We start from the raw sequence: 56,617 nt of genomic DNA on the forward strand, positions 1-56,617 counted from the left end.
GCGCCGACCGCCTGATCGGCCAGGGCGACGGCCTGTTCCTGCCGATGGGCGCCTCCAAGGCCCTGCGCGTGCAGGGCGCGTGGGTCAGCGAGAAGGAGATCGAGCAGGTCGTCAAGCACGTCACCCACCAGGCGCGGCCGGAGTACCGCGCCGACGTGGCGGCGGTGGCCGAGAAGAAGGAGATCGACGCCGACATCGGAGACGACCTCGAGCTGCTGCTGGCAGCGGCCGAGCAGATCATCTCGACGCAGTTCGGCTCGACCTCGATGCTGCAGCGAAAGCTGCGCGTCGGCTTCGCCAAGGCCGGTCGCCTCATGGACCTCCTCGAGTCGCGCGAGATCGTCGGTCCCAGCGAGGGCTCGAAGGCACGCGACGTGCTGGTCACCCCCGACCAGCTGCCGGCTGTGCTCGCCCGCCTGCGCGGCGAGGACGTACCCGACGCGGCTCCGGCGGCCCCGGCTCCCGCAGCGGCGGCACCCGTCGCCGACGACCGGTACGGCACGGATGCCGTCGCCTCGCAGTACGACGGCTACCCGGTCGTGGAGAGTGACGACGACGGCTCCGAGGACGCCTGGGGGCTCACCGGCCGCGACTGACGCCGGCAGGCTGGTCCGGTGCGGCCGGTCGCGCCGATAGGCTCGGCGCATGGCGATCCCGCGGCAGCTGCCCAACACGATCACGATCGTGCGCATCCTGTGCGCGCCGGTCTTCCTGTGGCTGCTCCTGGCCGACGGGGGTGCGGACGGCGCGCTGCGCTGGTGGGCGGCGGCGCTGTTCATCGTCGCGATCGCGACCGACGGGATCGACGGCTATCTCGCGCGCAAGCACCACATCGTCACCGATCTCGGCAAGCTGCTCGACCCCATCGCCGACAAGGTGCTCACCGGGTTCGCCTTCATCGGGCTGTCGATCCTCGGGGAGCTGCCCTGGTGGGTCACGATCGTCGTGCTCATCCGGGAGATCGGCATCACGGTCTACCGCTTCATGGTCGTCAGCGACCACGTGCTCGCCGCCGCCTGGATGGGCAAGCTCAAGACGCTCGCCCAGGGCGTCGCGCTCTCGCTGGCCCTGCTGCCGCTGTGGACGCTGGTCGGGGACTGGATCTTCTGGGTCAACGGCGTCACGATGACGATCGCCGTCATCCTCACGATCGCGAGCGGCATCGACTACGTGATCACCGAGGTGCGCGCAGCACGCGCGAAGAAGGCCGGCGAATGACGGATGCCGCGATGCCGGGCACCCGCGCGGCGGTCGCGGTCCTCGAGGCGCTGGGCCGCCGCGGGTGGTCGATCGCCGCGGCCGAGTCGCTCACCGGGGGGCGCGTCACGGCGACGCTCGTCGACGTGCCCGGCGCCTCCGCTCACGTGCGCGGCGGGATCGTCGCGTACGCCACCGACCTCAAGGCGACGGCTCTGGGGGTCGACCCCGGTCTCCTCGCCGAACGGGGTCCCGTCGACCCTGACGTGGCCGTCGCCATGGCGCAGGGCGTCCGGCGCGCGCTCGGCGCCGACGTGGGCCTTGCGACCACGGGCGTGGCGGGGCCGGACCCGCAGGACGGGATGCCGGTGGGCACCGTGCACATCGCCGTCGTGACGCCCGACGGGGTCGCGGCGTCGTCCTTGGCGCTGTCGGGGACCCGCGACGAGATCCGCACGCGGACCGTGCAGAGCGTGCTGGAGCTCGCCCGCACGCAGCTGTGAGGCATCCGCTGTCCACCCCCGCGCTCGGGAACAGAGCGGGTTTCGTGTCGGTTACATTCGGTGATTCCCACCCATTGCCCAGTTGTCGGGATTAGATTGGCAACAGCAGGTGCTGTACTGTTGTCCACCCGGACGGCGGCGGAATCGGAAGTAAGGAGGGGCCCCGATGATCCTGGTACGTCAAGAGATCGGCGAAGTGCTTCGTGATTTCCGCCAGCAGAAGGGGCGCACCCTCCGTCAGGTCGCCAGCCGTGCGAGCGTCGCCCTGGGCTACCTCAGCGAGGTCGAGCGGGGCCAGAAGGAGGCCTCGAGCGAGATCCTCGCCTCGGTCGCCGAGGCGCTGGACGTCCCGATCTCGACCATCATGCGCGAGGTCGGCGACCGCATCTCGGTGCTGGAGGGTCTGCAGTCCTTCCCCGATGTCGTTCCGGACGACCTGGTGGCGTCCGTCGACGCCGAGCTGTCGCTGCGTTGAGCCGCGGAACCTCGATGTCGATGCATCGCCCTGCCCTCGGCGTGAGCACGATCGCCCGGCGGCGCCATGCGGCGTAGCGAGTTCACCCGCGCCGTGAACGACGAGTTCGGCGTGCGCGCGAACGCCGTCGTGACCGATCTGGTCCTGTCGCAGGTCGGCGGGCGCACCGCCGCCGACGCGATCGCCGCGGGCGTCGACCCGCGCGCGGTGTGGCTCGCGCTGTGCGAAGAGCTCGACGTCCCCGTCGAGCGGCGGTACGGCGTCGGCCGGCTCGAACCGCGACGCCGCTGAAGCACCCCTCGCGGTGTGTCGTCACGGCGTGTCATCGAAGAAGTGTTCGAGATCCGCGTAGGCTCCTGCACAGCAGGTGTCGAGGACGTGTCTTCCACAGCCGGGCGATGGGCGAAGACGAATGTCGGAGCCCACCCCTAGCGTGATCCACGTCGAACGACACCACACGCCTTGTCGCAGCATCCGTCCCGCCCGGGCCGGAACGCGACAGCCTACAGGCGACGGAACGCGAGCATAAGGAGCACGTCATGCCATCACCCGCCGACCGCGAGAAGGCCCTGGAATCGGCACTCGCCCAGATCGACCGGCAGTTCGGAAAGGGCTCGGTCATGCGCCTCGGCAGCGACGAGCGCGCCCCCGTCGAGGTCGTCCCCACCGGATCGATCGCCCTCGACGTCGCCCTCGGCATCGGCGGGCTCCCGCGCGGCCGCATCATCGAGATCTACGGCCCGGAGTCGTCGGGTAAGACGACGCTGACCCTGCACGCGATCGCCAACGCGCAGCGCGCCGGCGGCATTGCCGCGTTCATCGACGCCGAGCACGCGCTCGACCCCGACTACGCGCAGAAGCTCGGCGTCGACATCGACGCCCTCCTCGTCTCGCAGCCCGACACCGGTGAGCAGGCGCTCGAGATCGCCGACATGCTCGTGCGTTCCGGTGCGATCGACCTCATCGTGATCGACTCCGTCGCCGCGCTCGTGCCCAAGGCCGAGATCGAGGGCGAGATGGGCGACTCCCACGTGGGTCTGCAGGCACGACTCATGTCGCAGGCGCTCCGCAAGCTCACCGGTGGCCTCAACCAGACCAACACCACGATGATCTTCATCAACCAGCTGCGCGAGAAGATCGGTGTGTTCTTCGGCTCGCCCGAGACCACCGCGGGCGGTAAGGCGCTGAAGTTCTACGCGTCGGTGCGTCTCGACATCCGCCGCATCGAGACCCTGAAGGACGGCGCCGAGGCGGTCGGAAACCGCACGCGCGTCAAGGTGGTCAAGAACAAGATGGCGCCGCCGTTCAAGCAGGCGGAGTTCGACATCCTGTACGGCGTCGGCATCTCGCGCGAGGGCAGCCTCATCGACTTCGGCGTGGAGCACGGCATCGTCAAGAAGTCGGGTGCGTGGTACACCTACGACGGCGAGCAGCTCGGCCAGGGCAAGGAGAACGCGCGCAACTTCCTCCTCAAGAACGAGGACGTCGCGGCAGAGATCGAGTCGAAGATCAAGACGAAGCTCGGCATCGGCGTGCCCAAGGGCGCCGTCGAGGCGCCGGCCGCCGACGAGCTGGCGGCTCGCCGCCCGGCCTGATGGTCCGTTTCGTCGACAGCGGGGGTGAGTCCGACGCCGAGACCGGCGACGGGCTCGCCCCCGTGATCCCTCTCTTCGGAGATCGGGCTGCACGGGCGTATCCGAGGACGGCCGACGAGGTGCGGCAGTCGTTGGACGAACGCGTTCCTGCGGCGAGGCGGACGCCGGCGGCGGAGGGCGAGGGGTTCCCGCGGACCGCCCCCGGCCGGTCCCGATGGGCCGACGCAGACGCACCCGGCCCGCAGCAGTGGGCCGACGAGCCTGAGCCCAGCGGATCCGCATGGACCGCGGACGCCGAGCCCGGCGGGTCACGATCTTCGGGGCGCGGCCGCGCACGCTCGGACCGCGACGATCGATCGGGCGAGGCGTCGGTGGCTGAGGTGGCGGAGGCCGCCGAGCGCGGCCTGCTCAAGAAGCTGAGGGCGCGCGAGCTCTCGGTCTCGGAGGCGAAGACCTACCTCGCACAGCAGGATCTCGACGCCGACGCGCTCCAGGGGATCCTCGATGCGTTCGTCGATCGGGGCTACCTCGACGACGCACGCGCGGCTGAGCAGATCGTGCACGCGGGCTCCGACCGCAAGGGGCAGGGGCGTCAGGCGATCGCGCAGACCCTCGCGAAGCGCGGCATCCCGCGACACATCGCCGACGCCGCCCTCGCCGAACTCCCCGACGACGATTTCGAGCGCGCGCTCGAGTTCGCCCGCTCGAAGGCGGGCTCGATGCGCTCCCTCGAGCGCGATGTCGCCCTCCGACGACTCGCCGGGCAGCTCGCCCGCCGGGGCTACGGCGGGTCGCTCGCGCTCACCGCGGCCCGTGCCGCACTCGACGAGGCGGCTCGTCCGGTCGGCCGCGTCCGGTTCGAAGAGGGCTGACCCGATCCGAGTCGCCGACGCCCACAGGATCGACGAGAGGTGCGCCGGCGCGACGCGGCCGGGCACGGTACCCGCTACGGGCTCCGTCGGGGCGCACGGCTCGTAGAATGGCGGGATCATGTCTTCGCCCTCCGCACACCCGACTCTCATCGCGCCGTCTCCGGCCGCGCACGACGTCGACGGCCGCGCCCGCACGTACGAGGTGCGCACGTTCGGCTGCCAGATGAACGTCCACGACTCCGAGCGGCTCTCGGGCTCGCTCGAGAGCGCCGGCTACGTCCGTGCGGAGGTCGGCGAAGAAGCCGACGTGGTCGTCATCAACACGTGCGCCGTCCGTGACAACGCCGCCGGCAAGCTGTACGGCACGCTCGGCCACCTCAAGTCCCGCAAAGACAAGCACGAGGGCATGCAGATCGCCGTCGGCGGCTGCCTCGCGCAGATGGACAAGGACGTCGTCCAGCAGAAGGCGCCATGGGTCGACGTCGTGTTCGGCACGCACAACATGGGGTCGCTCCCGAGCCTGCTGGAGCGCGCCCGCCACAACGGCGAGGCGGAGCTCGAGATCCTCGAGTCCCTCGAGATCTTCCCCTCCACCCTCCCTACCAAGCGCGACAGCGTCTACAGCGGCTGGGTGTCGATCTCGGTCGGCTGCAACAACACCTGCACGTTCTGCATCGTCCCGAGCCTGCGCGGCAAGGAGAAGGACCGCCGTCCCGGCGACATCCTCAACGAGATCCGCCTGCTCGTCGACGACGGTGCGATGGAGGTCACCCTCCTCGGCCAGAACGTGAACTCGTACGGCGTCGAATTCGGCGACCGACAGGCGTTCGGCAAGCTGCTCCGCGCCGCCGGCGAGATCGACGGACTCGAGCGCATCCGCTTCACGAGCCCCCACCCGGCCGCCTTCACCGACGACGTCATCGACGCGATGGCCGAGACGCCCGCCGTCATGCCGCAACTGCACATGCCGCTGCAGTCCGGCAGCGACCGCATCCTCAAGGCGATGCGCCGCTCGTACCGCAGCGAGCGGTTCCTCGGCATCCTCGACCGCGTCCGTGCCAAGATGCCCGACGCGGCGATCTCGACCGACATCATCGTCGGCTTCCCCGGCGAGACCGACGAGGACTTCGAAGACACCATGCGGGTCGTGGAGCAGGCGCGGTTCGCAAGCGCCTTCACGTTCCAGTACTCGATCCGCGAGGGCACCCCGGCGGCCACGATGGCCGACCAGGTGCCCAAGGAGGTCGTGCAGGAGCGCTACGAGCGACTCATCGCGCTGCAGGAGCGCATCTCGCTGGAGGAGAACCAGAAGCAGGTCGGCCGCGAGCTGCAGGTGCTCGTGTCGACCGGCGAGGGCAAGAAGGATGCCGAGACCCACCGTCTCACCGGCCGCGCCGAAGACAACCGCCTCGTGCACTTCGAGGTGCCTGCCGGCTCCGAGACGCCGCGTCCCGGCGATGTCGTGTCGGTCGTCGTGACGCACGCCGCGCCCTTCCACCTGCTCGCCGATGCACCCGACGGCGCGCCGCTGCGCATCCGCCGTACGCGTTCCGGCGACGCCTGGGACCGTTCGCAGGCCGAGTCGTGCGGCATCCCGGCGCCCGCCGGCGAGGCCGGGGCCCCGCGCGCCGTGTCGCTGGGACTGCCCACGCTCCGCATCGGCGTCTGACCGGCCGGTGAGCACCGTCGCACCGGACGCGTCCGCGGACGCCGGCCCGTGCCTGTGGGCCGTGGTCGGCGCCACCGGCACCGGCAAGACGGCGCTGTCGCTCGATCTCGCCGAGGCGCTGATCGCGCGCGGCCGTGAGGCCGAGGTCGTCAACGCCGACGCCATGCAGCTGTACCGCGGCATGGACATCGGCACGGCGAAGATCCCCGCCACCGAGCGCCGCGGCATCCCTCATCACCTCTTCGACGTGCTCGACGTCACGCAGGAGGCGGCCGTCGCGTGGTATCAGGATGCCGCGCGCACCGTGATCGCCGAGATCCACGCCCGCGGCGCCGACGCGGTGCTGGTGGGCGGGTCGGGTCTGTACGTGTCGAGCGTGCTGTTCGACTTCCGGTTCCCGCCGCGCGACCAGGACGTGCGGGCGCGGCTGGAGTCGCAGCTCGAGGCCGACGGGCCGGGCGTGCTGTTCGCGCGACTGCGCGAGAGGGACCCCGCGACGGCGGCCAGGATCGACCCCCGCAACGGCCGGCGGATCGTCCGCGCGCTCGAGGTGCTCGAGCTGGGGGAGCGCACGCACGGCGCAGCGCTTCCCGAGGCCCCGACGCTGTGGCACCGGCCGACGAGGATCGTCGGCGTCGCGGTGCCGCGCGACCAGCTCGTGAGCCGCCTCGACGCCCGCGTCGAGGCGATGTGGCGCGACGGCATCGTCGACGAGGTGCGCGCCCTGCGCGAGCACGGGCTCGGAAAGGGCGTCACCGCCCGTCGGGCCATCGGGTACGCGCAGGCGCTCGCGCAGCTGGCGGGGGAGAAGAGCGAGGCCGAGGCGATCGCCGAGACCCAGGCGCTCACCCGCCGGTATGCGCGCCGGCAGGTGTCGTGGTTCAAACGCTACGACGGGGTGCGGTGGCTCGAAGCGGGGACGGCCCCCGAGTCCCTGGCAGACTCGTGGGCATGAGCATCGGCATCCGTCCCTTCGACGTCGTCGACACCGAGGCCGTCGTCTCGCTGTGGCAGGCGGCAGGTCTCACGCGGCCGTGGAACAACCCCTACCAGGACATCAACCGTAAGCTGACCGTGCAGCCCGAGCTGTTCCTCGTCGCCGTCGACGGCGCGGTCGTCGTCGGCTCGGTGATGGCCGGGTACGACGGCCATCGTGGCTGGCTGTACTACCTCGCCAGCGCGCCCGAGCGGCGCGGCGAGGGGATCGGCCGGCGGCTGGTCGCCGAGGCCGAGGCGCGGCTCCTGGCGATGGGGTGCCCGAAGGTGCAGCTCATGGTGCGCCCCGAGAACGGCGTGGCCCGCGGGTTCTACGACTCGCTGGACTACGAGCCGTTCGAGACGTGGACCACCGGCAAGCGTCTCATCGCAGACTGAGCACGGCGGGCGCACCGGATCGCGAACGTAGACTGGTGCGATGCCGCAGACGATCACGTTCACCAAGGGCCACGGCACCGGCAACGACTTCGTGATCGTCCCCGATCCCGACGGCGCGCTCGACCTCAGTGACGATCAGGTCGCCGTGCTGTGCGACCGACGCTTCGGCATCGGTGGGGACGGGATCCTGCGCGTGGTCCGCGCGTCTGCGATCGCTGAGGGCGCGGAGGCCGCGGCATCCGGCGCCGAATGGTTCATGGACTACCGCAACGCTGACGGCTCGAAGGCCGAGATGTGCGGCAACGGCGTGCGTGTCTTCGTGCGCTACCTCGTCGACGTGGGCTGGGCCGACGTCGACGGCGCGCCGCTGCTGGTCGGTACCCGCGCCGGCGTGAAGACGGTGACCCGCAGCGACCGCGGCTACGAGGTCGATCTCGGCCGGTACGCGGTCGACGAGGCCGAGGTGCTGGTGCGCACCCGCGGTGGCGGCACGCCGCGGCCGGGGGTCGGGATCGACGTGGGCAACCCGCACGTGGTCGTGGCGCTCCCCGACGAGGCGGAGCTGGAAGGGCTCGACCTCGCCGCGCAGCCGCTGCTGCACCCGGAGCCGCCCCATGGCGCCAACGTCGAGTTCGTCGTCCCGAGCGACCCGCTGGTCCGCGACGGCGTGGGCGCGATCCGCATGCGCGTGTTCGAGCGCGGCGTCGGCGAGACGCTGAGCTGCGGCACCGGTGTCGCCGCTGCCGCTCTCGCCGTGCGGCACTGGGCAGGTCCTGCGGCGCCGGATCACTGGGTCGTCGACGTCCCCGGGGGCACGCTGGGAGTGCGGATCCCGGAGGTCGACGGCGAGCGCCACGTGCTGCTGTCGGGCCCGGCGACGCTCGTCTACTCCGGCGAGGTCACGCTGGCCTGACGCGGGCGTTCGTCCGCGTGTCGGACGTTCAGAGCTCAGGGAGATCGATCGGTTCGCTCGGCGGCGAACCATGTCGACGCACCTTCAGCACCCGGAAGCCGCGCGCCGTCGCCGCCCGGTAGACGCTGAACCGCCGGTCCAGGGTCGCCGCCAGCCAGCGCTGGAGCGAGTCGGACCCGAGGTTGCGCTGGACGACGAGCCAGGCATCGGCCCGCTCGTCCAGTCGAGGGATCCACCGCTCCAGCAGCCCGTGCAGCTCGTTCTTGCCGACGCGGATCGGCGGATTCGACCGGATCGTGCGGAAGACGACGTCGTCGGGAACATCGTCGGGCAGCACCGCGTTGACATTCTGCAGACCGAGGTCGGCGGCGTTGCGTCGCACGAGGTCGAGCGCGCGCTCGTTGACATCGACGGCCCAGACGGTGGCGTGGGGCGCGTCGAGCGCGAGGCTGAGCGCGATCGGCCCCCACCCGCACCCGAGGTCGAGGAAGTGCCCCCCTGCCGGAGGCGGGGGAGTGTTCGACAGCAGCACCGCGGTTCCCGAGTCCACATGATCGGGGCTGAACACACCCCCGGCTGTCGTGACCTCGAGAGCGCGACCGGCAAGGGTCACACGGATGCGGCGCAGATTCTCGGGGCTGGCGGGCGTCGCACTGAAGTAGTGGTCGCTCTCCATGGCTGACGAGCCTAGCGGAGGCGGTCACCACGGCGGGAGCACCTCGCCGATGACCGCGGTTCGGGGCGCGGATGCACCGAGCAGGACTAGAATTCACGGATGCCGGGAACCGGCCGATGAGGCCGGAAAAGGCATCCCGAAAGGAACACATGACGGATACGACGACACCCCAGAGCACCGACGAGACGCCGGTGGACCCGGTGGATCGCGTGCTGGCGCGCGCTGAGGCGCGTTCGGGGGTGCACGTCTTCGGAGCCGCTCAGGCGCTCCAGGACGAGGCCACGATCGGGCGCGCCGACACCGATGGCGACCAGTGGGACCGCGAGGAGCGCGCCGCACTGCGCCGCGTTCCCGGCCTGTCCACCGAACTCGAGGACGTCACCGAGGTCGAGTACCGGCAGCTGCGACTGGAGAACGTCGTGCTGGTCGGTGTGCACGCTCAGGGCGAGACGGCGGATGCCGAGAACTCGCTGCGCGAGCTGTCGGCCCTGGCCGAGACCGCCGGCGCCGTCGTCCTCGACGGCGTGCTGCAGCGGCGCCCGCACCCGGACCCCGCCACGTACGTCGGGCGCGGCAAGGCCGAGGAGCTGCGTGACATCGTCGCCGCCGTCGGCGCCGACACCGTGATCGCCGACACCGAGCTGGCCCCGAGCCAGCGGCGCGCCCTCGAGGACGTCGTCAAGGTCAAGGTGATCGACCGCACCACCGTGATCCTCGACATCTTCAGCCAGCACGCGAAGAGCCGCGAGGGCAAGGCCCAGGTCGAGCTCGCACAGCTCGAGTACCTGCTTCCGCGCCTGCGCGGATGGGGTGACTCCATGAGCCGCCAGGCCGGTGGCCAGGTGGGCGCCGGCGGCGCGGGCATGGGCTCGCGCGGTCCCGGCGAGACGAAGATCGAGCTGGACCGCCGGCGCATCCGCACGCGCATGGCGCAGCTGCGCAAGCAGATCCGCGACTTCGCCCCCGCGCGCGATGCCAAGCGTGCCGAGCGCAAGCGCCACACGATCCCCTCCGTCGCGATCGCCGGTTACACCAACGCCGGCAAGTCGAGCCTGCTCAACCGGCTCACGAGCGCCGGCGTGCTGGTCGAGAACGCCCTGTTCGCGACGCTGGATGCCACCGTGAGGCGTTCCGAGACGGTGGACGGACGCGTCTACACGCTGACCGACACCGTCGGGTTCGTGCGCAACCTTCCGCACCAGCTCGTGGAGGCGTTCCGCTCGACGCTGGAGGAGGTCGGCGACGCCGACGTCATCCTGCACGTGGTCGACGGCTCGCACCCCGACCCCGCCGCGCAGCTGGCGACGGTGCGCGACGTGATCGGCGACGTCGGGGGCCGCGACATCCCGGAGCTCGTGGTCTTCAACAAGGCCGACCTCATCGACCCCGACACCCGCCTGGTGCTGCGCGGCCTCGAGCCGAAGGCGATCTTCGCGTCCTCCCGCACCGGCGAGGGCATCGACGAGCTGCGGGCGGCGATCGAGGACGCGCTTCCGCTTCCCGCCGTCGAGGTGCGCGCACTCGTGCCGTACGACCGCGGCGACCTGGTCTCCGCGATCCACGAGCAGGGCACGATCCTGTCGCAGGAGCACGAGGAGGGCGGCACCGCCGTGCACGCGCGCGTGGGCGAGCACCTCGCCGCGCGCCTGGCACCGTTCTCGGTCTGAACGCGATCGCGAAGGCCCCGACTCCCACCGGAGTCGGGGCCTTCGCGTATGCGCGGGGCGCCGCGTCAGTCCAGCTCGAGGGGCGCCACGCCGGGGGTGTCGAACCCGAAGACCTGACCGAGGAAGGCCAGCTCGGCCTCCATCGTCCGGATGAGGGTCTCCGCGCCGCGGAAGCCGTGCCCCTCGCCCTCGAACGCGAGGTACGCGTGCGGGACGCCGTTGGCGGCGAGAGCGTCGCGCACCGCCTCCGACTGCGACGGCGGCACCACGAGGTCGTCGAGCCCCTGCTCGATGAGCAGTGGCGTGCGCAGGCGGTCGAGGTGCGACAGCGGCGACCGCTGGATGTACAGCTCCTCGGCGTCGGGGAGCGGACCCACCATCCCGTCGAGGTAGCGGGCCTCGAAGTCGTGGGTGTCCTCGGCGAGGCGCCGCAGATCGGCCACGCCGTAGCGGCTGATGCCGGCGCCGAACGCGTCGGTGTTCGTCAACGCGCACAGCACGGTCCATCCGCCTGCCGAGCCCCCGGCGATCGCGAGCCGGTCCGCATCGGCGAGCCCCGCCGCCGCCATCCCGCGCGCGGCGGCCACGACGTCGTCGACGTCGACGACGCCCCACTGGCCGAGAAGTCGCTCGCGGTAGGCCCGCCCGTATCCGCTGGAGCCGCCGTAATTGACGTCGAGCACCCCGATCCCGCGGCTGGTGAGGTAGGCGATCTTGCCGGATGCCGCGCCGCCGACGTGGTCGGTCGGCCCGCCGTGCACGAACACCACGTACGGTGGCCGCTCCTCGTCGGGTCCGACGACCCCCGGATTCGTCGGCGGGTACGCGAACGCGTGCACGGGCCCGTGCGGGCCCGACACGGTGATGGCGCGGGAGCGCGGCATCCATTCGTCGTCCCAGGGCGATGCGCCGCCCACGAGCGGGCGCGAAGCGTCGGGCTGATCGACGTCGACCAGCCAGAGACCCGGTCCGCGGGATCCGGCGCCGGACAGCAGCACCCGCGTGCCGTGGACGTCCTCGATCGACAGCCGCGTCATGGGGTCGACCGGGACGGGGCGCACCTGCCCCGTCGGATCGATCACCACGACCTCGTCGGCGCCGTCGGTGCGCACGGCGACGGTGCGCCCGTCGTCGAGCACAGCGAACCAGCGGGTGCCCAGCACCCACAGCGGCCCGCCGGTGTCGGCGTCCGCCGGGGCGACGGGCTCCGGCGGGGCGTCGGCGGGCGGCCGTAGGCGCCAGAGGTTCCAACGGCCGGTGGGATCGTCGGCGTACACGAGGCCGTCATCGCCCGCCCAGACCGGCTGCAGCGGCGAAGAGTCTCCGCCCGCCGCGGTCGTCCACTCCACGACCTCGCCGTGCGCGATGCGGCCCACGCGCAGCTCGGCGCGGTCCCACGCCATGTGCGGGTGGTCCCACGCGATCCACGCGAGCCGCGTGCCGTCGGGGGAGAGCGCGGGATGGGCGACGAAGTCGCTGCCGCCGACGAGCGCGGCGAGGCGCGCGGCATCCGTCGCCGCCGCACCGTCGACCGGGATCTCGACGATGTCGCGCGCCGGCACCGTACCGCCGGCGGTGTGATCCTCGCGCACCGCGAGCAGGCGGCCGTGCTGCAGCGTCAGGCCGCCGTAGCGGACGTCGCCCGCATCGGGCGTGAGCGGACGGGGCTCCGCACCCGGATCCCGGCGCCACACGCGCTGGTCGCCCTTCTCGACGAAGAACAGCACTCCGTCGTCGGCGGCGGTCCACGAGCCGCCGCCGTATTCGTGCACGCGCGAGCGGGCGCTCCACGGTGCAGGGAGCACGTCTTCGACGGTTCCGGATGCCGTCCTCCGGCGCACCGCGGAGCGCCCGGCCTCCTCGGGCACCGACTCGCCCCACCACACGTCGGCATCCGCGCCGACGAACCGTGCGCCCTCCAGGCGCGGCGAGGCGGCGGACACCTCGGCGGCGGTGATGGGGGAGGGCCAGCTGCCGTAGGGGAGCACGTCGTGTGTCGTCACCCCCACCACGGTACGGCCAAAGCATGCAGCGCCGGGACGAAACAGAAGGTCACAGGATCACGGCATCCATCCGAGTCCGCTACCGTGGAGCCATCGTCGCCCGGTCGTCCTCACGGACGCCCCGAACCCTCGGGGCACCGGGCAGGAGCGACAGCCGAGCCCGGCACCCGCCCGTGATGACACCCCTTCCGCCTGCCGGCGGAGGCGAGGTGCCGCGGCCGCCCGGGCTTCCCGTTCGGCTCAGCCCTGTCCGACTCCTGAGAAGCAGGCCATGTCCATCGACCTGAGCACCCCTCCCGTGCCGATCTCGTTCGAGGTGTACCCGCCCCGCACCGAGGCGGGGTTCGCTGCGCTGCACGAGACGATCCGCCACCTGGCGTCGGTCGACCCGAGGTTCATCTCGGTGACGTACGGCGCGGGCGGCTCCACCGGCGGCCGCTCGCTCGAGCTGCTGACGCACATCAAGCGCGAGACCCACGTCGAGCCGCTCGCGCACCTCACGTGCGTCGGCAACACCTACGGCGGCGCGAACGCGCTGATCCGGGAGTTCCTGGATGCCGGGATCACGAGCTTCCTCGCCCTCCGCGGCGACCCGCCCGTCGGGGCGTCGGAAGGCGACCCGTTCCTCGGCGACCTCGAGAGCGCGGCGCAGCTCGTGCAGCTCATCGACCGGGTGCAGGCCGAGCGCGAGCCGTACGCCGAGGTGCCGATCCCCGGCGTCCCCGGTGCCGTGCGGGTCGAGAAGCGTCCGAAGGTCGACATCGCGGTCGCGGCCTTTCCCACCGGCCATCCGCGGTCGCGCCACGCGTCCGACGACATCGACGCGCTGCTGGCCAAGCAGGCGGCGGGGGCGACGCTCGCCATCACCCAGCTGTTCTTCCACGCCGACGACTACCTCGCGTTCGTGCAGCGCTCCCGCGAGGCCGGCGTGACGATCCCGATCCTGCCGGGCATCATGCCGATCACGTCGCCGTCGCGGCTGCGGCGCGTGCTCGAGCTCACCGGTGAGGAGCTGCCCGGAGAGCTCGCGATCGCCCTCGAGGTCGAACCCACCACCGAAGGCCAGCGCGCCGTCGGCATCGCGCACGCGGCGGCCCTCACCCGGGCGGTGCTCGACGGCGGTGCCCCCGGCATCCACCTCTACGCCTTCAACAACCACGACATGGTGCTCGCCGTGCTCCGTGAGGCGGGTGTCCTCACCGCCGTCTGACCTACGCGCGGCCCAGCGATCCGTCGGAGTCCGACGGGTCTGTTCGGCGCGCCCGCCGACCGACTTCCGTACCACCCACCGCAAGCGAAAGAGAGAGACAGAACGATGAACGACCACCGCACTGCCTTCCCGCACGGCACGATCCTCGGCTACCCGCGCATCGGCCGCCGCCGCGAGCTCAAGCGCGCCGTCGAGGCGTACTGGTCCGGCGCGATCGACGCCGAGACGCTCGAGGGCACCGCCGCCGGCCTGCGTCGCGCGACGCGCGAGCGTCTGGCCGCGCTCGGCCTCGGGCGCGACGACTCGTCGATCCCCGAGTCCTTCTCGTTCTACGACCAGGTGCACGACGCCGCGGTCGCCGTCGGCGCACTGCCGGAGCGCTTCGCCGCCCTGCGCGGCGCGGGCGGCGAGGCGGGCCTCGACGCGTACTTCACCGCCGCGCGCGGTGCGGGCGAGGACGCCCCGCTCGAGATGACGAAGTGGTTCGACACCAACTACCACTACCTCGTTCCCGAGATCGGCCCCGAGACGGCGTTCGCCCTGTCGAGCGATCGCTTCGCCCGCCAGGTGGCCGAGGCCAAGGCGGAGGGGTTCACGGTGCGCCCGGTCGTCGTCGGTCCCGTGACGCTCCTCGCGCTCGCCAAGGCGACGGACGCCGCACCCGCCGGCTTCGACCCGCTCGAGCGGCTGGACGACCTGCTCCCGGTGTACGTGGAGCTGCTGGCGACCCTGCGCGCCGCCGGCGCCGAATGGGTGCAGCTGGATGAGCCCGCTCTCGTCAGCGAGAGCCTTCCCTCCTCTCCTGTCGCGCTGGCGGACGCGGCCGCCCGCGCCTACGCCGTGCTCGGCGAGGCCGCCGACCGCCCCGCGATCCTCGTCGCAGCCGGCTACGCGCAGCTGTCGGCTGAGGCATGGACCGCGCTCTCCGCAGCGCCCATCGAAGCGATCGCGGTCGACCTCACCCGCGGTGCGGTGCCCGCCGCCGTCGAGGGACTCGCCGGCAAGACGCTGGTGGGAGGCGTGGTCGACGGCCGCAACGTGTGGCGCGGGGACCTCGCCGGAGCCTGGGATGCGCTGGTACGGCTGCGGGGACTCGGTGCCGCCGCCGTCGCCGCGGGCACGTCCACCTCGCTCCAGCACGTGCCGCACGACGTCGAGGACGAGACCGCCCTCGACCCGCGGCTGACGTCGTGGCTCGCCTTCGCCGACCAGAAGGTCGCGCAGGTCGTCACCCTCGCCACCGGTCTGACCGACGGGCCGGATGCCATCGGCACCGCGCTGGCGGAGGCATCCGCCGCCCTCGCCGACCGCCGCAGCGCCCCCGGCGTGCGCGACGGCGCGGTGCGCGAGCGGGCGTCCGTGCTCGTCGAGGGCGACTTCGACCGCGGCGACTACGACGACCGCGTGGCCGCACAGGATGCCGCGCTCGGACTGCCGGTGCTGCCGACGACGACGATCGGGTCGTTCCCGCAGACCGGCGACATCCGCCGCGCGCGTGCGCGCCACGGCCGCGGTGAGCTGGCGGCGGGCGAGTACGAGCGGTTCCTGCGCGACGAGATCGCCCGCGTCGTGACGCTGCAGGAGGACATTGGCCTCGACGTCCTCGTGCACGGCGAGGCGGAGCGCAACGACATGGTGCAGTACTTCGCCGAGCACCTCGACGGCTTCGCGGTCACCGAGCACGGCTGGGTGCAGTCGTACGGCTCGCGCGCGACGCGCCCGTCGATCCTGTGGGGCGACGTGTCGCGTCCCGCCCCCATCACGGTGGACTGGTCGAGGTTCGCGCAGTCGCTCACCGACAAGCCGATGAAGGGGATGCTGACCGGCCCGGTGACGATCCTCGCGTGGTCGTTCGTGCGCGACGACCAGCCGCTCGGCGAGACGGCGAACCAGGTCGCGCTGGCGCTGCGCGACGAGATCGCCGATCTCGAGCAGGCGGGCATCGGCGTCATCCAGGTCGACGAGCCGGCGCTGCGCGAGCTGCTGCCGTTGAAGCAGGCCGATCAGCCGGCGTACCTCGCGTGGTCGGTCGGTTCGTTCCGGCTCGCGACGGCGGGAGCTGCGGCCGCGACGCAGGTGCACACGCACCTCTGCTACTCGGAGTTCGACGTCGTGATCGACGCGATCGCCGCGCTGGACGCGGATGTCACGTCGATCGAGGCCGCCCGCAGTCGCGGCGAGGTGATCGGCGACATCGCGACGTCCGGCTTCGCCGCCGGCATCGGGCCGGGCGTCTACGACATCCATTCGCCGCGCGTGCCGTCGGTCGACGAGATCACGGACCTGCTCGACCGGGCGGTCGCCGAGCTTCCGCTGCGGCGCGTCTGGGTCAACCCCGACTGCGGCCTGAAGACGCGCGGCTACGACGAGACCGTCGCCTCCCTGCGCAACCTCGTCGAGGCGACGCAGGGAGTGCGCGCGGGGATCGCGGGCTAGGACCCCTTCTTCGGTGCGGATGCCGCGGCCTCGCCGGTCGCGGCGTCCCCACCGTCGATCACCTCGGTGTCGTTCGCGTCCGCGTCGATGACGAGCGTGTCCGCGTCGTCTGCGGCTGCGGCTGCGGCTGCGGCTGCGGCTGCGGCTGCGTCCGCTTCCGCGGCGGCGTCGGCGGCTGCGGCCTCGGCGGCTGCGACCTCGGCGGCCTCGGCCGCTGCGGCCTCGACAGCCGCGGCCTCGTCGGGGCGGCGCTGCAGCAGCTCGAACACCCACCACACCACGAGCCAGACGATCAGCACGAGGAAGACCTCGCCCACCGACAGCGGCCGCAGCAGCATCATCCAGAGGACGGCGAGGGCGCCCAGCACGATCCGCACGAGCACTCGCTGCGCGTACAGCCAGGCACCGAAGCGGCCGGTGTCGACGTTGTGCGAGAGCGCGGCCCCGCGCAGACCGGCGTTGACCGACGCGAGTCCGCGCCGCACCGCCACCGCGCCGCGCCAGCGCCCCGACATCCACGCGATGACCGCGATCACCACGCCCAGCAGCATCAGGACGACCGCGGTGTCGCGCATGGCGCGCGTGATCTGCTCGTACATCGAGGCGAGCGCGCCGGCCGGCAGACCGAGCTGGGGAGCGCTCAGCGCCAGCACGGAGCCCGCGACACCGAGCGCGATCGCAAGGGTGCCGGCGCCGACGGCGATGCCCACGCCGGTGCCGAGGACCGCGGTGGAGCGGCGCCGGGCGATGAGGATGCCCGCGAGGAAGAGCACCAGCGCGATGATCGGCGTCCACCAGCCGGCGGCGACCGCCAGGTTGTACACGGTGCCGACGACCGTGAGCGCGTCGCTCTGGGCGACGACGATCGTCTTGTCGATCGGGGGGATCGACGCGGCGAAGCCGATGCCGCGATCCACCAGGCGCTTCTTGACCTCGTCGACGATCGGGCCGAGCTGGATGCCGACCTCGCCGGTGTCGCTGATCACGACGGCCCCGCTCGAGGTGCCGCCCGCGGCGACCGCGGCCAGCGACTTGTGGCTCGCGCGCAGCGCGGTCTCCCACACGTCGGCGAAGGCATCCGACTGCACGAGCTTCGTGACGGTCGTGTCGACGAGGTTCTCCAGGCCCTGTACGGCGGGTGCCCGCAGCAGGTCGAGTGCCGCGAGCGCACGCGGGGGCAGGTCGAGCTGCTGGATGCCGTCGAACAGATCGTTCGTGAGGCCCTCGAGGTCGAGGGAGTCCTCGATCGCCGTCGTCGCCTGGTCGGCGACGAGCGCCTGCACCTGCGGATCGTCGGCGAGCGGGGCGAAGGTCTCGACGAAGCGCGTCTCGTCGACGAGCTCTACGCGCGCCCAGGCCGCCACGATCGAGACGGGCACGAGGACCGTCGCGATGACGATGCACAGCGCGGACAGGAAGGCCCGCCACCGGCTGCCCTGCGTCTTGGCCGCGGGCGCGGCGGGCGCCGGCGCGGCCTCCGCACGCAGGCGGGCGTTCTCGGCTTCGAGCGCCTCGAGGCGCGCGCGCAGGTCGTCGGTCGCTGCAGCGCTGGTCACGTCGGTCATCCCCCCCTTATAGCGTCTGGGGCGGACCCCCGCCAGTCGCCGCTCCGCGCGAGCCGAACGGCTCGTCGCGGACGAACGGGGGAGAACGGCGTCAGACCGCGCGCAGCACCGCGACGACCTTGCCGAGCACGACCGCCTCGTCGCCGAGGATGGGTTCGAATGCGGAGTTGCGGGGCAGCAGCCAGGTGTGCCCGTCGCGCTGGCGGAATGTCTTGACGGTGGCTTCGCCGTCGAGCATGGCGGCGACGATCTCGCCGTTGTCGGCGGTCGCCTGCGAGCGGACCACGACCCAGTCGCCGTCGCAGATCGCGGCGTCGATCATCGACTCGCCGGACACCTTCAGCATGAACAGGTCGCCCTTGCCCACCAGCTGACGGGGGAGCGGGAAGATCTCCTCCACCTGCTGCTCGGCCGTGATGGGGACCCCGGCCGCGATGCGCCCGACCAGCGGCACGAGTGCGGCGTCGCCCACGGAGGGCGCGGTGTCGGCGGGGCTCTCGGTCGACGTGCCGGGCAGGTCGATGAGCACCTCCATCGCGCGCGTCTTCCCTGCGTCGCGGCGCAGATAGCCGCTCAGTTCGAGCTGGTTGAGCTGATGGGTGACGCTCGAGAGCGACTTGAGGCCGACGGCGTCGCCGATCTCGCGCATGCTCGGCGGGTAGCCGTGGCGCGCGATGGAGCGCTGGATCACCTCGAGGATCGCGAGCTGCTTGTCGCTGAGGCTCTTGCGCCGACGAGTCTGGGGCTTCTCGCGCCCGGCCGCGTCGCTCATCTTCCGGCTCCCGTTCTGCGCTCCGCCGTCGAGCGCTGTTTCTTCGAATGTCGGAGGCCCGTGGTGGGGTTCCCGTATCGAAACCGTATCCGGATCCGATGCGTCTGGGGAACAACCTCGCCGCGTGTCGCGTTCGAGAGATCGCCGTCGGGATCCGGTATTGACATCGTAGAGACTCGAAGATAACTTCGGAAGAGAGGTTCGCATTCTCCACTCCCGGCCGAGTGGGGAATGCGAATCTCTCCCCACCAGGAGGAGAACAGCATGACTGCGATCGGCTACACGACGTCCGTCCCTTCGCCTGCTCGCGCCGTCGGCACCGCCGCCCGGCGTGCAACGCGACTCCGACTGACCGTCCGCGGGCGCCGCGTGCTGGCGCTGCTCGCAGCTCTGCCCGCGGTGATCGCGCTGTGCGCCGCCATCCTGGGTGGGGGTGCGGCCCTCGCATCGCGCGACGCCGGCGCACCGGCGGGCACGTTCCCCACGATCACCGTCTCGGCCGGCGAATCGCTCTGGACCATCGCCGAGGAGGTCGCCCCCGATCGCGATCCCCGCGATGTCGTCGATGAGCTCGTTCGCCTGAACGCCCTCGACACCGTGGCGGTGGAGGTCGGGCAGCAGCTCGCCATTCCGGCGGAGTACGCCGCCGGTCGCTGATCCCGGCGGCGGGTGTGACGTCACGCGGCTCGGGGCGACGGCATCCCGCTCTACCATGGGAGGGGTGAGCGTACGCCTCGAAGACCTCCCTCTCCGCGCCGATCTCCGGGGGTTGAAGCCCTACGGTGCTCCGCAGGCACCGCTCCCGGTCGCCCTCAACGTCAACGAGAACACGCATCCCGTGCCGCAGGAGGTCGCGGACGACATCCTCGACTCGATCGCTCTGGCGCTGCGGGACGTCAATCGCTACCCCGACCGTGAGTTCACGGCGCTGCGCGAAGGGTTCGCGGACTACCTCGGCCACGGGCTGACCCGCGATCAGATCTGGGCGGCGAACGGCTCGAACGAGGTGCTCCAGCACCTGCTGCAGGCCTTCGCCGGTCCCGGGCGCACCGCGTTCGGGTTCTCGCCGACCTACTCGATGTACCCGCTCCTGTCGCGCGGTACGGGTGCCGAGTGGATCTCCGGCACACGCGCCGACGACTACACCGTCGATGCTCAGGATGCCGCCTCCCAGGTCGCCGACGCCGCGCCCGACGTCGTCTTCCTGTGCTCGCCGAACAACCCCACCGGTACGCCGCTCGGCCTCGACGTGGTCGAGGCCGTGTACGAGGCCACCGACGGCATCGTGATCGTCGACGAGGCGTACTTCGAGTTCGCCCCCCGCGAGGAGCGCTCTGCGCTGACGCTGCTCCCCGGCCGTGAGCGGCTGGTGGTCTCGCGCACCATGAGCAAGGCATTCGCCTTCGCCGGTGCCCGCGTGGGTTACCTCGCGGCCGACCCCGCCCTCATCGACGCGCTGCGCCTGGTGCGCCTGCCGTACCACCTGAGCGCCCTGACGCAGGCGGCCGCGAGCGCGGCGCTGCGGCACGCCCCGGTCATGCTGCGGATGGTGGACGAGATCGTCGCCCAGCGCGACCGCATCTCTGCGACGGTCGAGGCCCTCGGGTACGCCCCGCACACGTCGTGGACGAACTTCGTGCTGTTCGGCGGCGTCCCCGATCCCGCGGCCACCTGGCAGGCGCTGTACGACGAGGGTGTGCTGATCCGCGATGTCGGCATCCCGCACCACCTGCGCGTGACGGCGGGCACCGAGGACGAGACGACCGCGTTCCTCGACGCCCTGGCCTCGGTAGGATCGGCCGCATGAGCGCCGCACCCCGCACCGCCTCGCTCCGTCGGGCGACGAGCGAGTCCACGGTCGAACTCGAACTCGATCTGGACGGCACCGGCCGCAGCCGGATCGACACCACGGTGCCGTTCTTCGACCACATGCTGACCGCCTTCGCGAAGCACTCGCTCACCGATCTCACCGTGCGCGCCTCCGGCGACACCGACATCGACGCCCACCACACCGTGGAGGACATCTCGATCGTGCTCGGTCAGGCGATCCGCGAGGCGCTCGGCGACAAGTCCGGCATCTCGCGCTACGGCGACGCCCTCGTGCCCCTCGACGAGGCGCTGGCGCAGGCCGTGGTCGACATCAGCGGGCGCCCCTACCTCGTGCACACGGGCGAGCCCGAGGGCTTCGAGCACCACCTCATCGGCGGGCACTTCACCGGGTCGCTGGTGCGCCACACCTTCGAGGCGATCTCGTTCAACGCCGCGCTCACGGTCCACGTCCGCGTGATCTCGGGTCGTGACCCGCACCACATCGCCGAGGCCGAGTACAAGGCCTTCGCGCGCGCGTTCCGCCAGGCGAAGGCCCTGGACCCCCTCGTCGAGGGCATCCCCAGCACGAAGGGCGCCCTGTGAGCGACCTCGCCCCGGCGGACAAGCCGCTGGTAGCGGTCCTCGACTACGGCTCGGGCAACGTCCACTCCGCGGTCAAAGCACTCATCGCCGCGGGCGCCGACGCCCGCCTGACGTCGGACCGCGGCCTGGTGATGGATGCCGACGGCCTCTTCGTACCGGGCGTCGGTGCGTTCCGCGCGGTCGCCGAGGCGCTGCGTGCGAGCCGCGGCGACGAGCTCATCGAGCGCCGCCTCGCCGGCGGGCGCCCCGTCATCGGCATCTGCGTGGGCATGCAGATCTTCTTCGAGCGCGGCGTCGAGCGCGGCATCGACACCGAAGGCATGGGGGAGTGGCCCGGCGTCGTGACCGAGCTCGATGCGCCGGTGCTGCCCCACATGGGCTGGAACACCGTCGAGGTCGGTGCGGGCTCGCGACTGTTCCGCGGCATCGAGCACGAGCGGTTCTACTTCGTCCACTCCTTCGGCGCGCAGAAGTGGCTCCTCGATGTGCAGCCGCCGTTCCCGGAGCCGGTGCTGACGTGGTGCGAGTACGGCACCCCGTTCCTCGCCGCGGTCGAGAACGGACCGCTCTCGGCCACCCAGTTCCACCCCGAGAAGTCGGGGGATGCCGGCATCCGACTCCTCGCGAATTGGATCGACGGCCTCGGCGGGGCTACCCTCTGAGACCGTGCCGTCTGCCGGGGCGCATGCCCGGCCTACCATCTCGCACAACTGCCGACTCTTCTGTCAGGGAACCATGAACGATTTCGCGTCCACACCCAAGCTCGTCCTGCTGCCCGCGGTCGATGTCGCCGACGGCAAGGCCGTCCGTCTCACCCAAGGTGAGGCCGGCACCGAGACGAGCTACGGCGACCCCGTCGACGCGGCGCTGGACTTCGCGCGCCAGGGCGCGGAGTGGATCCACCTCGTCGACCTCGACGCCGCCTTCGGCCGCGGGTCCAACGCGGGCGTGATGCGCAAGGTGATCAAGCAGGTCAAGGGCGTGCAGGTCGAGCTGTCGGGCGGCATCCGCGACGACCGCACCCTCGAGGCCGCGCTCGAGAGCGGCGCCTCGCGCATCAACCTCGGCACGGCGGCCCTCGAGAACCCCGAGTGGGCGGCCGACGTGATCGGCCGCTACGGCGACGCGATCGCCGTCGGCCTCGACGTGCGCGGCACGACGCTCGCCGCCCGCGGCTGGACGCGCGAAGGCGGGGACCTGTGGACGGTCCTGGACCGCCTCGAGTCGGCCGGCTGCAGCCGGTACGTCGTCACCGACGTCACCAAGGACGGCACCCTTCAGGGCCCCAACCTCGACCTGCTGCGTGAGCTGACCACGCGCACCCCCAAGCCGATCGTCGCCTCCGGCGGCGTGTCGAGCCTCGATGACATCGCGGCGCTGCGCGACCTGGTTCCGCTGGGCGTGGAAGGTGCGATCGTCGGCAAGGCGCTGTACGCCGGCGCCTTCACGCTCGCCGAGGCGCTGGATGTCGCCGGATACTGACCCGCACGACGCCGCCCACGGGCGCGACGCCGCCCACGGGCACGACGCCGCCCACGGGCGCGACGCCGCGCACGGGCGCGACGCCGCGCACGGGCACGGCGGCGACTCCGCCGGCGTCCCGTGGGAGGGCCGCAGCTTCCAGGCGAACCCGCACGCGGCCGACGACGGCTCGGCCGATCCGGCGCTGCTCGCGGCGCTCACCGCGTTCCGTGCCGGCGCGGGCGATCAGCGCGCCGTGGTCGACGCCTACCGTCACGCGCGCCTGCTGATCCCGCTGGTCGCCGAGAAGGGCGATCACGGCATCGGCCCGCACGGGCTCGAGGTCGACAAGACGCAGGAGCTCTCGATCGTCACGGTGGCCGCGCCCGACGGACGGCGGGTGCTGCCGGTGTTCACGTCCGTCGCGGCGATGCAGCGATGGGATGCCGCGGCCCGGCCCGTCCCTGCGGACGGCGTGCGCACCGCGCTGGCGGCCGCGGCGGACGACACCGACCTCATCGTGGTCGATCCCGGGTCCGAGACCGAGTTCGTCCTGCGCCGCCCGGCGGTCTGGGCGATCGGCCAGCAGCATGCGTGGGAGCCGAGCTTCCTCTCGCCCGAGGTGTTCGCCGGGCTGCACGACAGCATCGGCGGCGAGCTCGCCGTGATCGACCTCGCCGTCGACGCGGGCGACCCCGACGCGCGTCTGCGCGGACCGGAGCTCATCGTGAAGCTGCAGCTCATGAACGGCCTCGACAAGGCGGAGCTGGATGCCGTGCTCGGCCGGCTGGCGAAGCGGTGGGCCGCCGACGACCGCATCGCGGTGCTCGTCGACTCGCTCACGGTGAAGCTCGTCCGCACCTGACCGGCGACAGAGGTATCCCCTCGGGCGTAGAGTCCTCCTGTCTCTCGACGGCGCGAACCAGCCGCAGGAGGTCGCAATGGAGCATCCCGAGTCCACCGCCTCTGCGCGCGCGCTCAGCGCCGCGTCCGAGTCCGCGAAGGCCTGGCTCGCCGCCCTCGACGAGAGGCCGATCCCGCCCCGTGTCGACATCGAGGACGTCAAGGACGCCCTCGGCCGCCGCCTGGACGATGCCGGGCAGGATGCCGAGGCCGTCGTCCGTCACCTCGCCACGGCGGTGGAGCCCGGCCTCATGGGGATGCCGAGCGCGCGGTTCTACGGCTGGGTGATCGGGGGTACGCAGCCGGCGGCTCTCGCGGCGGACTGGCTCGTCTCGACGTGGGACCAGAACACCGCGCTGCGGGCCGTGACGCCTGGCGTGGTGGCCGCGGAGGAGCTCGCGGGGGAGTGGATCCTCGACCTGCTGGGCCTTCCCGCCGGGTCGGACGTCGGCTTCGTCACCGGCGCGACGGTCGCGAACTTCACCTGCCTGGCGGCCGCCCGCGATGCGGTGCTGCGCGATGTCGGGTGGGATGCATCGCTGCAGGGACTCGCCGGCGGGCCCCGCGTGCGGGTCATCGTCGGCGCCGAGCGTCATGACACGGTGGACCACGCCGTGCGGATGCTGGGCCTGGGTGCCCCTGTCGTCGTCCCTGCCGACGCCGAGGGACGCATCGACGTCGCCGCCCTGGAGGCCGAGCTCGCGCTCGACCATGCGCCGACGATCGTCGTGCTGCAGGCGGGGAACCTCCACTCCGGCGCGTTCGACGACTTCGGCCCCGCGATCGACGCCGCCCACCTGCACGGGGCGTGGGTGCACGTCGACGGCGCGTTCGGGCTGTGGGCGGCGGCATCCGCCCGCACCCGCCCACTCGTGGCGCACGTGGAGCGGGCGGACTCGTGGGCGACCGATGCGCACAAGACGCTCAGCGTGCCGTACGACTGCGGCATCGCGATCGTCGCCGATCCGGCGGCGCTGCGTGCGGCGATGGGGATGTCGGCGAGCTACCTCAGCCGCACCGCCAGCGCCGACCACGGCGACCCGCACGATCGCGTGCCCGAGCTGTCGCGCCGCGCGCGCGGCGTGCCCACGTACGCCGCGTTGCGCGCGATGGGGCGCGAGGGCGTCGCGGCGCTCGTGGAACGACTGACGGATGCCGCGACCGGCCTCGCGGCGGGGCTCTCGCGTCTTCCCGGGGTCGAGGTGCTCAACGACGTCGCGTTCACGCAGGTGTGCGTGGCGCGCATCGACGACGAGGGGACGGACGCCTGGGCGGACGCGCTGCGCGCGGACGGCGTCGCGTTCGCGTCGTCCTCGCAGTGGCGCGGCCGCGCGGTGCTGCGGTTCTCGGTGAGCAACTGGGGCACCGACGACGCGCAGGTGGCGCGCACGCTGGAGGCGGCGGCATCCGCTCTCCTGCGCGCGGGCTGATCAGCGCCGGATCAGGTGACCGGGCCGGTCCACTTCTCGCCGGGGCCCTTGCCGATGGGGTCGGGGATGACGGAGGCCTCGCGGAAGGCGAGCTGCACCGAGCGCAGGCCGTCGCGCAGCGACCGGGCGTGCATGTCGCTGATCTCGGGGGCTCCTGCCGTGATGAGTCCGGCGAGGGCGTTGATGAGCTTGCGCGCCTCGTCGAGGTCGGTCTGCGTCTCGGGGTCGTCGGCGAGGCCGACCTTGACCGCGGCCGCGCTCATCAGGTGGACGGCCGCCGTCGTGATGACCTCGACGGCCGGCACGTCGGCGATGTCGCGGGATGCCGCAGCCGCCGCCCGCTCCTGCTCCTCCCAGCGCGCCTGACGTTCGGCGTCCACCGCCGTCGGGTCCGCTGTCTGGCCGTCCTGGTCTCGAATCGTGTCCACGCCGTTCTCTCTGATAGACTGCTGCGGTCTCCGGTGCGTTCTGTACCGGATCGGAAAGTGGATCACATCCCACCCGCGCTTGCCGTTCCAGGCTACCGGGTCATGCACTCCGCCTCGGACCGTCATGGTCAGGGGTAGCCGCCAGGGCGACCGGGCGGGAGCTCCGTCAGAGGAGAGGGTGCAGGAAGTCGGCGCTGAAGCGTCCTGACGGGTGGAGTGGATCCTCTTCCGCCCGCGACATGAACGTGTGTCGCGGTGGTCCAGCCCTCTTACCCAAGGAGTTCCGCATCAGCGATCCCCGCACCAACGACCGCATCCGGGTGCCCGAGGTCCGCCTCGTCGGCCCGAACGGAGAGCAGGTCGGCGTCGTCCGCATCGAGGTGGCGCTGCGCCTGGCCCAGGAGGCCGACCTCGATCTCGTCGAGGTGGCCCCCAACTCGAAGCCGCCTGTGGTCAAGATCATGGACTACGGCAAGTTCAAGTACGAGGCCGCGCAGAAGGCCAAGGAAGCGCGTCGCAACCAGGCGAACACCGTCCTCAAGGAGGTCCGGTTCCGTCTGAAGATCGAGGCTCACGACTACATCACCAAGCTCAAGCGCGCCGAGGGCTTCCTCCAGTCCGGCGACAAGGTGAAGGCCATGATCCTGTTCCGCGGTCGCGAGCAGTCGCGCCCCGAGCAGGGTGTGCGACTTCTCCGCAAGTTCGCGGAGGACGTGGCCGAGTTCGGCACCGTCGAGTCGAACCCCACGATCGACGGCCGCAACATGGTGATGGTGATCGCCCCGCACAAGAACAAGTCCGAGGTGAAGACCGAGCAGAACGCTCAGCGCGCCGCGAACAAGGAGGCGGCTCGTTCCGCCCGCACCGGCGGCGCACCGGCACCCCAGGCTGAGACCGAGGCCGAGGCGCAGACCGCCGCGGCCGAGACCGCTCCGGCCGAATAGGCCCCACAGACTCCCGCACCGCGGGATACCGACTCCCGCCTGTGCGGGAAGTGAAACGAAGGAAGAAGAGATGCCGAAGCAGAAGACCCACTCGGGCGCCAAGAAGCGCTTCAAGGTCACGGGCAGCGGGAAGCTCATGAAGCAGCAGGCGAACCTTCGCCACAACTTCGAGGGCAAGCCCACGCGCCGTACCCGCCGCCTGTCGCAGGACCAGGTCCTCGCGAAGGGCGACGCCAAGGTCGCCAAGAAGCTCCTCGGCCTCTGAGCGCCGACGCAGGAATAGGAATCAATCGAAATGGCTAGAGTCAAGCGGGCCGTCAACGCCCACAAGAAGCGTCGCGTCATCCTCGAGCGCGCCTCGGGTTACCGTGGTCAGCGTTCGCGCCTGTACCGCAAGGCGAAGGAGCAGGTCACCCACTCGCTCGTCTACGCGTACCGCGACCGTCGCAAGCGCAAGGGCGACTTCCGCCGCCTGTGGATCCAGCGCATCAACGCCGCTGCCCGTCAGAACGGCATCACGTACAACCGCTTCATCCAGGGCCTCGGCCTCGCGGGTGTGCAGGTCGACCGCCGCATGCTCGCCGAGCTCGCGGTGAACGAGCCCAAGACGTTCACGTCGCTCGTCGAGACGGCCAAGAAGGCGCTGCCCGAGAACGTCAACGCTCCCAAGAGCGCCTGACACCGGCATCCCTCGTTCGAAAGGGGCGTCCTCCTCACGGAGGGCGCCCCTTTCGCGTACCGCATGACGGCGCGTGGCCCAGCCACGCCCATAGACTGATGCCGTGCTCGAGAACCCCCGCTCACCGCGTGTGCGTGCCGTCGCCAAGCTGACCAAGCGCAGCGCCCGCCAGGAGACGGGGCTCTTCCTGCTGGAGGGTCCGCAGGCCGCCCGTGAGGCGCTGGCGTACCGTCCGGACACGCTCGTCGAGATCTTCGCGACGCCGACGGCGCTCGACAAGCACACCGATGTGCGCGACGCCGCGAAGGATGCCGGCCTCGAGGTCGTTTACACCACCGAGGCCGTGCTCGACGCGATGGCCGACACGGTGACCCCGCAGGGCATCGTCGCGGTCGCCCGGCAGTCGCCGACCTCGCTGCGGGACGTCTTCGCGTCCTCGCCCCGCCTGGTTGCGATCTGCGAGGAAGTGCGCGATCCGGGCAACCTCGGCACCATCATCCGCGCGGCCGACGCTGCCGGCGCCGACGCCGTGATCCTCACGGGACGCACCGTCGACCCGTACAACCCGAAGGTGGTGCGCGCGACCACCGGGTCGCTGTTCCACGTTCCGGTCGCCGTCGGGGTCGATCTCGCGACGGCCGTGCAGAAGGCCCACGCCGCCGGGGTGCGCGTCATCGCCGCGGACGTCGGGGGAGGCGACTTCCTCGCCTCGCGCGACCTCCTCGCCGAGCCCACGGCGTGGCTCTTCGGCAACGAGGCGCGCGGGCTCGACGACGACGCGCTCGCCCTGACAGACCTGTCGCTGCGGCTTCCGATCTACGGTGCCGCCGAGTCGCTCAACCTTGCGACGGCCGCGAGCGTCTGCCTCTACGAGACCGCGTTCGCGCAGCGCGCCGTCCGCTGAGACGCTCGGCACCGCCTGTTACAAGACGGTTAAGGTCGCACCGGGCCCCTGGCATCGTGTCGGAGCACGGCTCTAGGGTGGCGCTATGACGACGCCCGACGACAGTGCGCCGGATCCGCAGGCCCCACCGACGAGCAACATCTCGGTGCGCCGAGGGGATCCCCTCGTCCAGATCACGAATGTGCAGAAGCACTACGGCGACTTCCAGGCGCTGAAGGACATCGACCTCACCGTCAACCGCGGCGAGGTGGTGGTGGTGATCGGGCCGTCCGGTTCGGGCAAGTCGACACTCTGCCGCACGATCAACCGGCTCGAGACCATCACCAGCGGCACCATCACGATCGACGGCAAGGAGCTGCCGAAAGAGGGCAAGGCGCTCGCAGGGCTCCGCGCGGACGTCGGCATGGTGTTCCAGTCCTTCAACCTGTTCTCCCACCTCACGATCCTCGAGAACGTCACCCTCGGGCCGATCAGGGTGAAGAAGATGAAGAAGGCGGATGCCGAGGCCCTGGCCAAGCAGCTCCTGGACCGCGTCGGAGTGGGGCATCAGGCATCCAAGCTCCCCGCGCAGCTCTCCGGCGGGCAGCAGCAGCGCGTCGCGATCGCCCGCGCCCTCGCGATGCAGCCGAAGGTCATGCTCTTCGACGAGCCGACCAGCGCCCTGGATCCCGAGATGATCAACGAGGTGCTCGACGTCATGGTCGGCCTCGCCCAGGACGGCATGACGATGATCGTCGTCACCCACGAGATGGGGTTCGCCCGCAAGGCGGCGGATCGGGTCGTCTTCATGGCCGACGGGCAGATCGTCGAGGAGGCGACCCCCGAGCAGTTCTTCACCAACCCGCAGAGCAACAGGGCGAAGGACTTCCTGTCCAAGCTCCTGACCCACTGACCAGCCGCTCGGCCATCGAAAGGACGACCACCGGGCACGAGACAGCAGACTTCGACTCCGCACGAACCCGACGTCGGATATACGGAACCCGTGGAAACACACGCAACAGGAGGAACACATGCGCAAGACGAAGTTCATCGCCGGCGTCGGCCTGGCCGCCGCCGCACTGCTCGCACTGACGGCATGCAACAGCGGCACGCCCGGTGCAGAACCCAGCGCGACCGGGGGCGGCGGCGAGGAGACCTCGAGCACGCCGTGGACCGTGGCGACCGACGTCACCCTCGAGGGCAGCCCCACCTTCGACGCGATCTCCGAGCGCGGCAGCGTCAAGGTCGGCGTCAAGGAGGACCAGCCCGGCCTCGGCTACCTGGACCCGACGACGGGTGAGCGCACCGGCTTCGACATCGACATCGCGCGGTGGATCGCGGCATCCCTCGGCTACGACGAGGACAAGATCGAGTTCACCCCGATCGCCTCGGCCAACCGCGAGCAGGCGATCGTGAACGGCGACATCGACTACTACGTCGGCACCTACTCGATCACCGACAAGCGCAAGGAGCAGATCTCCTTCGCCGGCCCCTACTTCGTCACGGGGCAGGGTCTGCTCGTCGCCGCCGACAACGACACGATCACCGGGCCCGACTCGCTCACCGCCGACATGGTGGTGTGCTCGGCGACCGGATCCACCTCGATCCAGCGGATCAAGGATCTCGGCACCGCGCAGACGAAGGAGTACGACACGTACTCGTCGTGCGTCGAGGACCTGAAGAACGGTCAGGTCGACGCGGTCACCACCGATGAGGCGATCCTCATCGGCTACGCCGCACAGGACCCCGACAACCTGAAGGTCGTCGGCGACGTCTTCAGCGAGGAGCGCTACGGCGTGGGCCTGCAGAAGGGCGACACCGCCATGCAGGAGTTCATCAACACGATGTTCACCGACGGCGGCGACATCTGGCAGCAGATCTTCGACAACAACCTCGGCGCATCCGGCGTGAAGGCGGAGCAGCCCGAGGTCGACCCGGCCGACTGATCGCGTTCTCGTGGCGGCGCCGCATCGGCGCCGCCACGAGACGGAAGTCGCGGAGAAGGGAAGGAGGTGCCATGGGAGTCATCACCGACAACGCCGATCTGTGGGGCGTGGCCATCGTCGGCACGCTGGTGCTGTTCTTCGGCGGCGGGCTGATCGCCCTCGTTCTCGGCTTCATCGTGGGCGCCATGCGGGTGTCGCCGGTGCCGATCGCGCGCGCCGTGGGCGGGGTCTACGTCAACTGGATCCGCAACACCCCGCTGACGCTCGTGATGTTCTTCTTCGCGTTCTGCCTGCCGATCCTGCTGCAGCAGCGGGTCTCCGCGATCCTGCTCGCGACCGTGGCGCTCGGCATCTACACGGCCACCTACGTCGCCGAGACGATCCGGTCGGGCGTGAACACGGTGCCGGTCGGGCAGGCCGAGGCCGCCCGTGCGCTCGGCCTGACGTTCGGTCAGGTGATGACGCTCATCGTGCTCCCGCAGGCGACGCGCTCGGTGATCCCGCCGATGATGAGCGTGTTCATCGCACTGCTGAAGAACACGACGGTGGCCGCGGGCTTCTCCGTGCTGAACCTGGGCTCGGTCCGCTCGAATCTCAGCGAACGCGGCGAGAACCAGCTCGTCGTGCTGCTGTGGGTGATGGTGGTCTTCGTCGTGCTGGTGCTGCTGCTCGCCTGGCTGCAGCGCACGCTCGAGCGCCGATGGAGGATCGCACGATGAGCGGCTCGGTCCTCTACGACGTCCCCGGCCCGCGCGCGGTCGTACGCAACCGCATCATCGGCGCGGCGACGATCCTCGTCGTGCTGCTGGTGGCCGGCTGGGTGATCTGGCGCATGGCAGAGACCGGTCAGTTCAGCCCCGAGAAGTGGGAGCTGTTCACCTACACCGCCATCTGGATGCTGTTCCTCGAGGCGACCTGGAACACGCTCGCCGCGTTCGGCGTCGCGGCCGTGGGGGCGATCATCCTCGGCTTCATCCTCGCGCTCGGCCGCATGTCCGATCACGCGTGGCTGCGGGTGCCGGTCGGCTGGATCGTCGAGATCCTGCGCGCGATCCCGGTACTGGTCTTCATGATGCTGCTGTACTACGGCCTGCCGGTAGCCGGCGTCAAGATGTCGCCCTACTGGGCCGTGGTCATCGCGCTGATCGCCTACAACGGCTCGGTGCTCGCGGAGGTGTTCCGCGCCGGCGTCGAGTCCTTGCCGCGCGGGCAGAGCGAGGCCGGGTATGCGATCGGTCTGCGCAAGTCCGGTGTGATGCGCCTGGTGCTGCTGCCGCAGGCGGTCCGGGCGATGCTGCCGGTGATCATCTCGCAGCTCGTGGTGACGCTCAAGGACACCGCCCTCGGCTTCATCATCACCTACCCCGAACTGCTCTACGTGGTGAAGCTCCTCGGCTCCCAGGCGCTGTACCACTCGCCGCTCATCCCGTCGGCGATCATCGGCGGCTCGATCTACGTCGCGCTCTGCCTCGCGCTGTCGTACATCGCGTACCTGGTGGAGAAGCAGACACGGCGCTCGCCCAAGGTGCAGGTCGCCGAGCCCGGCGGACCCGATGAGCTGACGACCGCCACCGAGGCGATCGCCGCCGGTCGCGGTCTCGGCAGGTACGACGCCAGCGGGCTGTGAGCCCGCAGGCCGCCTGCCGGGACTTCCGGCCGGTGGCCCGCCCCGCCGTCGGTAGACTCGTGTTTCGTGTCTGACGTTGCCGAAATCACCCCCGAGGCGGTGAACGCCGCCGTCGACGACGCCCTCGAGGCCGTCGCCGCCGCGGCCGACACCGCTGCGCTGAAGGCCGCACGGTCCGCGCACTCCGCCGAGGGCTCGCCGCTGGCGAGACTCAACGCGCGGCTGCGCGATGTGCCCAACGACAAGAAGGCCGAGTTCGGCAAGCTCGTCGGTCAGGCCCGCGGTCGGGTGAACCAGGCGTTCGCCGCCCGCGAGGAGGAGCTCGCCGCCGCCGAGACGGCCGCGAGGCTCGAGGCCGAGCGCGTCGACATCACTGCCCTCGCGGCCCGCGCGCGCGTCGGGGCGCGGCATCCGATCTCCCTCCTGCAGGAGCAGATCGCCGACATCTTCGTCGGCATGGGGTGGGAGATCGCGGAAGGTCCCGAGCTCGAGCACGAGTGGTTCAACTTCGACGCGCTGAACTTCGACGTCGATCACCCCGCACGTCAGATGCAGGACACGTTCTTCGTCGACCCGGTGGAGCGCCACCTCGTGATGCGCACCCACACCAGCCCGGTGCAGGTGCGCTCGATGCTCGAGCGCGATCTGCCGCTGTACGTGCTGTGCCCGGGCCGGGTGTACCGCACCGACGAGTTCGACGCGACGCACCTGCCCGTGTTCACCCAGTTCGAGGGCATCGTCGTCGACAAGGGGATCACGATGGCCCACCTCAAGGGCACGCTCGACCACGCCGCGAAGGTGCTGTTCGGTGCCGAGGCGAAGACGCGGTTCCGCGCGAACTTCTTCCCCTTCACCGAGCCGTCGGCCGAGCTCGACCTGTGGCATCCGACCTTCAAGGGCGGTGCGCGATGGATCGAGTGGGGCGGCTGCGGCATGATCAACCCCAACGTGCTGCGCGCGGCGGGGATCGACCCCGAGGAGTACTCGGGCTTCGCGTTCGGCATGGGCATCGAGCGGACGCTGATGTTCCGCAGCGACGTCCAGGACATGCGCGACATGGCCGAAGGCGATGTCCGCTTCAGCGAGCAGTTCGGAATGGTGGTCTGATGCGCGTCCCGCTCTCATGGCTTCGTGAGTACGTCGACGTCCCGGCGGATGCCTCGCCCGAGGACGTCCTCGCGGCGCTGGTGCGCGTCGGGTTCGAGGAGGAGGACGTCCACCGGTTCGACCTGCAGGGTCCGATCGTCGTCGGCGAGGTGCTCGAGTTCGTCGAGGAGCCGCAGTCCAACGGCAAGACCATCCGGTGGTGCCAGGTGCGCGTCGCGCCCGACGGCGAGACCGCGGCGGACGGCGGCGACGCGGTGCACGGCATCGTCTGCGGCGCCCGCAACTTCTTCGTCGGCGACAAGGTCGTGGTGACGCTCCCGGGCGCGGTGCTGCCCGGCCCGTTCCCGATCGCCGCCCGCAAGACGTACGGCCACGTGTCGGACGGCATGATCGCCTCGGCGCGCGAACTCGGCCTCGGCGACGAGCACAACGGCATCCTGCGGCTCGTCGAGCTCGGCATCGACGCCCCGGTGGGCACCGACGCGATCGCGCTGCTGGGCCTGGACGACGTCGCCGTCGAGATCAACGTGACGCCCGACCGCGGCTACGCGCTGTCGATCCGAGGTGTCGCCCGCGAGTACTCGCACTCGACCGGCGCCCCGTTCCGCGACCCGGCCGACCGGCCGTGGGAAGAGGTGGCCCCCGGTGCCGGGTTCCCGGTCAGCGCCGACGACCTCGCCCCGATCCGCGGGCGCGCCGGCGTGACCGAGTTCGTGGCGCGCGTGGTGCGCGACGTGGACCCGACCAAGCCCACGCCCGCGTGGATGATCTCGCGCCTGTCGCTGGCCGGCATCCGCTCCCTCGGCATCCTCATCGACATCACGAACTACGTGATGCTCGAGCTCGGCCAGCCGATCCACGGCTACGACCTCGACAAGCTGCAGGGCGGCATCACGGTGCGCCGCGCGACCGCGGGCGAGAAGCTCGAGACGCTCGACGGCAAGGTCCGCACGCTCGACCCCGAAGACCTGCTGATCACGGACGAGTCGGGTCCGATCGGCCTGGCCGGCGTCATGGGCGGCGGCACCACCGAGATGGGCGAGACCACCCGCAACGTGCTGATCGAGGCGGCCACCTTCGACACGGTGTCGATCGCCCGCACGGCGCGCCGCCACAAGCTGCCCAGCGAGGCGTCCCGTCGCTTCGAGCGCGGCGTCGACCCGCTCGTGCCGTTCGTCGCCGCACGGCGCGTGGCCGACCTCATGGTCGAGTACGCCGGCGGCACCAGCGACGACGAGTACGGGGCGGCGCTGTTCGCCGAGGTGTTCATCGCGGGCATCGAGCTGCCGCCGACGTTCGTGCAGCGGCTCATCGGCGTCGACTACACGCCTGGCCAGATCGAGGCCGCGCTGCGGCTGATCGGCTGCGACGTCGTGGGAGCCGAGGGCAGCGAAGGATGGCAGGTCATCCCGCCGTCGTGGCGCCCCGACCTCACCGACAAGTGGACGCTCGCCGAGGAGGTCGCCCGCATCGAGGGCTACGACCGCATCCCGTCGGTCCTGCCGCTGCCGCCGTCGGGCCGCGGGCTCACCGCCGCCCAGCAGGGGCGTCGCCGCGTCGCGAACGCGCTCGCTGCGGCGGGCTTCGTCGAGACGCCGTCGTTCGGGTTCACCACCGAGGAGCAGAACGACCTCCACGGTTCGCCGTCGGGGGAGCACCTGCCGAGCGTGAAGCTCGCGAACCCGCTCGACGGCCAGGCGCCGTTCCTGCGCCGCTCGCTCGTGCCCGGGCTCCTGCAGGTCGCCCACCGCAACGTCTCGCGCGGCTTCACCGACCTGTCGCTGTTCGAGACCGGCGCCGTCTTCCTCCCGAAGCCGGGCGTGCAGTACGGCACGTCCTTCGTGCCGCCGCTGGCGGTGCGACCGGATGCCGCCACGCTCGCCGAGCTGGACGCGTCGATCCCGCCGCAGCACCGCCACGTCGCGGTGCTGCTGACCGGCAGCCTCGTCGCGAAGCAGCCCGGTGTGACGCCGGTGACGGCGGAGCTCACCGACGCCCTCGACGCGGTGCGCACGATCGCCGCCGCAGCGGGAGTCTCGATCGACGTCGCGCAGGGGCAGCGGGCCGCGCTGCACCCCGGGCGCACCGGTGTGCTGTCGGTCGACGGCACCGAGGTCGGGTACGTCGGAGAGCTCCTGCCCGCCGTGGCGGCGGCATCCGACCTTCCGGGTCGCGTGATCGTCGCCGAACTCGACCTCGACCTCGTGCTCTCGCTCGCCGGCGAGAAGGTCGTCGCGGCGTCGCTGTCGGGCTTCCCCGCTGCGACGCAGGACGTCTCGCTCGTGCTCGGTGCCGACGTTCCTGCCGCGGAGGTGCGCGACGCGCTCGCCACCGGCGCGGGGGAGCTGCTCGAGTCGCTGCGCCTGGTGGACGACTACCGCGGCGACGGCGTTCCCTCGGGCGAGAAGAGCCTGACGTTCGCGCTGCGCTTCCGCGCGCCCGACCGCACGCTCACCGCGGCCGAGGCGACCGAGGCGAAGCTCGCGGGCGTCGCTGTCGCGACCGAGCGGTTCGGCGCGAGCCTTCGGGAGTAGTCCGCGCACCCAGCCGAGCACCGTTCTGCCGCCGGCAGAGGCGGATGCCGCATCCCGATGCGTCTGATTGGCTGTAGCCATGACCGACGTACTGGTGCTGGGCGGAACGGGATGGCTGAGCGGGCGGATCGCCCGGGCGTGGGCGGATGCCGGAGCATCCGTGACCTGTGTCGCCCGCGGCGGCCGCCCCGCGCCGGCAGGGACGACGCTCGTGATCGCCGACCGTGAGGCCGTCGACGCGTACGACGCCGTCGCCGATCGCGAATGGGACGAGATCGTCGACGTGTCGTCGAACCCGGCCCATGTCGCGGCGGCCGTCGCGGCGCTGGCGGACCGCGCGGCGCACTGGACCTACGTGTCGAGCCTGTCGGCCTATGCGCGCGTCGACGTCCTCGGCCAGGACGAGAGCGCGGAGGTGCAGGTGCCCACGCAGCCGGGTGAGGAATCCGACTACGGCCGCGACAAGTCCGCCGCGGAGGCGACGGTGCGCGATGCGCTGGGCGACCGGGCGGCGGTGGTGCGGCCGGGACTGATCGTCGGGCCGGGCGATCCGTCCGACCGCTTCGGCTACTGGGTGTCGCGGTTCGCGCTCGCGGGAGACGGACCGGTACTCGTGCCGGAGATCGACGGGGAGCCCGCGGAGGTCATCGACGTCGACGACCTCGCGGCGTTCGCCGTCGAGATCGGCCGGGCCCGGTGGGACGGCACCGCGAACGCGATCGGCGACGTGCTGCCGTTGCGCGATGTGCTCGGTCTGGCACGCGAGGTCGCCGGGCACACCGGCGCCGAAGTCGCGGCATCCGCCCCCTTCCTCGTCGAGCACGAGGTCGGGTACTGGGCGGGCCCACGGTCACTGCCGCTGTGGCTGCCCGACGACATGCCGGGGTTCATGACCCATCGCAACGACGTCTACCGAGCGGCGGGCGGAACGCTGCGGTCGCTGCGCGCCACGCTCGAGCGCACGCTCGCCGACGAGCGCTCGCGGGGCCTCGACCGCGAGCGGCGCGCCGGACTCACGCGGGACGACGAGCTCGCGCTGATCGCCGAGCTTCAGCGATAGCGGCGCCCCTCGTCGCGGCGGTACAGCCAGACCGCGACGACGCCGAGCACGACGGTCCAGATGAGGATGCCGATCACTGCCCACAGCGGCGCTCCGGTGCCGGTGGCAGTGCCGACGACGATCTCGCGCGCCTGACGCACCGGGAGGGTCTTCGACACGGCGTCGAGCCAGTCCGGGAACATCACCGGCGGCAGGAACAGGCCGCCGCCGAAGGCGAGGAGGAACATCGCGACCTGCGTCACCGCGATGGCAGCCTTGGGTCCGCACGTGGTGCCGATGATGACGCCGATGAGTGCGGACGGGACCGCGGTCACGATGACCAGGCCGATCGCTGCGAGCGCGTCCAGCGGCTGCGGGTCGGCGGCGGTGAACACCGCTCCGATGACCAGGAGCGGCACCATCGCGAGTGTCGCGACCACGAGCGTCGCCGTCATGAGCCCGACGATGCGGGCGGCCGGGGCACCGGGGAGGGTGCGGAGGTACGGCGCCCACGGCTTCGCCCGCTGCTCGGCGAGGTCGAGCCCGATGGAGAACAATCCGGCCGACATGAACGCGAACACCACCATCGACGCGATCGCCGCGGTCGCGAACGCGGGGTTCTCGACCACCATGCGCTGCGGGAGCACGAACAGGCAGAACGCGAGCGTGGGGAACGCGAGCGACCCGATGACGGCGATCGGCACGCGTGCCGTCTCGAGCAGGTTGTACTTCGTGTGGACGGCGGCAAGGCTCAGCGTGGACATCACGCGGCTCCCTTCGTGATGGAGAGGAAGGCCTCCTCGAGGGTCGCGCCGCGCACGGTGAGACCCGAGAAAGGGAGATCGGATGCCACCAGCCGGCGCACGAATGCATCCGAGTCGGCGAGCACCGCGGTCACGGTGGCCGCATCGGCGTCCTCGGTGACGGCGGCCTCCGGCGCGATCGCGCGGATCGCCTCGGCGGGGACGCCGCGCAGCGTGACCCGCTGACGTGCGACGCCCGACACGATGGCGGCGATCGAGTCGTCCGCGCGCACGACGCCTTCGTCGATGACGACGACACGCTGTGCGAGCTGCTCGATCTCCTCGAGGTGGTGGCTGGTGACGACCACGGCGCACCCCTGCGCGTTGCGCGAGCGCACCGCATCCCACAATGCGCGCCGGCCGTCGACATCCAGGCCGGTCGTCGGCTCGTCCAGCAGGACGAGGTCGGGGTCGCCGACGAATGCCAGCGCGACCGCCACCCGTCGCTGCTGCCCGCCGGAGAGGGCGCCGCACTGCTTGTTGAGGAGGTCGCCGAGACCGAACTCGTCGACGATGCGCGAGCGGTCCGCAGGTGCGGGGTAGTGGGCGGCGACGAAGTCGAGCACCTCCCGCACCTTCAGCGCCTCCGGCAGGGCCGTGGCCTGCGGCGTCGTGCCCAGGCGGGTGCGCGAGGCGGCCGAGCGGGGATCGCCGCCGAAGAGGGCGACCGAGCCCGAGGTGGGCATGCGCAGCCCCTCGACGAGGGTGAGCAGGGTGGTCTTGCCGGCACCGTTGGGTCCGAGCAGCCCGACGCATTCGCCGGCCCGGATGTCGAGCGAGACCCCGTCGAGGGCCGTGACGTCGCCGAATCGCTTGACGACGGCATCCGTGTGAACGAGGACGTCGGTGCGCACCTGTGTGCGGGTGCCGGCCCCGGTGGCGGGGGAGAGGGTGGTGTTCATCGCGAACCTCCGAGGAGTTCGAGCAGTTGCGTGCGGTACGCGCGGAATGCCGCGCGCCCGGCGGGGGTGATGGTCACGAGGGTGGTGGGCTTGCGCCCCGAGAAGGTCTTGGTGCTCTCGACGTAGCCCGCGGTCTCGAGCTTCGCCAGGTGCGTGGTGAGGTTGCCCGGGGTCATGTCGAGGAGCTTCTGGAGCGCCGGGAAGGTGATCTCGTCGCCGTCCTCGAGCGCCTCGTAGAGCGTCGTCACGATGCGCAGGCGCGCCGGCGCGTGGATGACGGGGTCCAGCTCAGTCATGTGCGCTCTCCCGCCGCGGCTCGACAGGCAGCACACCGCGCGCCAGCAGCACGGCGACGACGATCATCGCGATCGGTCCCGCGATCGCGTAGACGAGGTAGTGGTACGGCGCGCCGACGAAGGTCGCGATCGCCACGAGCGCGATCATGACGATGCCCAGGACGTACTGCACGGGGGAGCGCCACAGCGCTCCGCCGGCGAGATACAGGACGCCCACCATGAGCACGAAGGCCCCGGGGTAGAGCAGCGCGGCCGCTTCGGTGCTCAACCCCGCGCGCTGGACGCCCATGAGCAGCAGCCAGGTGCCGACCATCGAGATCGTCCATGACCAGCCGTAGAGCATCCCCTGCAGCTGCGACCGGCCGCGGATCCCGGACGCGCCGCTGCGGACGCCGGTCACGATCGACCAGATGATCGCCCCGAGGATGCACGCGCCGAACACCGACCAGGCGACGGGCGCGGGGAGCACGTCGGCGCCGCCGACGCCCTGTCCGAACCAGAGGGCGCCGAAGCCGACGGCCCAGGCCGCCGCCCACACCAGGAGCAGGATCGTGTAGCCGCGCAGAAGCTTGCGCTGGGTGCTCCGGCGCTGCGACTGCATCAGCTCGAACATGTGCGCCGCGTCAGTGGGCGCATCCGGATCCTCGGTGGTCATGCAAAGTACTTTGCAATACAAAGTGCTTTGCGTCAAGCGGCAATATCCGTCGTCGGAGATCGGATGCCTCGCCCCGGCGATTTGGCAACGTCCCACGGCAGCCGCTATCGTCGGCGCATGCCTTCGGCGACCCAGGGACTCTCGACGCTCGTTCCGAGCGCCGCTCCCGCGCGCCGACGCCGTCTGGGCGAGCGCCGACTCTAGGCGACCCCGCACGCCGTCCTGTCATGGACCGCTGCGAGCGGGCGTCGCCGTCTCCGGCCCACGCACCCAGACTCTAAGGTGGAATCCATGACATATTCGGTCGCCGTCTCCGGCGCATCCGGCTATGCGGGCGGCGAGATCCTGCGGATCCTCGCCGCGCATCCCGACGTCGAGATCCGCACCGTGACCGCGCACTCCAACGCGGGACAGCCGCTCATCCAGCACCAGCCCCACCTCCGCTCGCTCTCGCATCTGACCCTGCAGGAGACGACCCCCGAGATCCTCGCGGGTCACGACATCGTGTTCCTCGCCCTGCCGCACGGGCAGTCCGGGCAGTACACCGACGCCCTCGGCGACACGCCGCTGGTGATCGACGCCGGCGCCGACCACCGGCTCGAGTCGATCGCCGACTGGGACGCCTTCTACGGGGGCGACTTCCACGAGCCGTGGGTCTACGGGGTCCCCGAGCTCCCCGTCGCCGGTGCGAAGCAGCGTGAACGGCTGGTGGGGGCATCCCGCATCGCCGCGCCCGGCTGCAACGCGTCGACCGTGTCGCTGTCGCTCGCCCCGGGGGTGGCCGCCGGGGTCATCGACCCGTCAGACATCGTGACGGTGCTCGCCGTCGGTCCGTCCGGCGCCGGCAAGAGCCTCAAGCCGAACCTCCTCGCCAGCGAGATCCTCGGGTCCGTCAACCCCTACGCGGTGGGCGGCACCCACCGGCACATCCCCGAGATCCGACAGGCGCTCGCCGCGGCCCGCGGCGCGCAGACCGGCGAGGCCACGCCGGACGAGGGCATCCGCATCTCGTTCACCCCTGTCCTGGTGCCGATGGCGCGGGGCATCCTCGCGACCTCGACGGCGCGCATCGCGCCGGGCACGTCCGACGACGAGATCCGCGCCGCGTGGGAGGCCGCATACGGCGACGAGACCTTCGTGCAGCTGCTGCCGGCGGGGGACTTCCCGCGCACGGCCGACGTGATCGGCGCGAACACCGCGCTGATGGGCCTCGCGATCGACCGCGCGGCGAACCGCGTCACCGTCGTGACGGCCGTCGACAACCTCGTCAAGGGCACGGCCGGAGCCGCCGTGCAGTCCATGAACATCGCGCTGGGCCTCGCCGAGGGCACCGCGCTCACCGTGAACGGAGTAGCCCCGTGAGCGTCACCGCGCCCCAGGGATTCGAGGCGGCCGGCGTCGCCGCAGGGTTGAAGTCGACCGGCAAGCCCGACGTGGCGGTGGTCGTCAACCGCGGACCGCTCAAGGTCGGCGCGGCCGTCTTCACGAGCAACCGTGCCAAGGCGAACCCGATCATGTGGTCGCAGGAGGTCATCCGCGACGGCGTGGTCGAGGCGATCGTCCTCAACTCCGGCGGGGCGAACTGCTTCACGGGGTCATTCGGCTTCCAGACCACGCACCAGACCGCCGAGAAGGCCGCGCAGCTGCTCGAGGTGAGCGCCGGCGACATCCTGGTGTGCTCGACCGGCCTCATCGGCACCGGCGACGAGGTCTTCCGAGCCAAGGTGCTCTCCGGGACGGAGCAGGGCATCTCCGAGCTCTCCGGCGACGGCGGGGAGGCGGCATCCCTGGCCATCATGACGACCGACTCGAAGCCGAAGCGCGCTGTCGCGACGGGCGACGGGTGGACGGTCGGCGGCATGGCGAAGGGTGCCGGGATGCTGGCGCCCGGCCTGGCGACGATGCTCGTGGTGATCACGACCGACGCCGTGCTGGACGCGGCGCAGGCCGACGCGGCGCTGCGCGCCGCCACCGGCCGCACCTTCGACCGGCTCGACTCGGACGGCTGCATGTCGACGAACGACCAGGTCACCCTCATGGTCAGCGGTGCCTCCGGCGTCACCCCCGACCCCGACGCGTTCGCCGTGGCGCTCGCCCAGGTCTGCCAGGACCTCGCGCAGCAGCTGCAGGGCGATGCCGAGGGCGCGAGCCACGACATCACGATCGAGGTGATCAACGCGGCGTCGGAAGCCGACGCCGTGGAGGTCGGCCGCTCGGTCGCCCGCAACAACCTCTTCAAGGCAGCGATCTTCGGCAACGACCCGAACTGGGGCCGTGTGCTGGCCGCGATCGGCACGACCCAGGCCGCCTTCGACCCCTACGACGTCGACGTCTGGATGAACGGCGTGCGCGTGTGCACGGCGGGCGGTCCCGACGCGCCGCGCGAGGCCGTCGACCTGACGCCGCGCGCGACGCACCTCGTCATCGACCTGAAGGTCGGCGCGGACGCCGCGACGATCCTCACCAACGACCTCACCCACGACTACGTCCACGAGAACAGCGCGTACTCCTCATGACCGACCTGCAAGATACCGATCCCGGCGAGGCCAGCGCGCGGGCGGTGACCCTCATCGAATCGCTGCCGTGGCTCAAGCGCTTCCGCGACCAGATCGTGGTGGTGAAGTACGGCGGCAACGCCATGGTGTCGGAGGAACTGCAGGATGCCTTCGCCGCGGACATCGCCTACCTCCGCTATGTCGGGGTCAAGCCCGTCGTCGTGCACGGCGGAGGACCGCAGATCTCCTCGATGCTCGACCGCCTCGCGATCCCGAGCGAGTTCAAGGGCGGCTATCGCGTCACCTCGACCGAGGCGATCTCGGTCGTGCGCATGGTCCTGACCGGCCAGATCAACCCGCAGCTGGTGTCGAAGATCAACGCCCACGGCCCGGTCGCGACCGGGCTCAGCGGCGAGGACGCCGGCCTGTTCGGCGGGCGCCGCCGTGGGGTCGTGATCGAGGGTGTGGAGCACGACCTCGGCCGTGTCGGCGACGTCGTCCAGGTCGACCCGCAGCCGGTGCTCGACCAGATCGAGGCCGGCCGCATCCCGGTGGTCTCGAGCATCGCCCCCGACCTCGACCACCCGGGACACTCGCTGAACGTCAACGCGGATGCCGCGGCATCCGCTCTGGCCGTCGCGCTCGGCGCCGCGAAGCTCGTCGTGCTCACCGACGTCGCCGGGCTCTACGCCGACTGGCCCAACCGCGACTCGCTCGTATCGCACCTGGACTCGACGCAGCTGCGCGAAATGCTGCCGACGCTCGAGTCGGGCATGATCCCGAAGATGACGGCGTGCCTGGAGGCCGTCGAGGGCGGCGTGGAGACCGCTGCCATCATCGACGGGCGGGTGCCGCATTCGGTGCTCGTGGAGATCTTCACCAGTAAGGGAATCGGAACAGAGGTGGTGCTCGGATGACGTGGCAGGACGATGCGGGGCGCGACCTCGTCAAGAGCTTCGGTGCTCGCATGCAGATGTTCGTGCGCGGTGAGGGCTCATACCTCTGGGATGCCGACGGCAAGCGGTACCTCGACTTCCTCGCGGGGATCGCGGTCGACTCGCTCGGTCACGCCCACCCCGTCTTCGTCGATGCGATCGCGACGCAGGCCGCGACGCTGGCGCACGTGTCGAACTACTTCGCGACGCCGCCGCAGCTCGCCTTGGCGGCGACGCTGAAGCGTCTGGCCGGCACGGGCGATGAGGGTCGCGTGTACTTCGGCAACTCCGGCGCCGAGGCCAACGAGGCGGCCTTCAAGCTCGCCCGCCTGCACGGCGGCGCCGAGCGGCCGCGCATCCTCGCGCTCACCGACGCGTTCCACGGCCGCACGATGGGCACCCTCGCCCTCACCGGCAAGCCGTACATGCAGGAGCCGTTCCTCCCGATGACGCCCGGCGTCGAGTTCATCGACTCCACCGTCGAGGCGCTCGAGGCGGCGATCGACGACCGCGTCGCCGCGCTGTTCGTCGAGCCCGTCAAGGGCGAGGCCGGCGTGCTGCCGCTGCCCGAGGGGTACCTCGCCGCCGCGCGCGAGATCACCGAGCGCCACGGTGCGCTCCTCATCATCGACGAGATCCAGACCGGCGCCGGCCGCACGGGGGAGTGGTTCGCCTTCCAGCACGAGGGCATCACCCCCGACGCCATCACCGTCGCCAAGGGCATCGGCGGCGGCTTCCCGATCGGAGCGCTCATCACGTTCGGCGTCGCCAGCGAGCTGTTCTACCCGGGCACCCACGGCTCGACCTTCGGCGGCAACGCCCTGGGCACCGCCGTCGCCGGCGCGGTCCTCGGCGAGATCGAGCGCGCCGACCTGGTCCGCAACGCCGCCGAGCGCGGCGGGCAGCTGCGCGCGGCGATCGAGGGCATCGACTCCGAGCTGATCGCCGGATGCCGCGGCACCGGGCTGCTGATCGGCGTGGGGCTGCGGCATCCTGTCGCCAAGGCGCTCGTCGCGGCCGCGCAGGAGCACGGCCTCGTCATCAACGCCCCGAACGACGACACGATCCGCCTCGTGCCCGCGCTCACGATCGGCGACGTCGAGATCGACGAGTTCGTCGAGCTGTTCACCGCGTCACTGCGCACGGTCGAGGACGCCCTCGTGCTCGAGACCCCGACGGAGGTTCCCGCATGACCCGCCACCTGCTGCGCGACGACGACCTGACGCAGTCCGAGCAGAACGAGATCCTCGACCTCGCGGTCTCGCTCAAGAAGGATCGCTGGAAGCTGAAGCCCCTCGAGGGGCCGCAGACGGTCGCGGTGATCTTCGACAAGTCCTCGACCCGCACGCGGGTGTCGTTCGCGGTGGGCATCGCCGACCTCGGCGGCTCTCCGCTGATCATCTCGACCGCGAACAGCCAGCTCGGCGGCAAGGAGACGCCGGCCGACACGGCACGCGTCCTCGAGCGCCAGGTGGCCGCGATCGTCTGGCGCACCTATGCGCAGGCCGGGCTCGAGCAGATGGCGGAGGGCACGCGGGTGCCCGTCGTCAACGCGCTCAGCGACGACTTCCACCCGTGCCAGCTGCTGGCCGATCTGCTCACCATCAAGGAGCACAAGGGGGAGCTCGCCGGGCTCACGCTGGCGTTCTTCGGTGACGGCAAGTCGAACATGGCCCATTCGTACGTGCTGGCCGGCGTCACCGCCGGCATGCACGTGCGCGTCGCGTCGCCCGAGTCGTACGCGCCCCGCGACGACGTGATCGCCGACGCCGACCGTCGCGCCGCCGAGACCGGCGGCTCGGTCGCGCTCTACACCGACCCGAACGAGGCCGCGGCCGGTGCCGACGTGATCGTCACCGACACATGGGTGTCGATGGGCAAGGAGGAGGAGAAGCTCGAGCGCCTGCGCGACCTCGGCGGGTACAAGGTGACCCAGGAGCTGATGTCGCTGGCCGAGGACGACGCGATCTTCATCCACTGCCTGCCCGCCGACCGCGGCTACGAGGTCGACGCCGAGGTGATCGACGGTCCGCAGAGCGTCGTGTGGGATGAGGCCGAGAATCGGCTCCATGCCCAGAAGGCGCTCCTGGTCTGGCTGCTGCGTCAGGACTGATCGGCTGACGGGGCCACGTCGGTGAACTGGCTCGCGTCGCGATGGGAGCGCCTGAACGGCCCCGTCCGCATCGGCGGGGTCGACCTCGCCCGCGGACTCGCGGTGCTCGGGATGTTCGCGGCGCATCTGCTGTGGATCACCGAGCCGTTCGACTGGGCCGACCCGGGAACGTGGGTCGCCGTGGTCGAGGGGCGCTCGTCCATCCTGTTCGCGACGCTCGCGGGCGTTTCGATCGGTCTAGTGACGGGCGGGAGATCACCCCTTCCCGCCCCGCGCATGTCGACGGCGCGTCGACGGCTGGCGGTGCGGGCGGGGCTGCTGTGGGTGCTCGGCATCCTGCTGATCGCGACCGGGGTGCCGGTATACGTGATCCTGCCCGCGTACGCGGTGATGTTCCTGCTCGCGCTGCCGCTCACCTCTCTCCCGGCGGGCGTCCTGCTGCCGCTGGCCGCGGTGCTGGCGGTCGTGATGCCCTTCGTGCAGGTGCTCCTGGACGCACTGCCGTGGTGGAGCACACCGCTCGGCGACGGCGTCTCGCTCGCGCTGGGATGGCATTACCCGTTCACGACGTGGATCGCGTTCGTGGTCGCCGGGCTCGGCGTCGCCCGGGCGGGCATCACGCGGCTGCGGGTGCAGGTGTGGCTCGTGGCCGCCGGCGGCGTCCTCGCGGTGATCGCCTACGGAGCGGATGCCGCGACGGGCGCCGACCGTGCCGCGGAGTCCGTCTCGTTCGTCGGAGCGCTGTGGACCGCGCGGCCGCACTCCACGGGCCTGCTCGAGGTCGTCGGGACGGGAGGGTTCGCCCTCGCCGTGCTCGGCGCGTGCCTGCTGGCCTGCCGTACGGCGCTGCGATGGGTCGTGCTGCCGCTGCGAGCCGTCGGTGCGATGCCGCTGACCGCCTACACGCTGCAGCTCACGGTGTGGGCGGGCATCGCGGCATCCGTACTGGACCGCGTCGGCGACCTCGCGGGCTTCCGGGAGCTTGAGCCGTTCTGGCCGCTGACGATCGGCACGATCGTCCTGTGCACGGCGTGGGCGCTGCTGGTCGGACGCGGCCCGCTCGAGGGGGCGTTCGACGCCGCGGCGCGGTTCGCCGTGCCGGCGCGCACGGCGGACGCCCGCCCCGCGATCGGGTGACGCGCCGACGCCGCCGTCATGGCGGCGGTGGCCGCCGCGGCGCGTCGGTAGGCTGGTCGGGTGAGTGATTCGAAGGGCGACGGCACCAACGAGGGCGCGCTGTGGGGCGCCCGTTTCGCGACGGGACCGTCACCCGAGCTGGCGGAGCTCAGCCGGTCGACGCATTTCGACTGGGACCTCGCGCTCTACGACATCGCAGGCTCGCACGCGCACGCGAAGGCGCTCGCCGCGGCGGGGTACCTGACCGGCGACGAGGAGCGCGCGATGCATGACGGGCTCGACGAGCTCGCGCGAGGCGTGGCGGACGGCACCCTCCGGCCGGCGGCATCCGACGAAGACGTGCACGGCGCGCTCGAGCAGGCGCTGATCGGCGTCGTCGGCGCCGAGCTCGGCGGCAAGCTGCGCGCCGGACGCAGCCGCAACGACCAGATCGCGACGCTGGTGCGGATGTACCTGCTCGACCACTCGCGCACGATCGCCCGCGAGATCCTCCGCCTGGTCGACGCGCTGGTTGCGCAGGCCGAAGCGCATCCCGACGCGATCATGCCGGGCCGTACGCACTTGCAGCACGCGCAGCCCGTGCTCCTGGCGCACCACCTGCAGGCGCACGCCTGGCCGCTCGTGCGCGACCTCGAACGTCTGCGCGACTGGTCCGCCCGGGCCTCGGTGTCGCCCTACGGCGGCGGCGCCCTCGCCGGATCGACGCTGGGGCTCGACCCGCAGCTGGTGGCGCGAGAGCTCGGCCTCGCCCGTCCGGCGGAGAACTCGCTCGACGGCACGGCCTCCCGCGATGTCGTCGCCGAGTTCGCGTTCGTCACCGCCATGATCGGCGTCGACGTGTCGCGCTTCGCCGAGGAGATCATCCTCTGGAATACGCGCGAGTTCGGATTCGTGACCCTCGACGACGGGTACTCGACCGGCTCGAGCATCATGCCGCAGAAGAAGAATCCCGACATCGCCGAGCTCGCGCGCGGCAAGGCCGGCCGCCTGATCGGCAACCTCACCGGGCTGCTGGCGACGCTCAAGGCGCTTCCGCTCGCGTACAACCGCGACCTGCAGGAGGACAAGGAGCCGGTCTTCGACGCCGTGCGCACCCTCGAGACGCTGCTTCCCGCCTTCGCAGGCATGGTCGCCACGATGCGCTTCCACACAGACCGCATGGCCGCGCTCGCGCCGCAGGGATTCTCGCTGGCCACCGACGTCGCCGAGTGGCTGGTCAAGCGCGGGGTGCCGTTCCGGGACGCGCACGAGATCTCGGGCCACCTGGTGCGGGTGTGCGAGGAGAACGGTCTCGAACTGCACGAGGTCACCGACGAGCAGTTGCAGGCCGTGTCCGCGCATCTCACGCCGGATGTGCGCGAGGTGCTGAGCGTCGAGGGATCGGTCGCCAGCCGCACCGGCGCCGGAGGGACGGCGCCCGTCCGCGTCGCGGAGCAGCGTGGCGAGCTGATCGAGCGCGTCCAGGCGGTCGCGCACCAGCTGGGACTGTGACTGATCGATCGAGAAGATCAGTATTTCACTGATATCTCTGCAATATCAGTGATACTCTGATCGCATGCCCGTCGCCGTGACCGTCGACATCGTCGGCTCGCGTCGCCTGCCCGACCGCGACGCGGCCCAGCGGGTGCTGGATGACGCCATCGCACGTGTCGAGCGCGACCTGCCGGTCGCCGAGACCTCGCTGCACCCCACTGTCGGCGACGAACTGCAGGGCGTCTATCCGACGCTCGACGCGGCGTCGGCGACCACGCTGCTGCTGCAGCTCGCGCTGCCCGACGCCGTCCAGTGCCGATTCGGCCTGGGCATCGGGGCGACGGGCGTGGTGCAGTCGACGGCCGGCGGCATCCCCGACGGTCCGGGCTGGTGGGCTGCGCGCGCCGCGATCGAGCACGTGCACGCGCTGCAGCAGCGGACGGTTCCCAGCTCGCGCACGTGGGTGGTCGCCCACGAAGGGGAGGCGGATGCCGCGCACGCCGCCGCCCGCGGCGCCAACGCCTACCTGCTGGCGCGCGATCAGGTGGTCGGTGCGATGTCGGAGCGCGTGCGCCGTCTGACATACGGCCGCTGCTTCGGCGCGACGCAGCGGGTGCTCGCGCAGCAGGAGGGCATCACGCAGTCCGCTGTCTCGCAGCTGCTGGCGGCCTCTGGCGCGGCGGCGGTGGTGGAGGGCTTCCGGCTGCTCGAGCCCTGAGACTCAGAAGATCGCCAACCGGACGAGCCCCCCGACGACCGCGGCCCACAGCAGGCTCGCCAGGGTGCCGATGATGAACCGCTCGCGCGCCTCGGCTTCGGCCAGCTCTGAGAATCGACCGATGCCCTTGACGGCGACCACCACGGCGATCGCCTCGGGATAGCCCGCGATGATCGAGATCACCACCGCGATCCGCTCGAGGTATCCGATCACCGTTCCGCCGCGCAGCAGCGTGCGGGTCTCGGCATCCCCGGAGTCGTCGGAATCGGTCACGGCGACGACGATGCCGCCGTCAGCGGTCTCGTGTACTCGGCCCCCCGTGGCGACCTCCAGTACACGTCGGGTGACCGGGTTGCCGCCGAGCACGCCGACGGCGATGCCCAGCAGTGAGAGCACGAGTCCGATCAGCACGGGGATGTTCACCGGCGCGATCGCGACGACGACGAGACCGAGCGCCACGAGGGAGCCTGCGATCACCAGGGGCACGGTGGCCGGGCGGCGCAGGCTCACCACGATCACCACGAGAGCCCCGCACAGCACGAGGAACAGGAAGATCGACAGCATCGCGACGAGGATCGCGTCGGAGATCACCGGCATGCGCGAAAGTCTGGCATGCGCAGGGCGCGCATCGACGGCGACGGGCCGCGGCATCCTTTCCAGCCTGCGGCGGACGCGAGCCGCGCAGAGTCTGTGGCGGCGGGGCGGACCGTCCCGCGCTGATAGCCTGGCTCGCGTGTCAGAAACCGTCGTGAGCGCGACCGCGCCCGCGATCGACCCCACGTTCGAGAACGTGTGGGACGAGATCGTGTGGCGTGGGCTCGTGCATGTGTCCACCGATCAGGAGGCGCTGCGCGCCCTTCTCGCCGGGGATCCGATCACGTATTACTGCGGCTTCGACCCGACCGCGCCGAGTCTGCACCTCGGCAACCTCGTGCAGCTGCTGCTCATGCGCCGCCTGCAGCTGGCCGGTCACAACCCGCTCGGTCTCGTCGGCGGCTCGACCGGTCTCATCGGCGACCCGCGTCCGTCGGCCGAGCGCACGCTGAACACCAAGGAGACCGTCGGCGAATGGGTCGGCTACCTGCGCTCGCAGGTGGAGCGCTTCCTGAGCTTCGAGGGCGACAACGCCGCGCGCATGGTGAACAACCTCGACTGGACCGCGCCCATGAGCGCGATCGACTTCCTGCGTGAGATCGGCAAGCACTACCGCGTGGGCACCATGCTCAAGAAGGACGCGGTGGCGGCGCGGCTGAACTCCGAGGCCGGCATCAGCTACACCGAGTTCAGCTACCAGATCCTGCAGGGCATGGACTACCTGGAGCTCCACCGCCAGTACGGCTGCGTGCTGCAGACCGGCGGCAGCGACCAGTGGGGCAACCTCACCAGCGGGACGGATCTCATCCACCGCGTCGAGGGCGTCTCGGTGCACGCGATCGGCACGCCGCTGATCACCAACAGCGACGGCACCAAGTTCGGCAAGAGCGAGGGCAACGCGATCTGGCTCGACGCCGCGATGTGCAGCCCGTACCGGATGTACCAGTTCTGGCTCAACACCGACGACGCGGACGTGATCCAGCGTCTGAAGATCTTCACGTTCCTCACCCGCGCCGAGATCGAGGAGTACGAGCGCCTGGTCGCCGACGAGCCGTTCCGCCGCGCCGCCCAGAAGCGTCTGGCCCTCGAGGTCACCGCGTTCGTGCACGGGACGGATGCCGCCGCCGCGGTGATCGCGGCATCCGAGGCCCTCTTCGGGCAAGGCGACCTCGCCACGCTCGACGCGACCACGCTGCGTCATGCTCTCGAGGAGCTGCCCAACGCATCCGTCGCCGGCGGGACCCCTGTCGTGCAGGCGCTCGTCGAGACCGGACTGGTCTCGAGCCTGTCCGAGGGCCGTCGCGCGATCGCCCAGGGCGGTGTGTCGCTGGACGGCGTGAAGGTCGACGACGACGCCACGGTCGTGTCGGGGACCCTTCCCGGCGGCGTGTCGGTGCTCCGGCGCGGCAAGAAGACGCTCGCGGGTGTGTTCGTCGGCTGAATCGCAGCAGTGATCAACGCGACCACGGTGGGGGAGTGACGGGATGCCGTTCACACCGAGCCACGCCGTGGTCGCGTTGCCGTTCGTCCGGACTCCATTGATCCCCGCGGCGATCGCCGTGGGCGCGATGACCCCGGATCTGCCGCTGTTCGTGCGTGGTCTGCCGTTGCACTACGGAGTGACGCACTCGTTCGCGTGGCTCCCTGTGACGATGGTGATCGCGCTCGCCCTGCTGGTCGTGTGGCGCAGCGTGCTGCGACCGGCGGCGCGTGAGCTGTCGCCGCGATGGCTCGCGGGCCGGTTGCCGGGGGAGTGGGATGCCGGCGCGCTCCCCGCGTTGCGCGAGACCTTCGCCGGCGGCTCGGGTGCTGCGGCGCGCGTGTCGTGGGTCGGGATGCTGCTGCTCGTGCTCTCGCTCGCCATCGGTGTGGCCAGCCACATCGTGTGGGATCTGTTCACACACGAAGGACGATGGGGCTCGACCGTGATCCCGCTGCTCGACGCCGAGTGGGGACCGCTCCCGGGGTTCAAGTGGCTCCAGCACGGCTCGAGCGTGGTCGGCCTTGCGATCATCGTCGTCTGGATGCTGCGGTGGCTCGTCCGGCGACCGTCGGAGGCATCCGTCTCGCGCGTGCTTTCGAACAGGGTGCGTTGGGTGTGGTGGCTCTCGCTGCCCGTCGTCCTGGTGGCGGCGTGGGTGTGGGGTCTTGGCGTGTTCGGTCCGCTGGACGACGAGTTCACCGTCGCCCACCTCGCCTACCGGGTGCTCCCGCCGGCGTGCGCGGTGTGGGCCGCTCTCACCCTCGTGCTGTGCGTCGTCGTGCAGGTGGCGCGCCGCCGTGCGTCCGTCGTGCGCTGACCGCCGCGCGGACGCCTGCTTCCGCGCAATTCCGGGCGTCGGGGTAGCGACACGCCCGGGGTGCGCGGTGGATTCGACGGAGCGGTCGGATCGGCGTAATGTATTTGAAGTTCGCCCCAAAGGGTAGAGCGGAAGACCGGAAGGTCTGGCTCCCCTCAAGCAGTGAACAGGCCCATCACACCGAGATCCGCCATGCGGCTCGGGAGCGGTGGGTATCTTGCTCGGAGGGTTCCGGTCGATTTGACGGGAACTTGACGGCGAGGTAAGATAGTGAAGTTGCCCAGCCGGGGTAGCGGGTCGTGAGATTCGTTGCGGGTTGGTGCGTCCGATCTTTGAGAACTCAACAGCGTGCACTTGTCAAATGCCAAATTTATTTCTCTGTCGACCAGTTTTGCTGGTTGGTGGGGGTCTTTTTTGGATCAATTCATGGATGTCAGTTTGATATTCGTTTTTGGTCATGGTTGAACTTAGTGGCGAACGGGTGAGTAACACGTGAGCAACCTGCCCTGGACTCTGGGATAAGCGCTGGAAACGGCGTCTAATACTGGATATGAGCTTTCACCGCATGGTGGGGGTTGGAAAGATTTTTCGGTCTGGGATGGGCTCGCGGCCTATCAGCTTGTTGGTGAGGTAATGGCTCACCAAGGCGTCGACGGGTAGCCGGCCTGAGAGGGTGACCGGCCACACTGGGACTGAGACACGGCCCAGACTCCTACGGGAGGCAGCAGTGGGGAATATTGCACAATGGGCGGAAGCCTGATGCAGCAACGCCGCGTGAGGGATGACGGCCTTCGGGTTGTAAACCTCTTTTAGCAAGGAAGAAGCGAAAGTGACGGTACTTGCAGAAAAAGCGCCGGCTAACTACGTGCCAGCAGCCGCGGTAATACGTAGGGCGCAAGCGTTATCCGGAATTATTGGGCGTAAAGAGCTCGTAGGCGGTTTGTCGCGTCTGCTGTGAAATCCCGAGGCTCAACCTCGGGCCTGCAGTGGGTACGGGCAGACTAGAGTGCGGTAGGGGAGATTGGAATTCCTGGTGTAGCGGTGGAATGCGCAGATATCAGGAGGAACACCGATGGCGAAGGCAGATCTCTGGGCCGTAACTGACGCTGAGGAGCGAAAGGGTGGGGAGCAAACAGGCTTAGATACCCTGGTAGTCCACCCCGTAAACGTTGGGAACTAGTTGTGGGGTCCTTTCCACGGATTCCGTGACGCAGCTAACGCATTAAGTTCCCCGCCTGGGGAGTACGGCCGCAAGGCTAAAACTCAAAGGAATTGACGGGGACCCGCACAAGCGGCGGAGCATGCGGATTAATTCGATGCAACGCGAAGAACCTTACCAAGGCTTGACATACACGAGAACACCCTAGAAATAGGGGACTCTTTGGACACTCGTGAACAGGTGGTGCATGGTTGTCGTCAGCTCGTGTCGTGAGATGTTGGGTTAAGTCCCGCAACGAGCGCAACCCTCGTTCTATGTTGCCAGCACGTAATGGTGGGAACTCATGGGATACTGCCGGGGTCAACTCGGAGGAAGGTGGGGATGACGTCAAATCATCATGCCCCTTATGTCTTGGGCTTCACGCATGCTACAATGGCCGGTACAAAGGGCTGCAATACCGTGAGGTGGAGCGAATCCCAAAAAGCCGGTCCCAGTTCGGATTGAGGTCTGCAACTCGACCTCATGAAGTCGGAGTCGCTAGTAATCGCAGATCAGCAACGCTGCGGTGAATACGTTCCCGGGTCTTGTACACACCGCCCGTCAAGTCATGAAAGTCGGTAACACCTGAAGCCGGTGGCCTAACCCTTGTGGAGGGAGCTGTCGAAGGTGGGATCGGTAATTAGGACTAAGTCGTAACAAGGTAGCCGTACCGGAAGGTGCGGCTGGATCACCTCCTTTCTAAGGAGCACCTCGACCCTTCGGGGTCGTAGGAACCTCAGCAGAGCGAACGTCTCTGCGGGGGCTCGTGGGTGGAACATTTGACATGGCATCAGCGCGGCTGATTCCTGCTAGTACGCCACATCCTTCGGGGTGGGGTTGGAAGGTGGGGGTCGGGGAGCGGGGTGCCTGCACGCTGTTGGGTCCTGAGGGACCGGACGCTGCTCTTCGGAGTGGTGTGCAACTCTCTGGGCCTCCTGATTGTCGGCTGTGGTCGACGTGGTCGGGGGGTGCCGCCCGTACTTTGAGAACTACACAGTGGACGCGAGCATCTTCAAGATGACCCTTCGGGGTTGTTTTGTGTAGATGATCTTAAAGATCATTAGTCAATTTTTCTGCGCCGGGCCCTTTGGGGTCTGGTGTCGATTCTTGATGAACTCATGTGATTTCAAGTCTTTAAGAGCAAACGGTGGATGCCTTGGCATCTGGAGCCGAAGAAGGACGTAGCAATCTGCGATAAGCCTCGGGGAACTGATAAGCAAGTTTTGATCCGAGGGTGTCCGAATGGGGAAACCCCGCTGGGCGGCGTGCCGACCTAGTGACTCCCGCCTGAATATATAGGGCGGGTAGAGGGAACGTGGGGAAGTGAAACATCTCAGTACCCACAGGAAGAGAAAACAACCGTGATTCCGTGAGTAGTGGCGAGCGAAATCGGATCAGGCTAAACCTCATGTGTGTGATATCCGGCAGGAGTTGCATGTGGGGGGTTGCGGGACTTTCCGGACCATTCTGCCGAGTGGTCGACGTGACAGAAGCGTATAGACGAACCGTCTTGAAAGGCGGGCCAGAGTGGGTGCCAGCCCCGTAGTCGAAATGCGTGTTCTGACGTGGAGAGTATCCCAAGTAGCACGGGGCCCGAGAAATCCCGTGTGAATCTGTCAGGACCACCTGATAAGCCTAAATACTCCCAGATGACCGATAGCGGACAAGTACCGTGAGGGAAAGGTGAAAAGTACCCCGGGAGGGGAGTGAAATAGTACCTGAAACCGTTTGCTTACAAACCGTTGGAGCACCCCTGGTAGGTGTGACAGCGTGCCTTTTGAAGAATGAGCCTGCGAGTTAGCGATATGTGGCGAGGTTAACCCGGGTGGGGTAGCCGTAGCGAAAGCGAGTCTGAATAGGGCGATTCAGTCGCATGTCCTAGACCCGAAGCGAAGTGATCTATCCATGGCCAGGCTGAAGCGACGGTAAGACGTCGTGGAGGGCCGAACCCACTTAGGTTGAAAACTGAGGGGATGAGCTGTGGATAGGGGTGAAAGGCCAATCAAACTTCGTGATAGCTGGTTCTCTCCGAAATGCATTTAGGTGCAGCGTTGCGTGTTTCTTGCCGGAGGTAGAGCTACTGGATGGCCGATGGGCCCTACAAGGTTACTGACGTCAGCCAAACTCCGAATGCCGGTAAGTGAGAGCGCAGCAGTGAGACTGTGGGGGATAAGCTTCATAGTCGAGAGGGAAACAACCCAGACCACCATCTAAGGTCCCTAAGCGCGTGCTAAGTGGGAAAGGATGTGGAGTTGCTTAGACAACCAGGAGGTTGGCTTAGAAGCAGCCACCCTTGAAAGAGTGCGTAATAGCTCACTGGTCAAGTGATTCCGCGCCGACAATGTAACGGGGCTCAAGCACGCCACCGAAGTTGTGGCATTGACATTATTGGTAGGCCTTCGTGGTCCAGCCGTGTTGATGGGTAGGAGAGCGTCGTGTGGCGAGTGAAGCGGCGGGGTGACCCAGCCGTGGACGCTACACGAGTGAGAATGCAGGCATGAGTAGCGAAAGACGTGTGAGAAACACGTCCTCCGAAAGACCAAGGGTTCCAGGGTCAAGCTAATCTTCCCTGGGTAAGTCGGGACCTAAGGCGAGGCCGACAGGCGTAGTCGATGGACAACGGGTTGATATTCCCGTACCGGCGAAGAACCGCCCAAACTAACCCAGTAGTGCTAAGTATCTGAATCCCCATGACCGGAGCCTTCGGGCGATGGCGTGGGGCCTAGCGTACGACCCCATGCTGGTGCGGTTAGCGTATTAACAGGTGTGACGCAGGAAGGTAGCCCAACCCGGGCGATGGTTGTCCCGGGGCAAGTGCGTAGGCCGAGTCGTAGGCAAATCCGCGACTCATACAGGCTGAGACACGATGCGGATGAAAAGTGGGTGATCCTATGCTGCCAAGAAAAGCATCGACGCGAGGTTCTAGCCGCCCGTACCCCAAACCGACTCAGGTGGTCAGGTAGAGAATACCAAGGAGATCGAGAGAATCGTGGTTAAGGAACTCGGCAAAATGCCCCCGTAACTTCGGGAGAAGGGGGGCCATCCACTTATACGGACTTGCTCCGAAAAGGGTGTGGTGGCCGCAGAGACTAGTGGGTAGCGACTGTTTACTAAAAACACAGGTCCGTGCCAAGTCGCAAGACGATGTATACGGACTGACGCCTGCCCGGTGCTGGAAGGTTAAGAGGACCGGTTAGCCGCAAGGCGAAGCTGAGAATTTAAGCCCCAGTAAACGGCGGTGGTAACTATAACCATCCTAAGGTAGCGAAATTCCTTGTCGGGTAAGTTCCGACCTGCACGAATGGCGTAACGACTTCCCAACTGTCTCAACCGCGAACTCGGCGAAATTGCATTACGAGTAAAGATGCTCGTTACGCGCAGCAGGACGGAAAGACCCCGTGACCTTTACTACAGCTTGGTATTGGTGTTCGGTGTGGCTTGTGTAGGATAGGTGGGAGACTGTGAAGCGGATACGCCAGTATTCGTGGAGTCGTTGTTGAAATACCACTCTGGTCACTCTGGATATCTAACTTCGAACCGTAATCCGGTTCAGGGACAGTGCCTGGTGGGTAGTTTAACTGGGGCGGTTGCCTCCCAAAAAGTAACGGAGGCGCCCAAAGGTTCCCTCAACCTGGTTGGCAATCAGGTGGCGAGTGTAAGTGCACAAGGGAGCTTGACTGTGAGACTGACAGGTCGAGCAGGGACGAAAGTCGGGACTAGTGATCCGGCAGTGGCTTGTGGAAGCGCTGTCGCTCAACGGATAAAAGGTACCTCGGGGATAACAGGCTGATCTTGCCCAAGAGTCCATATCGACGGCATGGTTTGGCACCTCGATGTCGGCTCGTCGCATCCTGGGGCTGGAGTAGGTCCCAAGGGTTGGGCTGTTCGCCCATTAAAGACTACTGGGTTGATAGGCCAGATGTGGAAGCACAGCAATGTGTGCAGCTGACTGGTACTAATAAGCCGATGACTTGATAACACACCGTTCCATGGTGCTTGCGTCCACTGAGTGGTTCCCGATGTACGGTCGGGAACACAACAACATATCGACTTGAGTTGTGCAGACTGAAACATCAAAAGAGTTTCGGCGGCCATAGCGAGAGGGAAACGCCCGGTCACATTCCGAACCCGGAAGCTAAGCCTCTCAGCGCCGATGGTACTGCAGGGGGGACCCTGTGGGAGAGTAGGACACCGCCGGACACCCATTACACGGAATGGCCACCCAACGCAGGGTGGCCATTCCGCGTTAACAACCTCGATCTGTACCGCGACGGCGACACGATCGTGGCGCGGACGAATCTCGGCCGCTCCCAGCGCGTCGTGATCGCCGGTCATATCGATACTGTGCCCATCAACGGCAACGTCCCGACCAGGGACGTCTCGATCGACGGCGAGCCCTTCATCTGGGGCCGCGGCACGGTCGACATGAAGGCCGGTGTCGCGGTCCAGCTGAAGCTGGCCGCCGAGCTCGTCGCCCCCCGCGCCGACATCACGTGGATGTGGTACGACCATGAGGAAGTCGACGCCGACCTCAACGGCCTGACGCGCCTCTCTCGGACGCGGCCGGACCTGTTCGCCGGCGACTTCGCGATCCTCGGCGAGCCGTCGGGCGGCGAGGTCGAGGGCGGCTGCAACGGCAACCTGCGCGCGCTGGTGCGCACGCACGGCGTGCGCGCAC

52 protein-coding genes, 3 rRNA genes and 1 pseudogene (2 of these 56 running past the window's edge) are annotated in these 56,617 nt (G+C 69.7%); 46 read left to right on the forward strand and 10 right to left on the reverse strand.

Annotation, left to right across the window (positions count from 1 at the left end; all coding sequences use genetic code 11):
• The 11 genes from AC1DDU_RS14000 to dapF all read left to right on the forward strand — a co-directional run.
• Positions 1–596: the 3' end of an FtsK/SpoIIIE family DNA translocase gene (locus tag AC1DDU_RS14000; protein WP_477435095.1), read on the forward strand. Its footprint begins 2,155 nt before the window's first position; only the last 596 of its 2,751 coding nucleotides appear in the window; the start codon falls outside the window, past its left edge; its stop codon occupies positions 594–596.
• 49 nt (positions 597–645) lie between these two features.
• Complete coding sequence (gene pgsA / locus AC1DDU_RS14005) at positions 646–1,218, forward strand: CDP-diacylglycerol--glycerol-3-phosphate 3-phosphatidyltransferase (protein WP_477435097.1); 573 nt, start codon at positions 646–648, stop codon at positions 1,216–1,218.
• Entirely contained in the window at positions 1,215–1,700 is a 486-nt protein-coding gene (locus AC1DDU_RS14010; RefSeq protein WP_477435098.1) for a CinA family protein, read from the forward strand. The genes pgsA and AC1DDU_RS14010 overlap by 4 nt, the downstream gene beginning before the upstream one ends.
• Positions 1,701–1,866: 166 nt before the next feature.
• On the forward strand, positions 1,867–2,175 hold the full coding sequence (locus AC1DDU_RS14015; protein ID WP_477435100.1) for a helix-turn-helix domain-containing protein: 309 nt from the start codon (positions 1,867–1,869) through the stop codon (positions 2,173–2,175).
• A gap of 66 nt (positions 2,176–2,241) precedes the next feature.
• On the forward strand, positions 2,242–2,466 hold the full coding sequence (locus AC1DDU_RS14020) for a DUF3046 domain-containing protein (RefSeq protein ID WP_477435102.1): 225 nt from the start codon (positions 2,242–2,244) through the stop codon (positions 2,464–2,466).
• Between the two features lie 248 nt (positions 2,467–2,714).
• Positions 2,715–3,770: a recombinase RecA gene (gene recA / locus AC1DDU_RS14025; protein ID WP_477435104.1), complete on the forward strand. Its 1,056-nt coding sequence runs from the start codon at positions 2,715–2,717 to the stop codon at positions 3,768–3,770.
• Positions 3,771–4,141: 371 nt separating this feature from the next.
• A complete protein-coding gene (locus AC1DDU_RS14030; RefSeq protein ID WP_477435106.1) occupies positions 4,142–4,642 on the forward strand; it encodes a regulatory protein RecX in 501 nt (166 codons plus the stop codon).
• Positions 4,643–4,760: 118 nt separating this feature from the next.
• Entirely contained in the window at positions 4,761–6,311 is a 1,551-nt protein-coding gene (miaB, locus tag AC1DDU_RS14035) for a tRNA (N6-isopentenyl adenosine(37)-C2)-methylthiotransferase MiaB (RefSeq protein ID WP_477435108.1), read from the forward strand.
• Between the two features lie 7 nt (positions 6,312–6,318).
• Positions 6,319–7,266: a tRNA (adenosine(37)-N6)-dimethylallyltransferase MiaA gene (gene miaA / locus AC1DDU_RS14040; protein ID WP_477435110.1), complete on the forward strand. Its 948-nt coding sequence runs from the start codon at positions 6,319–6,321 to the stop codon at positions 7,264–7,266.
• Positions 7,263–7,685 carry a GNAT family acetyltransferase gene (locus AC1DDU_RS14045; RefSeq protein ID WP_477435112.1) on the forward strand — a complete coding sequence of 141 codons (423 nt, stop codon included), beginning with the start codon at positions 7,263–7,265 and terminating at the stop codon, positions 7,683–7,685. The genes miaA and AC1DDU_RS14045 overlap by 4 nt, the downstream gene beginning before the upstream one ends.
• A 40-nt stretch (positions 7,686–7,725) precedes the next feature.
• Positions 7,726–8,598, forward strand: coding sequence for a diaminopimelate epimerase (gene dapF / locus AC1DDU_RS14050; protein ID WP_477435114.1), 873 nt, complete (start codon positions 7,726–7,728; stop codon positions 8,596–8,598).
• Positions 8,599–8,626: 28 nt separating this feature from the next.
• Here dapF and AC1DDU_RS14055 read toward each other — a convergent pair whose 3' ends face one another.
• Complete coding sequence (locus AC1DDU_RS14055; RefSeq protein ID WP_477435116.1) at positions 8,627–9,274, reverse strand: class I SAM-dependent methyltransferase; 648 nt, start codon at positions 9,272–9,274, stop codon at positions 8,627–8,629.
• Positions 9,275–9,423: 149 nt separating this feature from the next.
• Between AC1DDU_RS14055 and hflX the strand changes: the two genes are divergently transcribed.
• A complete protein-coding gene (gene hflX, locus AC1DDU_RS14060; RefSeq protein ID WP_477435118.1) occupies positions 9,424–10,941 on the forward strand; it encodes a GTPase HflX in 1,518 nt (505 codons plus the stop codon).
• A 65-nt stretch (positions 10,942–11,006) separates the two neighbouring features.
• Here the strand turns inward: hflX and AC1DDU_RS14065 are convergent, their stop codons facing one another.
• On the reverse strand, positions 11,007–12,944 hold the full coding sequence (locus AC1DDU_RS14065) for a S9 family peptidase (protein ID WP_477435120.1): 1,938 nt from the start codon (positions 12,942–12,944) through the stop codon (positions 11,007–11,009).
• Between the two features lie 271 nt (positions 12,945–13,215).
• Here AC1DDU_RS14065 and AC1DDU_RS14070 point away from each other — a divergent pair, with 271 nt between their 5' ends.
• A complete protein-coding gene (locus AC1DDU_RS14070) occupies positions 13,216–14,154 on the forward strand; it encodes a methylenetetrahydrofolate reductase (RefSeq protein WP_477435122.1) in 939 nt (312 codons plus the stop codon).
• A gap of 105 nt (positions 14,155–14,259) precedes the next feature.
• The gene (gene metE, locus AC1DDU_RS14075) at positions 14,260–16,590 is read left to right on the forward strand and encodes a 5-methyltetrahydropteroyltriglutamate--homocysteine S-methyltransferase (protein WP_477435124.1); all 2,331 of its coding nucleotides are present in this window, start codon (positions 14,260–14,262) and stop codon (positions 16,588–16,590) included.
• Here metE and AC1DDU_RS14080 read toward each other — a convergent pair.
• Complete coding sequence (locus AC1DDU_RS14080) at positions 16,587–18,155, reverse strand: hypothetical protein (protein ID WP_477435126.1); 1,569 nt, start codon at positions 18,153–18,155, stop codon at positions 16,587–16,589. The genes metE and AC1DDU_RS14080 overlap by 4 nt on opposite strands.
• A gap of 91 nt (positions 18,156–18,246) precedes the next feature.
• Positions 18,247–18,927 (reverse strand): transcriptional repressor LexA, encoded by a 681-nt coding sequence (lexA, locus tag AC1DDU_RS14085; RefSeq protein WP_477435128.1) that lies wholly within the window; start codon positions 18,925–18,927, stop codon positions 18,247–18,249.
• Positions 18,928–19,191: 264 nt separating this feature from the next.
• Between lexA and AC1DDU_RS14090 the strand changes: the two genes are divergently transcribed.
• From AC1DDU_RS14090 to AC1DDU_RS14120, 7 genes are all read left to right on the forward strand, one after another.
• Positions 19,192–19,584 (forward strand): LysM peptidoglycan-binding domain-containing protein, encoded by a 393-nt coding sequence (locus AC1DDU_RS14090; RefSeq protein WP_477435130.1) that lies wholly within the window; start codon positions 19,192–19,194, stop codon positions 19,582–19,584.
• Between the two features lie 55 nt (positions 19,585–19,639).
• Positions 19,640–20,734, forward strand: coding sequence for a histidinol-phosphate transaminase (locus AC1DDU_RS14095; RefSeq protein ID WP_477435132.1), 1,095 nt, complete (start codon positions 19,640–19,642; stop codon positions 20,732–20,734).
• Positions 20,731–21,339, forward strand: a complete 609-nt coding sequence (gene hisB, locus AC1DDU_RS14100; protein ID WP_477435134.1) for an imidazoleglycerol-phosphate dehydratase HisB — start codon at positions 20,731–20,733, stop codon at positions 21,337–21,339. The genes AC1DDU_RS14095 and hisB overlap by 4 nt, the downstream gene beginning before the upstream one ends.
• Complete coding sequence (gene hisH, locus AC1DDU_RS14105) at positions 21,336–22,001, forward strand: imidazole glycerol phosphate synthase subunit HisH (protein WP_477435136.1); 666 nt, start codon at positions 21,336–21,338, stop codon at positions 21,999–22,001. Before hisB ends, hisH begins: the two co-directional genes overlap by 4 nt.
• A gap of 73 nt (positions 22,002–22,074) precedes the next feature.
• The gene (gene priA, locus AC1DDU_RS14110) at positions 22,075–22,821 is read left to right on the forward strand and encodes a bifunctional 1-(5-phosphoribosyl)-5-((5-phosphoribosylamino)methylideneamino)imidazole-4-carboxamide isomerase/phosphoribosylanthranilate isomerase PriA (protein WP_477435138.1); all 747 of its coding nucleotides are present in this window, start codon (positions 22,075–22,077) and stop codon (positions 22,819–22,821) included.
• Entirely contained in the window at positions 22,805–23,665 is an 861-nt protein-coding gene (locus tag AC1DDU_RS14115; protein ID WP_477435140.1) for an SseB family protein, read from the forward strand. Before priA ends, AC1DDU_RS14115 begins: the two co-directional genes overlap by 17 nt.
• Before the next feature lie 76 nt (positions 23,666–23,741).
• Positions 23,742–25,133, forward strand: a complete 1,392-nt coding sequence (locus AC1DDU_RS14120) for a pyridoxal phosphate-dependent decarboxylase family protein (RefSeq protein WP_477435142.1) — start codon at positions 23,742–23,744, stop codon at positions 25,131–25,133.
• A gap of 11 nt (positions 25,134–25,144) precedes the next feature.
• On the opposite strand, the gene AC1DDU_RS14125 is transcribed toward AC1DDU_RS14120, so the two are convergent.
• The gene (locus AC1DDU_RS14125; protein ID WP_477436837.1) at positions 25,145–25,513 is read right to left on the reverse strand and encodes a DUF1844 domain-containing protein; all 369 of its coding nucleotides are present in this window, start codon (positions 25,511–25,513) and stop codon (positions 25,145–25,147) included.
• 287 nt (positions 25,514–25,800) lie between these two features.
• Between AC1DDU_RS14125 and infC the strand changes: the two genes are divergently transcribed.
• The 11 genes from infC to AC1DDU_RS14180 all read left to right on the forward strand — a co-directional run bounded on the left by infC (position 25,801) and on the right by AC1DDU_RS14180 (position 36,341).
• Positions 25,801–26,505 carry a translation initiation factor IF-3 gene (gene infC, locus AC1DDU_RS14130; protein ID WP_477435143.1) on the forward strand — a complete coding sequence of 235 codons (705 nt, stop codon included), beginning with the start codon at positions 25,801–25,803 and terminating at the stop codon, positions 26,503–26,505.
• A gap of 70 nt (positions 26,506–26,575) precedes the next feature.
• A complete protein-coding gene (gene rpmI, locus AC1DDU_RS14135) occupies positions 26,576–26,770 on the forward strand; it encodes a 50S ribosomal protein L35 (RefSeq protein WP_477435145.1) in 195 nt (64 codons plus the stop codon).
• Positions 26,771–26,800: 30 nt separating this feature from the next.
• Complete coding sequence (gene rplT / locus AC1DDU_RS14140) at positions 26,801–27,184, forward strand: 50S ribosomal protein L20 (protein ID WP_477435147.1); 384 nt, start codon at positions 26,801–26,803, stop codon at positions 27,182–27,184.
• 103 nt (positions 27,185–27,287) lie between these two features.
• Entirely contained in the window at positions 27,288–28,088 is an 801-nt protein-coding gene (locus AC1DDU_RS14145; RefSeq protein WP_477435149.1) for a TrmH family RNA methyltransferase, read from the forward strand.
• Positions 28,089–28,173: 85 nt separating this feature from the next.
• A complete protein-coding gene (locus AC1DDU_RS14150) occupies positions 28,174–28,980 on the forward strand; it encodes an amino acid ABC transporter ATP-binding protein (protein WP_477435151.1) in 807 nt (268 codons plus the stop codon).
• A 118-nt stretch (positions 28,981–29,098) separates the two neighbouring features.
• Positions 29,099–30,013, forward strand: a complete 915-nt coding sequence (locus tag AC1DDU_RS14155) for a glutamate ABC transporter substrate-binding protein (protein WP_477435153.1) — start codon at positions 29,099–29,101, stop codon at positions 30,011–30,013.
• A 71-nt stretch (positions 30,014–30,084) separates the two neighbouring features.
• Positions 30,085–30,732, forward strand: coding sequence for an amino acid ABC transporter permease (locus AC1DDU_RS14160; RefSeq protein ID WP_477435155.1), 648 nt, complete (start codon positions 30,085–30,087; stop codon positions 30,730–30,732).
• A complete protein-coding gene (locus AC1DDU_RS14165) occupies positions 30,729–31,640 on the forward strand; it encodes an amino acid ABC transporter permease (protein ID WP_477435157.1) in 912 nt (303 codons plus the stop codon). Before AC1DDU_RS14160 ends, AC1DDU_RS14165 begins: the two co-directional genes overlap by 4 nt.
• A 66-nt stretch (positions 31,641–31,706) precedes the next feature.
• Positions 31,707–32,747, forward strand: a complete 1,041-nt coding sequence (pheS, locus tag AC1DDU_RS14170) for a phenylalanine--tRNA ligase subunit alpha (RefSeq protein ID WP_477435159.1) — start codon at positions 31,707–31,709, stop codon at positions 32,745–32,747.
• Positions 32,747–35,281, forward strand: coding sequence for a phenylalanine--tRNA ligase subunit beta (gene pheT, locus AC1DDU_RS14175; RefSeq protein ID WP_477435161.1), 2,535 nt, complete (start codon positions 32,747–32,749; stop codon positions 35,279–35,281). The genes pheS and pheT overlap by 1 nt, the downstream gene beginning before the upstream one ends.
• Positions 35,282–35,360: 79 nt before the next feature.
• Positions 35,361–36,341, forward strand: a complete 981-nt coding sequence (locus tag AC1DDU_RS14180) for an NAD-dependent epimerase/dehydratase family protein (protein ID WP_477435163.1) — start codon at positions 35,361–35,363, stop codon at positions 36,339–36,341.
• On the opposite strand, the gene AC1DDU_RS14185 is transcribed toward AC1DDU_RS14180, so the two are convergent.
• Genes AC1DDU_RS14185 through AC1DDU_RS14200 form a run of 4 tightly spaced genes read right to left on the reverse strand, consistent with a single transcriptional unit; the run spans position 36,332 to position 38,976 of the window.
• Positions 36,332–37,084: an ABC transporter permease gene (locus AC1DDU_RS14185; protein ID WP_477435165.1), complete on the reverse strand. Its 753-nt coding sequence runs from the start codon at positions 37,082–37,084 to the stop codon at positions 36,332–36,334. The genes AC1DDU_RS14180 and AC1DDU_RS14185 overlap by 10 nt on opposite strands.
• Positions 37,084–38,025, reverse strand: coding sequence for an ABC transporter ATP-binding protein (locus tag AC1DDU_RS14190; RefSeq protein WP_477435167.1), 942 nt, complete (start codon positions 38,023–38,025; stop codon positions 37,084–37,086). Before AC1DDU_RS14190 ends, AC1DDU_RS14185 begins: the two co-directional genes overlap by 1 nt.
• Positions 38,022–38,321, reverse strand: a complete 300-nt coding sequence (locus tag AC1DDU_RS14195; RefSeq protein WP_477435169.1) for a transcriptional regulator — start codon at positions 38,319–38,321, stop codon at positions 38,022–38,024. Before AC1DDU_RS14195 ends, AC1DDU_RS14190 begins: the two co-directional genes overlap by 4 nt.
• Complete coding sequence (locus tag AC1DDU_RS14200) at positions 38,314–38,976, reverse strand: hypothetical protein (RefSeq protein ID WP_477435171.1); 663 nt, start codon at positions 38,974–38,976, stop codon at positions 38,314–38,316. The genes AC1DDU_RS14195 and AC1DDU_RS14200 overlap by 8 nt, the downstream gene beginning before the upstream one ends.
• A gap of 291 nt (positions 38,977–39,267) precedes the next feature.
• On the opposite strand from AC1DDU_RS14200, the gene argC reads away from it, so the two are divergent.
• The 8 genes from argC (at position 39,268) to AC1DDU_RS14240 (ending at position 47,847) form a co-directional block, all read left to right on the forward strand.
• Positions 39,268–40,338 (forward strand): N-acetyl-gamma-glutamyl-phosphate reductase, encoded by a 1,071-nt coding sequence (gene argC, locus AC1DDU_RS14205; RefSeq protein WP_477435173.1) that lies wholly within the window; start codon positions 39,268–39,270, stop codon positions 40,336–40,338.
• Positions 40,335–41,492, forward strand: coding sequence for a bifunctional glutamate N-acetyltransferase/amino-acid acetyltransferase ArgJ (argJ, locus tag AC1DDU_RS14210; protein ID WP_477435175.1), 1,158 nt, complete (start codon positions 40,335–40,337; stop codon positions 41,490–41,492). Before argC ends, argJ begins: the two co-directional genes overlap by 4 nt.
• The gene (gene argB, locus AC1DDU_RS14215) at positions 41,489–42,388 is read left to right on the forward strand and encodes an acetylglutamate kinase (RefSeq protein WP_477435177.1); all 900 of its coding nucleotides are present in this window, start codon (positions 41,489–41,491) and stop codon (positions 42,386–42,388) included. Before argJ ends, argB begins: the two co-directional genes overlap by 4 nt.
• Entirely contained in the window at positions 42,385–43,599 is a 1,215-nt protein-coding gene (locus tag AC1DDU_RS14220) for an acetylornithine transaminase (RefSeq protein WP_477435179.1), read from the forward strand. The genes argB and AC1DDU_RS14220 overlap by 4 nt, the downstream gene beginning before the upstream one ends.
• Complete coding sequence (gene argF, locus AC1DDU_RS14225) at positions 43,596–44,519, forward strand: ornithine carbamoyltransferase (protein ID WP_477435181.1); 924 nt, start codon at positions 43,596–43,598, stop codon at positions 44,517–44,519. The genes AC1DDU_RS14220 and argF overlap by 4 nt, the downstream gene beginning before the upstream one ends.
• 21 nt (positions 44,520–44,540) lie before the next feature.
• Entirely contained in the window at positions 44,541–45,656 is a 1,116-nt protein-coding gene (locus tag AC1DDU_RS14230; RefSeq protein ID WP_477435183.1) for a heparan-alpha-glucosaminide N-acetyltransferase domain-containing protein, read from the forward strand.
• Positions 45,657–45,716: 60 nt separating this feature from the next.
• On the forward strand, positions 45,717–47,147 hold the full coding sequence (argH, locus tag AC1DDU_RS14235; protein WP_477435185.1) for an argininosuccinate lyase: 1,431 nt from the start codon (positions 45,717–45,719) through the stop codon (positions 47,145–47,147).
• 64 nt (positions 47,148–47,211) lie between these two features.
• A complete protein-coding gene (locus AC1DDU_RS14240) occupies positions 47,212–47,847 on the forward strand; it encodes a SatD family protein (RefSeq protein ID WP_477435187.1) in 636 nt (211 codons plus the stop codon).
• Between the two features lie 3 nt (positions 47,848–47,850).
• Here AC1DDU_RS14240 and AC1DDU_RS14245 read toward each other — a convergent pair whose 3' ends face one another.
• Complete coding sequence (locus AC1DDU_RS14245; protein WP_477435189.1) at positions 47,851–48,444, reverse strand: hypothetical protein; 594 nt, start codon at positions 48,442–48,444, stop codon at positions 47,851–47,853.
• Between the two features lie 136 nt (positions 48,445–48,580).
• On the opposite strand from AC1DDU_RS14245, the gene tyrS reads away from it, so the two are divergent.
• The 6 genes and pseudogenes from tyrS to dapE all read left to right on the forward strand — a co-directional run.
• Positions 48,581–49,882 (forward strand): tyrosine--tRNA ligase, encoded by a 1,302-nt coding sequence (tyrS, locus tag AC1DDU_RS14250; protein WP_477435191.1) that lies wholly within the window; start codon positions 48,581–48,583, stop codon positions 49,880–49,882.
• Positions 49,883–49,925: 43 nt separating this feature from the next.
• A complete protein-coding gene (locus AC1DDU_RS14255) occupies positions 49,926–50,741 on the forward strand; it encodes a DUF4184 family protein (RefSeq protein WP_477435193.1) in 816 nt (271 codons plus the stop codon).
• Between the two features lie 377 nt (positions 50,742–51,118).
• Positions 51,119–52,638: ribosomal RNA gene (locus tag AC1DDU_RS14260) — 16S ribosomal RNA — on the forward strand.
• A 425-nt stretch (positions 52,639–53,063) separates the two neighbouring features.
• A 23S ribosomal RNA gene (locus tag AC1DDU_RS14265) occupies positions 53,064–55,998 on the forward strand.
• A 24-nt stretch (positions 55,999–56,022) separates the two neighbouring features.
• Positions 56,023–56,139, forward strand: a 5S ribosomal RNA gene (rrf, locus tag AC1DDU_RS14270).
• The 16S, 23S and 5S rRNA genes sit together here, the layout of an rRNA operon.
• 51 nt (positions 56,140–56,190) lie before the next feature.
• Positions 56,191–56,617, forward strand: a pseudogene (dapE, locus tag AC1DDU_RS14275) (succinyl-diaminopimelate desuccinylase) (its annotated part continues 524 nt past the right edge of the window); the annotation flags it as partial.

The sequence above is a fragment of the Microbacterium sp. 05T445 genome, from assembly GCF_056395865.1.

Coding starts and splice junctions, on each gene's coding strand:
- pgsA (WP_477435097.1), top strand. CDS start 646: ATGGCGATCCCGCGGCAGCTGCCCAACACGATCACGATCGTGCGCATC.
- AC1DDU_RS14010 (WP_477435098.1), top strand. CDS start 1,215: ATGACGGATGCCGCGATGCCGGGCACCCGCGCGGCGGTCGCGGTCCTC.
- AC1DDU_RS14015 (WP_477435100.1), top strand. CDS start 1,867: ATGATCCTGGTACGTCAAGAGATCGGCGAAGTGCTTCGTGATTTCCGC.
- AC1DDU_RS14020 (WP_477435102.1), top strand. CDS start 2,242: ATGCGGCGTAGCGAGTTCACCCGCGCCGTGAACGACGAGTTCGGCGTG.
- recA (WP_477435104.1), top strand. CDS start 2,715: ATGCCATCACCCGCCGACCGCGAGAAGGCCCTGGAATCGGCACTCGCC.
- miaB (WP_477435108.1), top strand. CDS start 4,761: ATGTCTTCGCCCTCCGCACACCCGACTCTCATCGCGCCGTCTCCGGCC.
- AC1DDU_RS14045 (WP_477435112.1), top strand. CDS start 7,263: ATGAGCATCGGCATCCGTCCCTTCGACGTCGTCGACACCGAGGCCGTC.
- dapF (WP_477435114.1), top strand. CDS start 7,726: ATGCCGCAGACGATCACGTTCACCAAGGGCCACGGCACCGGCAACGAC.
- AC1DDU_RS14055 (WP_477435116.1), bottom strand. CDS start 9,274: ATGGAGAGCGACCACTACTTCAGTGCGACGCCCGCCAGCCCCGAGAAT.
- hflX (WP_477435118.1), top strand. CDS start 9,424: ATGACGGATACGACGACACCCCAGAGCACCGACGAGACGCCGGTGGAC.
- AC1DDU_RS14070 (WP_477435122.1), top strand. CDS start 13,216: ATGTCCATCGACCTGAGCACCCCTCCCGTGCCGATCTCGTTCGAGGTG.
- metE (WP_477435124.1), top strand. CDS start 14,260: ATGAACGACCACCGCACTGCCTTCCCGCACGGCACGATCCTCGGCTAC.
- AC1DDU_RS14080 (WP_477435126.1), bottom strand. CDS start 18,155: ATGACCGACGTGACCAGCGCTGCAGCGACCGACGACCTGCGCGCGCGC.
- lexA (WP_477435128.1), bottom strand. CDS start 18,927: ATGAGCGACGCGGCCGGGCGCGAGAAGCCCCAGACTCGTCGGCGCAAG.
- AC1DDU_RS14090 (WP_477435130.1), top strand. CDS start 19,192: ATGACTGCGATCGGCTACACGACGTCCGTCCCTTCGCCTGCTCGCGCC.
- AC1DDU_RS14095 (WP_477435132.1), top strand. CDS start 19,640: ATGGGAGGGGTGAGCGTACGCCTCGAAGACCTCCCTCTCCGCGCCGAT.
- hisB (WP_477435134.1), top strand. CDS start 20,731: ATGAGCGCCGCACCCCGCACCGCCTCGCTCCGTCGGGCGACGAGCGAG.
- priA (WP_477435138.1), top strand. CDS start 22,075: ATGAACGATTTCGCGTCCACACCCAAGCTCGTCCTGCTGCCCGCGGTC.
- AC1DDU_RS14115 (WP_477435140.1), top strand. CDS start 22,805: ATGTCGCCGGATACTGACCCGCACGACGCCGCCCACGGGCGCGACGCC.
- AC1DDU_RS14120 (WP_477435142.1), top strand. CDS start 23,742: ATGGAGCATCCCGAGTCCACCGCCTCTGCGCGCGCGCTCAGCGCCGCG.
- infC (WP_477435143.1), top strand. CDS start 25,801: ATGAACGTGTGTCGCGGTGGTCCAGCCCTCTTACCCAAGGAGTTCCGC.
- rpmI (WP_477435145.1), top strand. CDS start 26,576: ATGCCGAAGCAGAAGACCCACTCGGGCGCCAAGAAGCGCTTCAAGGTC.
- rplT (WP_477435147.1), top strand. CDS start 26,801: ATGGCTAGAGTCAAGCGGGCCGTCAACGCCCACAAGAAGCGTCGCGTC.
- AC1DDU_RS14150 (WP_477435151.1), top strand. CDS start 28,174: ATGACGACGCCCGACGACAGTGCGCCGGATCCGCAGGCCCCACCGACG.
- AC1DDU_RS14155 (WP_477435153.1), top strand. CDS start 29,099: ATGCGCAAGACGAAGTTCATCGCCGGCGTCGGCCTGGCCGCCGCCGCA.
- AC1DDU_RS14160 (WP_477435155.1), top strand. CDS start 30,085: ATGGGAGTCATCACCGACAACGCCGATCTGTGGGGCGTGGCCATCGTC.
- AC1DDU_RS14165 (WP_477435157.1), top strand. CDS start 30,729: ATGAGCGGCTCGGTCCTCTACGACGTCCCCGGCCCGCGCGCGGTCGTA.
- pheT (WP_477435161.1), top strand. CDS start 32,747: ATGCGCGTCCCGCTCTCATGGCTTCGTGAGTACGTCGACGTCCCGGCG.
- AC1DDU_RS14180 (WP_477435163.1), top strand. CDS start 35,361: ATGACCGACGTACTGGTGCTGGGCGGAACGGGATGGCTGAGCGGGCGG.
- AC1DDU_RS14185 (WP_477435165.1), bottom strand. CDS start 37,084: ATGTCCACGCTGAGCCTTGCCGCCGTCCACACGAAGTACAACCTGCTC.
- AC1DDU_RS14190 (WP_477435167.1), bottom strand. CDS start 38,025: ATGAACACCACCCTCTCCCCCGCCACCGGGGCCGGCACCCGCACACAG.
- AC1DDU_RS14195 (WP_477435169.1), bottom strand. CDS start 38,321: ATGACTGAGCTGGACCCCGTCATCCACGCGCCGGCGCGCCTGCGCATC.
- AC1DDU_RS14200 (WP_477435171.1), bottom strand. CDS start 38,976: ATGACCACCGAGGATCCGGATGCGCCCACTGACGCGGCGCACATGTTC.
- argC (WP_477435173.1), top strand. CDS start 39,268: ATGACATATTCGGTCGCCGTCTCCGGCGCATCCGGCTATGCGGGCGGC.
- argB (WP_477435177.1), top strand. CDS start 41,489: ATGACCGACCTGCAAGATACCGATCCCGGCGAGGCCAGCGCGCGGGCG.
- AC1DDU_RS14220 (WP_477435179.1), top strand. CDS start 42,385: ATGACGTGGCAGGACGATGCGGGGCGCGACCTCGTCAAGAGCTTCGGT.
- argF (WP_477435181.1), top strand. CDS start 43,596: ATGACCCGCCACCTGCTGCGCGACGACGACCTGACGCAGTCCGAGCAG.
- AC1DDU_RS14240 (WP_477435187.1), top strand. CDS start 47,212: ATGCCCGTCGCCGTGACCGTCGACATCGTCGGCTCGCGTCGCCTGCCC.
- AC1DDU_RS14245 (WP_477435189.1), bottom strand. CDS start 48,444: ATGCCGGTGATCTCCGACGCGATCCTCGTCGCGATGCTGTCGATCTTC.
- AC1DDU_RS14255 (WP_477435193.1), top strand. CDS start 49,926: ATGCCGTTCACACCGAGCCACGCCGTGGTCGCGTTGCCGTTCGTCCGG.